This is a genomic window from Nitrobacter sp. (assembly GCF_051535235.1).
In the GTDB taxonomy this organism is placed as follows: Bacteria; Pseudomonadota; Alphaproteobacteria; order Rhizobiales; family Xanthobacteraceae; genus Nitrobacter.
In genome coordinates, this window is record NZ_JBPPLZ010000011.1 from 1 (window position 1) to 57,671 (window position 57,671).

Annotated in this window: 47 protein-coding genes, 2 tRNA genes and 1 riboswitch (1 of these 50 running past the window's edge); of the genes, 24 read left to right on the forward strand and 25 right to left on the reverse strand. The window is 63.8% G+C overall.

What is annotated here, in order from left to right:
• Positions 1-3,169 (reverse strand): nitrate reductase subunit alpha (locus tag ACS3WA_RS13400; RefSeq protein ID WP_438279016.1); only part of this gene is annotated, 3,169 nt, incomplete at its 3' end.
• A gap of 191 nt (positions 3,170-3,360) precedes the next feature.
• Positions 3,361-3,420, reverse strand: a riboswitch (Fluoride riboswitch).
• A 760-nt stretch (positions 3,421-4,180) separates the two neighbouring features.
• Between ACS3WA_RS13400 and ACS3WA_RS13405 the strand changes: the two genes are divergently transcribed.
• Positions 4,181-5,788 carry a Na+/H+ antiporter gene (locus ACS3WA_RS13405; RefSeq protein ID WP_438279017.1) on the forward strand — a complete coding sequence of 536 codons (1,608 nt, stop codon included), beginning with the start codon at positions 4,181-4,183 and terminating at the stop codon, positions 5,786-5,788.
• A gap of 128 nt (positions 5,789-5,916) precedes the next feature.
• Here the strand turns inward: ACS3WA_RS13405 and ispG are convergent, their stop codons facing one another.
• The 3 genes from ispG to ACS3WA_RS13420 all read right to left on the reverse strand — a co-directional run bounded on the left by ispG (position 5,917) and on the right by ACS3WA_RS13420 (position 8,874).
• A complete protein-coding gene (gene ispG / locus ACS3WA_RS13410; protein ID WP_438279018.1) occupies positions 5,917-7,209 on the reverse strand; it encodes a flavodoxin-dependent (E)-4-hydroxy-3-methylbut-2-enyl-diphosphate synthase in 1,293 nt (430 codons plus the stop codon).
• A 144-nt stretch (positions 7,210-7,353) separates the two neighbouring features.
• Positions 7,354-8,322, reverse strand: coding sequence for a DMT family transporter (locus ACS3WA_RS13415; RefSeq protein ID WP_438279019.1), 969 nt, complete (start codon positions 8,320-8,322; stop codon positions 7,354-7,356).
• A gap of 60 nt (positions 8,323-8,382) precedes the next feature.
• Positions 8,383-8,874 carry a Fur family transcriptional regulator gene (locus tag ACS3WA_RS13420; protein WP_438279020.1) on the reverse strand — a complete coding sequence of 164 codons (492 nt, stop codon included), beginning with the start codon at positions 8,872-8,874 and terminating at the stop codon, positions 8,383-8,385.
• A 254-nt stretch (positions 8,875-9,128) separates the two neighbouring features.
• Between ACS3WA_RS13420 and ACS3WA_RS13425 the strand changes: the two genes are divergently transcribed.
• The 8 genes from ACS3WA_RS13425 (at position 9,129) to ppa (ending at position 18,752) form a co-directional block, all read left to right on the forward strand.
• Positions 9,129-9,617: a MarR family winged helix-turn-helix transcriptional regulator gene (locus tag ACS3WA_RS13425; RefSeq protein WP_438279021.1), complete on the forward strand. Its 489-nt coding sequence runs from the start codon at positions 9,129-9,131 to the stop codon at positions 9,615-9,617.
• Positions 9,610-10,770 (forward strand): HlyD family secretion protein, encoded by a 1,161-nt coding sequence (locus ACS3WA_RS13430; RefSeq protein ID WP_438279022.1) that lies wholly within the window; start codon positions 9,610-9,612, stop codon positions 10,768-10,770. The genes ACS3WA_RS13425 and ACS3WA_RS13430 overlap by 8 nt, the downstream gene beginning before the upstream one ends.
• A 4-nt stretch (positions 10,771-10,774) precedes the next feature.
• Positions 10,775-12,331: an MDR family MFS transporter gene (locus tag ACS3WA_RS13435; RefSeq protein ID WP_438279023.1), complete on the forward strand. Its 1,557-nt coding sequence runs from the start codon at positions 10,775-10,777 to the stop codon at positions 12,329-12,331.
• 116 nt (positions 12,332-12,447) lie between these two features.
• Positions 12,448-15,174 carry a DNA mismatch repair protein MutS gene (gene mutS, locus ACS3WA_RS13440; RefSeq protein ID WP_438279024.1) on the forward strand — a complete coding sequence of 909 codons (2,727 nt, stop codon included), beginning with the start codon at positions 12,448-12,450 and terminating at the stop codon, positions 15,172-15,174.
• A gap of 16 nt (positions 15,175-15,190) precedes the next feature.
• On the forward strand, positions 15,191-16,453 hold the full coding sequence (locus ACS3WA_RS13445) for a flavin monoamine oxidase family protein (protein WP_438279068.1): 1,263 nt from the start codon (positions 15,191-15,193) through the stop codon (positions 16,451-16,453).
• A gap of 192 nt (positions 16,454-16,645) precedes the next feature.
• Positions 16,646-17,416, forward strand: a complete 771-nt coding sequence (locus ACS3WA_RS13450; protein WP_438279025.1) for a cysteine hydrolase — start codon at positions 16,646-16,648, stop codon at positions 17,414-17,416.
• A 185-nt stretch (positions 17,417-17,601) separates the two neighbouring features.
• Positions 17,602-18,114 carry an N-acetyltransferase family protein gene (locus ACS3WA_RS13455; RefSeq protein ID WP_438279026.1) on the forward strand — a complete coding sequence of 171 codons (513 nt, stop codon included), beginning with the start codon at positions 17,602-17,604 and terminating at the stop codon, positions 18,112-18,114.
• Positions 18,115-18,221: 107 nt separating this feature from the next.
• Complete coding sequence (gene ppa, locus ACS3WA_RS13460; protein WP_438279027.1) at positions 18,222-18,752, forward strand: inorganic diphosphatase; 531 nt, start codon at positions 18,222-18,224, stop codon at positions 18,750-18,752.
• Positions 18,753-18,773: 21 nt separating this feature from the next.
• Here ppa and folD read toward each other — a convergent pair whose 3' ends face one another.
• From folD to ACS3WA_RS13475, 3 genes are all read right to left on the reverse strand, one after another.
• Entirely contained in the window at positions 18,774-19,658 is an 885-nt protein-coding gene (gene folD / locus ACS3WA_RS13465) for a bifunctional methylenetetrahydrofolate dehydrogenase/methenyltetrahydrofolate cyclohydrolase FolD (protein WP_438279028.1), read from the reverse strand.
• Between the two features lie 119 nt (positions 19,659-19,777).
• Complete coding sequence (locus ACS3WA_RS13470; RefSeq protein ID WP_438279029.1) at positions 19,778-20,098, reverse strand: DUF167 domain-containing protein; 321 nt, start codon at positions 20,096-20,098, stop codon at positions 19,778-19,780.
• 11 nt (positions 20,099-20,109) lie between these two features.
• On the reverse strand, positions 20,110-20,400 hold the full coding sequence (locus tag ACS3WA_RS13475) for a YggT family protein (protein WP_040674890.1): 291 nt from the start codon (positions 20,398-20,400) through the stop codon (positions 20,110-20,112).
• A 528-nt stretch (positions 20,401-20,928) separates the two neighbouring features.
• Between ACS3WA_RS13475 and ACS3WA_RS13480 the strand changes: the two genes are divergently transcribed.
• Positions 20,929-21,004 (forward strand) — tRNA-Ala (locus ACS3WA_RS13480).
• A 435-nt stretch (positions 21,005-21,439) separates the two neighbouring features.
• Entirely contained in the window at positions 21,440-24,319 is a 2,880-nt protein-coding gene (locus ACS3WA_RS13485) for an autotransporter outer membrane beta-barrel domain-containing protein (RefSeq protein ID WP_438279030.1), read from the forward strand.
• A 15-nt stretch (positions 24,320-24,334) separates the two neighbouring features.
• On the opposite strand, the gene ACS3WA_RS13490 is transcribed toward ACS3WA_RS13485, so the two are convergent.
• The 10 genes from ACS3WA_RS13490 to hemC all read right to left on the reverse strand — a co-directional run bounded on the left by ACS3WA_RS13490 (position 24,335) and on the right by hemC (position 32,074).
• Positions 24,335-25,117 (reverse strand): SDR family NAD(P)-dependent oxidoreductase, encoded by a 783-nt coding sequence (locus ACS3WA_RS13490; RefSeq protein WP_438279031.1) that lies wholly within the window; start codon positions 25,115-25,117, stop codon positions 24,335-24,337.
• A 179-nt stretch (positions 25,118-25,296) separates the two neighbouring features.
• On the reverse strand, positions 25,297-25,773 hold the full coding sequence (locus tag ACS3WA_RS13495; protein ID WP_438279032.1) for a TerB family tellurite resistance protein: 477 nt from the start codon (positions 25,771-25,773) through the stop codon (positions 25,297-25,299).
• Positions 25,774-25,944: 171 nt separating this feature from the next.
• Positions 25,945-26,175, reverse strand: a complete 231-nt coding sequence (locus tag ACS3WA_RS13500) for a hypothetical protein (RefSeq protein ID WP_438279033.1) — start codon at positions 26,173-26,175, stop codon at positions 25,945-25,947.
• Positions 26,176-26,289: 114 nt separating this feature from the next.
• A complete protein-coding gene (locus ACS3WA_RS13505; protein ID WP_438279034.1) occupies positions 26,290-26,532 on the reverse strand; it encodes a hypothetical protein in 243 nt (80 codons plus the stop codon).
• A gap of 83 nt (positions 26,533-26,615) precedes the next feature.
• A complete protein-coding gene (locus tag ACS3WA_RS13510; RefSeq protein ID WP_438279035.1) occupies positions 26,616-26,852 on the reverse strand; it encodes a hypothetical protein in 237 nt (78 codons plus the stop codon).
• Between the two features lie 207 nt (positions 26,853-27,059).
• Positions 27,060-27,135: transfer RNA gene (locus ACS3WA_RS13515), tRNA-Thr, on the reverse strand.
• Between the two features lie 159 nt (positions 27,136-27,294).
• Positions 27,295-28,947 (reverse strand): heme biosynthesis HemY N-terminal domain-containing protein, encoded by a 1,653-nt coding sequence (locus tag ACS3WA_RS13520; protein ID WP_438279036.1) that lies wholly within the window; start codon positions 28,945-28,947, stop codon positions 27,295-27,297.
• A 7-nt stretch (positions 28,948-28,954) separates the two neighbouring features.
• Positions 28,955-29,953, reverse strand: a complete 999-nt coding sequence (locus ACS3WA_RS13525) for a COG4223 family protein (protein ID WP_438279037.1) — start codon at positions 29,951-29,953, stop codon at positions 28,955-28,957.
• A 420-nt stretch (positions 29,954-30,373) separates the two neighbouring features.
• On the reverse strand, positions 30,374-31,120 hold the full coding sequence (locus ACS3WA_RS13530; protein ID WP_438279038.1) for a uroporphyrinogen-III synthase: 747 nt from the start codon (positions 31,118-31,120) through the stop codon (positions 30,374-30,376).
• 3 nt (positions 31,121-31,123) lie between these two features.
• Positions 31,124-32,074, reverse strand: coding sequence for a hydroxymethylbilane synthase (hemC, locus tag ACS3WA_RS13535; RefSeq protein ID WP_438279039.1), 951 nt, complete (start codon positions 32,072-32,074; stop codon positions 31,124-31,126).
• Between the two features lie 230 nt (positions 32,075-32,304).
• Here hemC and tsaD point away from each other — a divergent pair, with 230 nt between their 5' ends.
• The 3 genes from tsaD to ACS3WA_RS13550 are packed head-to-tail and all read left to right on the forward strand — an operon-like array spanning position 32,305 to position 34,788.
• Positions 32,305-33,378, forward strand: coding sequence for a tRNA (adenosine(37)-N6)-threonylcarbamoyltransferase complex transferase subunit TsaD (tsaD, locus tag ACS3WA_RS13540; protein WP_438279040.1), 1,074 nt, complete (start codon positions 32,305-32,307; stop codon positions 33,376-33,378).
• A gap of 13 nt (positions 33,379-33,391) precedes the next feature.
• On the forward strand, positions 33,392-34,372 hold the full coding sequence (locus ACS3WA_RS13545) for an NAD(P)H-dependent glycerol-3-phosphate dehydrogenase (protein ID WP_438279041.1): 981 nt from the start codon (positions 33,392-33,394) through the stop codon (positions 34,370-34,372).
• Positions 34,373-34,374: 2 nt separating this feature from the next.
• Positions 34,375-34,788, forward strand: coding sequence for an EVE domain-containing protein (locus ACS3WA_RS13550; protein ID WP_438279042.1), 414 nt, complete (start codon positions 34,375-34,377; stop codon positions 34,786-34,788).
• Between the two features lie 179 nt (positions 34,789-34,967).
• Here the strand turns inward: ACS3WA_RS13550 and ACS3WA_RS13555 are convergent, their stop codons facing one another.
• Complete coding sequence (locus ACS3WA_RS13555) at positions 34,968-35,471, reverse strand: DUF2059 domain-containing protein (protein ID WP_438279043.1); 504 nt, start codon at positions 35,469-35,471, stop codon at positions 34,968-34,970.
• 194 nt (positions 35,472-35,665) lie between these two features.
• Between ACS3WA_RS13555 and acs the strand changes: the two genes are divergently transcribed.
• A complete protein-coding gene (gene acs, locus ACS3WA_RS13560; RefSeq protein ID WP_438279044.1) occupies positions 35,666-37,624 on the forward strand; it encodes an acetate--CoA ligase in 1,959 nt (652 codons plus the stop codon).
• A gap of 446 nt (positions 37,625-38,070) precedes the next feature.
• Here acs and ACS3WA_RS13565 read toward each other — a convergent pair whose 3' ends face one another.
• On the reverse strand, positions 38,071-38,697 hold the full coding sequence (locus ACS3WA_RS13565) for a S24 family peptidase (RefSeq protein ID WP_438279069.1): 627 nt from the start codon (positions 38,695-38,697) through the stop codon (positions 38,071-38,073).
• Positions 38,698-38,930: 233 nt separating this feature from the next.
• Between ACS3WA_RS13565 and ACS3WA_RS13570 the strand changes: the two genes are divergently transcribed.
• Complete coding sequence (locus ACS3WA_RS13570) at positions 38,931-39,275, forward strand: DUF952 domain-containing protein (protein WP_438279045.1); 345 nt, start codon at positions 38,931-38,933, stop codon at positions 39,273-39,275.
• Complete coding sequence (locus tag ACS3WA_RS13575; RefSeq protein ID WP_438279046.1) at positions 39,272-40,366, forward strand: quinone-dependent dihydroorotate dehydrogenase; 1,095 nt, start codon at positions 39,272-39,274, stop codon at positions 40,364-40,366. The genes ACS3WA_RS13570 and ACS3WA_RS13575 overlap by 4 nt, the downstream gene beginning before the upstream one ends.
• Positions 40,367-40,572: 206 nt before the next feature.
• Here the strand turns inward: ACS3WA_RS13575 and ACS3WA_RS13580 are convergent, their stop codons facing one another.
• The 6 genes from ACS3WA_RS13580 to ACS3WA_RS13605 all read right to left on the reverse strand — a co-directional run bounded on the left by ACS3WA_RS13580 (position 40,573) and on the right by ACS3WA_RS13605 (position 48,497).
• Positions 40,573-40,869, reverse strand: a complete 297-nt coding sequence (locus ACS3WA_RS13580) for a DUF6460 domain-containing protein (RefSeq protein WP_438279047.1) — start codon at positions 40,867-40,869, stop codon at positions 40,573-40,575.
• Positions 40,870-41,017: 148 nt separating this feature from the next.
• Positions 41,018-42,850 (reverse strand): cisplatin damage response ATP-dependent DNA ligase, encoded by a 1,833-nt coding sequence (locus ACS3WA_RS13585; RefSeq protein WP_438279048.1) that lies wholly within the window; start codon positions 42,848-42,850, stop codon positions 41,018-41,020.
• Positions 42,847-43,893 carry a ligase-associated DNA damage response exonuclease gene (locus ACS3WA_RS13590; RefSeq protein ID WP_438279049.1) on the reverse strand — a complete coding sequence of 349 codons (1,047 nt, stop codon included), beginning with the start codon at positions 43,891-43,893 and terminating at the stop codon, positions 42,847-42,849. The genes ACS3WA_RS13585 and ACS3WA_RS13590 overlap by 4 nt, the downstream gene beginning before the upstream one ends.
• Positions 43,894-44,044: 151 nt before the next feature.
• Positions 44,045-44,836, reverse strand: coding sequence for a Bax inhibitor-1/YccA family protein (locus tag ACS3WA_RS13595; protein WP_292614131.1), 792 nt, complete (start codon positions 44,834-44,836; stop codon positions 44,045-44,047).
• A gap of 305 nt (positions 44,837-45,141) precedes the next feature.
• Positions 45,142-47,685: an ABC transporter permease gene (locus ACS3WA_RS13600; protein ID WP_438279050.1), complete on the reverse strand. Its 2,544-nt coding sequence runs from the start codon at positions 47,683-47,685 to the stop codon at positions 45,142-45,144.
• 89 nt (positions 47,686-47,774) lie between these two features.
• Positions 47,775-48,497 carry an ABC transporter ATP-binding protein gene (locus ACS3WA_RS13605; RefSeq protein WP_438279051.1) on the reverse strand — a complete coding sequence of 241 codons (723 nt, stop codon included), beginning with the start codon at positions 48,495-48,497 and terminating at the stop codon, positions 47,775-47,777.
• Between the two features lie 49 nt (positions 48,498-48,546).
• On the opposite strand from ACS3WA_RS13605, the gene ACS3WA_RS13610 reads away from it, so the two are divergent.
• The 7 genes from ACS3WA_RS13610 to ACS3WA_RS13640 all read left to right on the forward strand — a co-directional run.
• Positions 48,547-49,197, forward strand: coding sequence for an arylesterase (locus ACS3WA_RS13610; RefSeq protein ID WP_438279070.1), 651 nt, complete (start codon positions 48,547-48,549; stop codon positions 49,195-49,197).
• A 219-nt stretch (positions 49,198-49,416) separates the two neighbouring features.
• Complete coding sequence (gene thpR / locus ACS3WA_RS13615) at positions 49,417-49,953, forward strand: RNA 2',3'-cyclic phosphodiesterase (protein WP_438279052.1); 537 nt, start codon at positions 49,417-49,419, stop codon at positions 49,951-49,953.
• Positions 49,954-50,022: 69 nt separating this feature from the next.
• The gene (zapE, locus tag ACS3WA_RS13620; protein WP_438279053.1) at positions 50,023-51,207 is read left to right on the forward strand and encodes a cell division protein ZapE; all 1,185 of its coding nucleotides are present in this window, start codon (positions 50,023-50,025) and stop codon (positions 51,205-51,207) included.
• A gap of 151 nt (positions 51,208-51,358) precedes the next feature.
• Complete coding sequence (mdh, locus tag ACS3WA_RS13625) at positions 51,359-52,327, forward strand: malate dehydrogenase (protein WP_438279054.1); 969 nt, start codon at positions 51,359-51,361, stop codon at positions 52,325-52,327.
• 244 nt (positions 52,328-52,571) lie between these two features.
• Positions 52,572-53,771 (forward strand): ADP-forming succinate--CoA ligase subunit beta, encoded by a 1,200-nt coding sequence (gene sucC, locus ACS3WA_RS13630; protein WP_438279055.1) that lies wholly within the window; start codon positions 52,572-52,574, stop codon positions 53,769-53,771.
• Positions 53,772-54,656, forward strand: a complete 885-nt coding sequence (sucD, locus tag ACS3WA_RS13635) for a succinate--CoA ligase subunit alpha (protein WP_438279056.1) — start codon at positions 53,772-53,774, stop codon at positions 54,654-54,656.
• A gap of 134 nt (positions 54,657-54,790) precedes the next feature.
• Positions 54,791-57,671, forward strand: the 5' portion of a protein-coding gene (locus ACS3WA_RS13640) for a 2-oxoglutarate dehydrogenase E1 component (protein WP_438279057.1). It continues 77 nt past the right edge of the window; only the first 2,881 of its 2,958 coding nucleotides appear in the window; it begins with the start codon at positions 54,791-54,793; its stop codon lies off the right edge, out of view.

Sequence of the window (57,671 nt, forward strand, 5' to 3'; positions counted from 1 at the left end):
TCACGATATCGCCGGTCTTGCGCGGGTTGAGCCGCGGCTTGTAGGTCGGGATGTGCTCGCCGAAGTCGAGGTACCACTGGTGATCGAGGTACAACGATTGCCGGCCCGTCAGCGTCCGCCACGGCACTAGCCGTTCGACGTTCATGCACCAGGCGGAGTAAGCGCGACCATCGTTGACCAGACCCGTCCAGCACGGGCTCGTCAGGATTCTCCTCGGCTGACGCGTCAGGTCGTAGAACCTGCAAGAGACGCTCCGGGTCGGCTCAGCCAGATCGGCCAGCGGCAGACCGATGTGATGCTCCTCGTTCACGAAACCCTGATAGCTTACCTCGCCGTTCGCTTCCGGCGCGCACAACAGCACGGTGTTGCACGCGTCCAGCACGTCCTCGAGGCTCGGGTAACGCTTTCCGCCCCATTCCACGCACCGCATATGCCTTGCATCAGGCATCGGCATGACCGGATTCTCGAGCATCTGGTCGTACTGTTTCTTGATCGGAATTTGCACGCCGACCGCAGAAATACCATCCTCCCGCGCTTTCGGTCCGAACGAGATGAACTTGTTGTACAAATTCGCGTAGTCGCGCTCGATCACCCGTACGTGCGGGAAGGACTTGCCCGGCACCGGCTTGCACTCGCCCTCCGCCCAGTCGAGAATTTCCGGCTGCGACATTTCGTCAGGAGTATCGTGCATCAACGGCTGAAGGACCACGTCACGCACCGGCTTGGAGAACGCCAGCGGCGACAGTTCGCTGACCTTCTTGGCGATCAGCTTGAAGATCTCCCAGTCGGTCTTGGACTCCCACACCGGCGGAACCGCCTGTCCCAGCACATGCAGGAACGAGTGCAGGTCCGTGGTGTTCAGGTCGTTCTTCTCGTACCAGAAGGCCGTCGGCAACACGATGTCAGAGTACAGTGCCGTGGTGTTCATGCGGAAGTTGATGTCGATAACGAGGTCATACTTCCCGCGCGGAGCGGTCTCGTGATACTTGACGCTCGTTGACTTGCCCTTCGCACGATCCTCCGCGATCACGTTGTCGTGCGCACCGAGATAGTGACGCAGGAAGAACTCGTGCCCCTTGGCGCTCGACTGCATCGCGTTGCCGCGCCAGATGAACCACAACCGCGGCCAGTTCTCCTCGGCGTCGGGATCCTCGATCGCCAGATTCAACGTCTTGCTGGCGACTTTGTCGACGACGTAAGTCGCGATGTCTTCCGTCGTTTTCGCGCCAGAACGTTCGGCCTCAGCGACGACCTCGATCGGATTGCGGTTGAAGTGCGGAGTGAACGGCATCCAGCCTGAACGCACCGCCTTCGCCTGCAGGTCGATCGCGTGACCCTTGGCCCAGCGCGGATTCGGCGCCGTCAGGCCGTACTCCGTGAACTCCTGCTCGTAACGCCACTGGCAGCTATGGGCATAGTGCCAGGTCGACGACTGCACGACCCGCGGCGGCTTGGACCAGTCAAGAGCCATCGCAATCGTGTTCCACGGCGCAACCGGTGCCAGCTTTTCCTGGCCGACGTAGTGGTTGATGCCGCCGCCGTTGACGCCGCAGCAGCCGCACAGGATCAGGGCGACGGTCGCCGAGCGGTAACACAGGTTATTGTAGTAGAAGTGGTTGGCGCTGGCGCCAACGATCACCATGGACTTGCCGTTCGTGAGTTCGGCGTTGGTGGCAAACTCACGCGCGAACCTGATCGCCGTCTCGCGGCCGATGCCGGTGTGACGCTCCTGCCAGGCCGGCGTATACGGCGCATCCTCGTCGTCGTAGCTGGTCGCGAACGAGCCTTCCAGCCCGCGGCTGTGACCGAACTGCGACATCATGATGTCGAATCCGGTGGCGACGAGCACTTCGCCCTTGTTCGTGGCAATGCGCTTCACCGGCACGCCGCGCGAGACGACGCGGCCGTTCGCGAAGTCGTCGAAGCCGACCTGCACCACTCCGTCGGATTTATCGATGAAGCTCAGCACCGGATCGATCGGGCTGTTGTCCAGGGTGTCCTCCGCCGACAGATTCCACTTGCCGTGGGTGGAGCCCCAGCGATCGCCGACCTGTCCCTTGAACGCGCGCGGCTCGCCGGTCTTCTCGTCGATGACGAGCATCTTCCAGTCGGCGTTCTCGACATCCCGATAGCGCGCGACACGCTTCGAACGCAGCAGCCGTCCGGTCTTGTAGGTGTTTCCGTTGGGCTCCAGCTCCACCAGGAACGGCAGGTCGGTGTAGCGCTTGACGTAGTCGATGAAGTACGGGACCTGGCGGTCGATGTAGTATTCCTTGAGGATGACGTGATTGGCCGCCATCCACAGCGCCGTGTCCTGCCCCGCCTGGATCGGAATCCATTCGTCGGCGTACTTGGCGACCTGGCTGAAGTCCGGTGCAAGAACCACGAACTTGGTTCCTTCGGTACGCGCCTCGGAGATGAAGTGCACGTCGGGGGTACGCGTCATGTTCATGTTCGACGCCATCGAAACAATGAACTTGGAATTGTACCAGTCGGCGCTCTCGCACACGTCGGTCTGGTCGCCCCAGATTTCCGGGAACGACGTCGGCAGATCGGCGTACCAGTCGTAGAAGCTCATGCAACCGCCGCCGAAGAGCGACAAGAAGCGTGTACCGGCCGCAAATGACAGCATCGACATCGCCGGGATCGGCGAAAAGCCCATCACACGGTCCGGGCCGTGCTTGCGCGCGGTGTACAAGCAGGCCGCGGCGATCAATTCACTCAGCTCTTCCCATTTTGCGCGGCGAAAGCCACCCTTGCCGCGCGCCTTCTGCATGCGCAGGCGCTTCTGTTCGTCTCCGACGATCGAGGCCCAGGCCTGGATCGGATCCTTGAACGAAGCCTTCGCCTCCTTCCACATGTCGTAAAGCGGACCACGGATGTATGGATACTTGATCCGGATCGGGCTGTAGACGTACCAGGACGCAGAGATACCACGCTGACAGCCACGCGGCTCGTAGGGAGGCAGGCTGCGCTCGAGAAGCGGGTAATCCGTCTGCTGCATCTCCCAGGTGATGATTCCGTCCTTGACGTAGATCGCCCAGGAGCAGCCGCCGGTGCAGTTCACGCCATGCGTGCTGCGGAAGACGTTATCGTGAGACCACCGGTTGCGATAGAACTCTTCCCACTTACGCTCCCGGGGATTAACAAGATCAAGTATCCAGCTCATCAGCGTCTCCTCAGTTGTTCGTCCGGGCGCGAGGCCTGTCGTAACGCAACGGACTGCCCTTCGCCGGGAGGTGCTATTCCTCCCGTCGTTTGTCGCGCGCAGAATTAATCGCGGCGAGTCTGCCCGCTGATTTGCAGGCAAACAGCAATCTACCAACCTGGGTTCGGGTAAACGCTCCCACCGCGATCAGTACCGCGGTAGAAGTCATCAGCCTTGCGGCGGTTTGGGGGGACTCTATCCCAGATGATTTTCTAACATAGACCGGCGTTTTTGGTTTTTGCAACGACGCAATCTATGCGCAGCGCGACGACCACCTCTGTCGTAATCGCGAGGGTCGCTCGCAATGCAACATCATCAAAGCGCGGTCAGTGATGCCGATATCGATTGCGCACAGCAAAGACGCTCGTCGTCTGCGGAAATTCGGCCGTCGCAATCTTCGAGCATAAAACGCCCGTTATTGGCCGACTTCTCGCAATGCAAAAATTTGAAACGGGGACTGAAGACTCGCTCTAACCGCCGACAAGTTGGTGACTCCGGGCGTTGCGCGACTACGATCGCACGGTCGATCCGGAGGACAGGCGCAAGATCAGTATCACGCTCTCTCAACGAAGCGAGACGCAAGCCGAAGCGCGAGACGAACCGACGCGGCACTCGCCACACGGATCGGCGCGACGTGTGTGTCGCAAATCGCGCCAGGGGCCTGGATGCATGTTGCGCGATGGGTCGCGAGGAAATGGACCATAAGCGAGATCATTGATACGGGCTGCCGCGACGTTTGCCCGATCATGCCGCTTCCGACGGATTACACACGGTGCACTCTTATTAAGAGATCAACTTCACGGTTGATAGGCCCGGTGATTTCATCATGACCAAACGCGACACCAACTCCTAACATGATGTTCGCGTGGACGACGCCGGCGTATTGCAGGCGCCTTCGGATGGGACTCGCGACCGAAGCTTATTGATCGCACCGCCGTTTCACGCCATCTGAGGAACAGGGGTACCCGTTCCATGACCGAAACCTTCCTGACTTCCCTGCTCGTTCTCACCATTCTTGCCGCATCGGCGGCATTGGCCCGGCGACTGGTGACGGCGCCCGCCATCGTATTTCTGGTGGTCGGCATCGTGCTGGCTTTCGTGCCGGGCTTTCCTCCCGTTGAAATGGCGCCCGAAAGCGTGCTGCTGATGGTGCTGCCGCCGCTGATCTATTCCGCCGGCGTCTCCATGAGCTGGCGCGAATTCAAATCCAATCTGCGGCCGATCGCTCTGCTTGCCATCGGCTGTGTCATCTTCACGACCTGCGCGGTCGCGGCGGCCACGCACTGGCTGCTCGGCCTGCCCTGGGGCGTCGGCTTCGTGCTCGGCGCGATCGTCTCACCGCCCGACGTGGTGGCGCCGCTCGCCATCGCCAAGCGTCTGCATCTGCCGCACAGGATTCTGGTCATCCTCGAGGGCGAAGGCCTCGCCAACGATGCCACCGCGCTGATCCTCTATCGCTTCGCGGTGCTCGCGGTCTCGACCGGTGCCTTTTCGCTGCCGACCGCCGCCGGATCGTTCGTCCTCATCCTGTTCGGCGAGATGGCGTTCGGCATCATCGTCGGCTGGCTCAGCCTGCGCCTGCGCCAGTGGGCACAGGATGCGCGGGTGGAAATCCTGCTGTCGCTGCTGACGCCCTATCTCGCCTACTGGGTGCCCGAACATCTCGGCGGCTCAGGCGTGATCGCCACCGTGGCCGCCGGACTTTATGTGAGCTGGAACGGACCGCTGCTGATCTCGGCGGCGACGCGGCTTCAGGGCATCTTCTTCTGGGATCTTGCGATCTGGCTGATCGAGGGTGTGCTGTTCCTGCTGATGGGTTTCGAAGTCCGGGTGCTGATTGAGAAGGCGAAGGCGGTCCCGATCGGCGAGGTGCTGGTGGCGATCGCGCTGACCTCCGCCATCGTCATCGCCGCGCGGTTCATCTGGGTATTCCCCGGCACCTACCTGACCCGCGTCCTCAGCGCGCGGACCCGGAGGCGCGATCCGACCCCGCCATGGCGCTATGTCGTGGTGATCGGCTTCACCGGCATTCGCGGCGTGGTGTCCCTCGCGGTGGCGCTGGCCCTGCCGCTGACGCTGCCGGGCGGTGAAGCGTTTCCCTATCGCGACCTCATCCAGTTGACGAGCTTCGGCGTGATCTTCGTGACGCTGTTCGGCATCGGTCTGACGCTGCCGCTGGTCGTCAAGCTGCTCGGCATTTCGAAGCACGGCCACCGCGAGGCGATGAAGGAGCGCGAGGCCGAGATCGCGGCGCGGCGAACCATCATCGAGGCTGCACGCGGCGCGCTCACAACCATCATCACCGAGCGCAATCTGCCCGAAGGCCTCGCCAAGTTTCTCGAAGCGCGGCACGAAACCCGGATGCGGGCGCTGCCCGATCCGCCGCGGCACGGCGACGAACATTCGCCGGCGACCAGGGGAGCATCCATGGTGCGCGAAATCATCGGCATCGAGCGCACGCATCTGCACCGGCTCTTGCGCGAGGGCAAGATTACCGACGAGACCCGCCGCCGGATCGAGCGCGATCTCGACCTGGAGGAAGCGGTGGTCGACAACCGCGAAAAGCACACGCCGCTGTAAGTGCCGGTTCCTGCTCAAAGCGCTTCATCGGAACACTACGTGCTCCCTCCCCCGCAAGCGGGAGAGGTGAAGAGTCGCTCGTTGGGATTCGGGGCAACCATGACCTGATCTAACGGCCGAAAGGCACCCTACTCCGCCGCGGTCACCGCTTCGACCCGCGCCTTGGCGCCGGAGCCATAACGCCGCTCGATGTAATCGATCACCAGCACCTTGAAGTCCTGCGCGATCGCCGGCCCGCGTAGCGTCCTGAACTTCTTGCCGTCGACGAAGACCGGCGCGGCCGGCGCCTCGCCGGTGCCGGGCAGCGAGATGCCGATATCGGCGTGCTTGGATTCGCCGGGGCCGTTGACGATGCAACCCATGACCGCAACGTTGAGCTGCTCGACGCCGGGATACTGCGCCTTCCAGTTCGGCATCTCGTCGCGGATGAAGTCCTGAATCGACCGCGCCAGTTCCTGGAACGTGGTCGAGGTGGTGCGTCCGCAGCCGGGACAAGCCGCGACCAGCGGCACGAAGGTGCGGAAACCCATGGTCTGCAGCAGTTCCTGCGCGACCTGCACTTCGAGCGTGCGGTCGCCGCCGGGCTCGGGCGTCAGCGAAATGCGGATGGTGTCGCCGATGCCCTGCTGCAAAAGGATCCCGAGCGCGGCGGATGAGGCGACGATACCCTTCGAGCCCATGCCGGCCTCGGTGAGGCCGAGGTGGATCGCATAGTCGGAGCGTTCCGCCAGCGTCTGGTAGACGGCGATCAGATCCTGCACCGCCGAGACCTTCGCCGACAGGATCATCTTGTTTTTCGGCAGGCCGATTTCCTCGGCGCGCTTCGCCGACAACAGCGCCGACTGCACCATCGCCTCGCGCGTCACCGCGCGGGCATCGAGCGGCGCAGCCGCTCGGGCGTTTTCTTCCATCAGATGCGTCAGCAATTCCTGATCGAGCGAGCCCCAGTTGGCGCCGATCCGCACCGCCTTGCCGTATTTGATCGCGGTCTCGACGATGTCGGTGAACTGCTTGTCGCGCTTGTCCTTGAAGCCGACATTGCCCGGATTGATGCGGTACTTGTCGAGCGCTTCGGCGCAGGCCGGGTGATCGGCCAAGAGCTTGTGGCCGATGTAGTGGAAATCACCGATCAGCGGCGTGGTGACGCCGCGCTTGCGCAAACCGTCGCGGATATGCGGTACGGCGGCGGCGGCCTCGTCGCGATCCACCGTGATGCGGACCATTTCCGAGCCGGCGCGCGACAGGGCGGCGACCTGCGCGATGGTGCCCTCGATGTCGGCGGTGTCGGTATTGGTCATCGACTGCACCACGATCGGCGCGCCGCCCCCGACGGCGACGTTGCCGACCATGACTTGCGTGGTTCTGTGCCGCGGACTCGGGCCTGCGACGTCGATTTGCGACGGGTTTTCGAGCTTGTTCATGGGTCTCAAATATCAGGTTTTCGTCGGATTCAGCAACGGATCAATGGCGGGCGGGCGGTATCCCGAATTCGAAGTTCGCTCAACCTTACAGCTACCCCCTTTTGCGAACTTCGAATTCAAAGGGATACCGCTAAATTTCTAATTCTAGTGCGGTTTAGGTTCAGGAGTTTCCTCCAAAACATGGAGAGGAAACTCCTGAACCACCGCACTAGGCCAGTTCACGAGGTAAAGACCAGCAGCCACCAACAGTGCCGCAAATCCGAAAGCCGGCGTCAGCGGGTCATGCATGATCACATAGCCAGCCGCGACGCCAAACAAAGGGGTGATGAAGGTAAAAGCCGACAATTTGCTGGCCGAATAAGTCTTAACCATTGAAAACCATATCAAAAATGTCAAGCCCACCACCCAGACGGCCTGATAGGCCATCAGCGACAGCGCCAGTGGCCCCGGAATCCGGTCCAGCGTCTCGCCGGCGGCCCAGGCAGCGACGCCGAGAATCGGGATCGAAACGGCGACCTGATAGCTCAAGGTCTTTTCCGGCGGCGCCGAGATCAGTGAACTCGCCTTCACCAGGAGCGTGGTGGCGGCCCACAGCGCGCCGCCGCCGACGATCATGATGTCGCCGAGCAGCACGCGGCCGTCGACATCCGGCTGCGGCACGCCGATCGCGCAGGCGACGCCGGCGAAGCAGAGCGCGAGGCCACTCCATTGTGACGCGCGCAGTCTTTCCCCGAGAATGCGGGAGGAACCGAGCGCGACAAAGAACGGCGCGGTATAAAGAAACACCACCGCGCGCGATGCCGTGGTCAGCAGCAGCCCGTGGTAGATCAGCACGAATTCGAATCCGAACAGCACGCCGGCGGCCAGGCCGGGGCCAAGCGTGCCGTCGCGCCTGAACAACGCCACGCCGCGCAGCCGCGCAATCACCAGCAGCATGACGATTGCGCCGCAGGAGCGGATGAAGGCTTGCAGAAACGGCGGAATGTCGGGCAGGACGAGTTTCACCGCGACCTGATTGAAGCCCCAGCTCAGGCAGAGCATCAGCATCAGGGCGATCGCACCGGCGCTCAGCGGCCGGCTCGCGGATGTCAGGCCTGGATCGCTGGTTGCCATGGTTCCCGGTGAGCCGGATTGCTAAAATGTCCCGATAGGCGGAGCAGTGGATGGTTGGCGCTAGGCCGCGCTCTGGCAATGCGCACAGGTGCCGGTGATTTCGACCACCGATAGTTTCGGCGTAAATCCGCTGGAGCGCACCGCGTCGCTAAGACTCTGCGCCACGCGGCTTGCCGGAATCTCGCCGACCGACCCGCAACGCTCGCAAATGAGAAATGCCACCAACGCGCTCGCATCATGGTCGTGGCCGCAAGCCAGAAACGCGTTGCGGCTTTCGATGCGGTGAACGAGGCCGTTTTCCATCAGAAAATCGAGCGCGCGATAGACCGTGATCGGCGCCGGGCGCGGCATCGATTTGGCCAGTTCCTCGATCACTTCATAGGCGCCAAGCGGCCGATGGCTCGACAGCAGTGCCTGCAGCACCTGGCGGCGGATCGGCGTGAACTTCTGCGCACGCTGGGCACAGATCCTTTCCGCATGGCTGATCGCCTCCGAGGCGCAGCGGTCGTGATCGTGCCCGGGCACGGGGAATGTCGGTCTGGTCGCTGTCATCTGATGTCTATCTAAACCGTTTTGAGCGGATTTCGCCCCCTGTTTCCCGCGGCAACCCCCCGACGTTCGGAATCCACCTATTGCAACGCAGCATATGCCGATCCGGGGCCGTTTTCCAGATTTGGGGACCTGCGTTCGCCGATCGTCCTGCCTACCAACCCGGCCATGAGTTTTCCGCAGGGCAGCTTTTCCAAAGTGGAGGTAATGCTTTTCATAAGCTTGCTTATTATAACGAGTGTTAGGAGTTCCCGACATTGCCCGACCGTTCGATCGAAAGCGACTTTCTGTTTACCCTGTTCGAGGTGCAGCGGCTGCTCCGGCTCTTTGCCGACAAGCAAGCGTCGCGCTACGGCCTGAACCGGGCGCAGTGGGCCGTGCTCGCCAAACTGGAGCGCACCGAAGGGCTGAAGCAGGCGGATGTCGCCGAGCTGATGGAGATGCAGCCGATCACCCTGACGCGGTTGATCGACAAACTCTGCAAGGCCGGTTTGATCGAGCGCCGCGGCGACGAAACCGATCGGCGCATCAATCGTCTTTACCTGACCGCGGCCTCGCGGCCCCTGCTGGCCCAGCTCGCCGTATTGCGCGGCGAAATCACGCGAGCGGCGCTCGCCGATATCAGCCTCTCCGACGCGCACCGTCTGATCGCGCAACTCGAAACCGTCAAGAACAACGTTCGTAACGCGCTGCAAGGCAACGCGCCCATCGACAGTGAGAAAACGAAAGAGCGGCACTATGGCTGAGCCCGCCCTCAAATTTCCGCCCGACCAGAAGGTCCCGCCGACCGAGCCGCCACCGCCGACGGCCGCCGATGCAAAGCCGCGCCGGCAGTTGCTGGCTTCGCTGCGCCGCTACCGCCGGCCGCTGCTCCTGGTCGTGCTGCCGCTGATCGCGCTGATCGCCGGGCTGACGTTCTATCTGTCGGGCGGCCGCTACGTCACCACCGACGACGCCTATGTCGGCGCGCAGAAGGTTCTGATCACGCCCGAGGTCTCCGGCAAGATCGACAGCGTGACCGTGAAGGAGGGACAACACGTCAAGGCGGGCGATTTGCTGTTCGAGATCGATCCCGTGCCGTTCCGCCTGGCTGTCCAGCAGGCGGAAGCGAAGCTGAACGAAGCGAAGATCGAATACGACACGCTGAAATCGAACCTCGCCAACTACGCCCAGTCCGAGGCGCTCGCCCAGCAGAGCATCGACGTCAAGCAACGAGACGTCGATCGCAAGACGACGCTTGTGAAAAGCAACTCGGGATCGCGCCTCGATCTCGACAACGCGCTCAGCGCGCTGGTGCAGGCGCAGGGCGTGAACCAGATTCTGGAGCAGCAGATTTCGAATACCCGCAACAAACTGCTCGGCAATCCGGATCTGCCGCTGGAGAAATTTCCGGCCTACGCGCAGGCCGAGGCCGCGCTGGCCGACGCGCAGCGCAATCTTGCGAATACGGAACTGCGGGCGCCGATCGACGGCGTCGCCACGCAGGTCGACAACATCCAGCTCGGCCGCTTCGTGACCGCGGGAACGCCGGTATTCAGCGTCGTCGACCTCGATCACCCATGGGTCGACGCCAATCCCAAGGAATCCGACTTCACCTACGTGGCCGTCGGGCAGCCGGTCGATCTCTCCATCGATTCGTTCCCCGATCATGTCTTCAAGGGCACGGTCGGGTCGCTCAGTCCCGGCACCGGCGCGACATTCGCGATCCTTCCGCCGCAGAACGCTACCGGCAACTTCGTCAAGATCGTGCAGCGTATTCCTGTGCGGATCTATTTCGACAAGAACGATGCCGAGGTCGGCAAGCTGAAATCCGGCATGAGCGTCTACGTCTCGATCGACACCAATCACCGCCGCTCGCTCGCGGGTCTGCTCGGCCTGTCGCGCGCGAAGCAGGACTAGAGCGATGCCGGCGGCCGCCGCATATTCGGCTGCGGTTCCAGGGCTGCGCCGGAACATGGTGACGATCTGCGCCATGACCGCGACCATCATGCAGGCGCTCGACGCCACGATCGCCAACGTTGCGCTTCCCTACATGCAGGGGTCGCTGTCGGCATCGCAGGACCAGATCAACTGGGTGCTGACGTCCTATATTGTCGCGGCGGCTATCATGACCGCGCCGGTCGGCTGGATCGCCAACCGCTTCGGCCGCAAACGTATCTTCATCCTCTGCTCGGCCGGCTTCACGCTCGCATCCGTCTTGTGCGGACTGGCGCAGGATATCACCCAGATGGTGCTGTTCCGCTTGCTGCAGGGCATGTTCGGCGCGGCGCTGGTGCCGCTGTCGCAGGCGGTGATGCTCGACAGCTATGCGCTGCACGAACGCGCCAAAGCAATGTCGATCTGGGGGATGGGCGTGATGCTGGGGCCGATCATGGGTCCCTCGCTCGGCGCGTGGCTCACCGAAACCTATAGCTGGCATTGGGTGTTCTTCGTCAATCTGCCGTTCGGCCTGATCACGGTCATCGGCCTCATGGTCTTCATGGACGAGACCAGACTGGACACCAAGTTGCAATTCGACTGGTTCGGTTTCGGCGCGCTCGCCGTCGGCATCGGCGCGCTGCAGCTTGCGCTCGATCGCGGCGAGCAGCTCGACTGGCTGGAGTCCCGGGAGATCATCATCGAGTTCATTGTCTCGGCCGTCGGCTTCTATTATTTCTTCGCGCACTCGCTGACGACCAAGCGTCCGTTCGTCCAGTTCGCGATTTTCAAGGATCGCAATTTCGCGACCGCGCTCATCTTCATGGCGGTGATCGGCGTGGTGCTGTTCTCGACCATGGCGCTGGCCTCGCCTCTGTTCCAGAACGCCTACGGCTATCCGATCCTGACCGCCGGGCTCCTGCTCGCGACGCGCGGCGGCGGCACGTTCGTGGCCATGATGATGGTCAGCCGTCTCATGACATATTTCGAAGCGCGGACGCTGATCGCCGTCGGCCTTTCGCTGATCGCGATCACGCTCTACGACATGACCGCCTGGACCGCCGATATTTCCGTGCGGGCCATTGCCATCAACAGTATCGTCCAGGGTTACGGTATTGGCCTTGTCTTCGTGCCGATGACGACCGCGGCCTTCATGACGCTGCCCAACCATCTGCGCACCGACGGCACCTCGATGCTGACGCTGGTGCGCAACGTCGCGAGCTCGATCGGCATTTCCATCGTCATCGCCCGACTGACGAGCGGCACCACCCGCGTCCACGCGGTGCTGGCCGAGCACATCACCCCGTTCAATAACGCCCTGCAGATGCCGGACGTGACCAGCACCATCAACCTGCACACAGATGCGGGCCGTGCGATGATGGATCTGATCGTCAGCGCGCAGGCGCAAATCATCGCGTTCTCGCAGGACTTCGAGCTTGTCGCGCTGGTGACGGTCTGCGCGATTCCGCTGGCGCTGATCCTGAAATCGACCAAGGCGGCGTTGCGCGCGCCATCCGCCGACCATCCCGCGGTGATGGAATAGACGAAAAGGGAAGGAATGCCCGTCATCAGCGCAATTGCGAACCGATAAGGTGGAAAACGCGCAAGGCTGCCGCAATGCCATAGGAAGCGGCGCCGAAACTTTGTAGTTTCGCCGCCATGACGATCCAGCGCGCCATCCCGACATCGCCGAGCCCCGCCGCCCCCGCCGAGGCGGCGCGGGTTACGCCGATGATGGAGCAGTATCTTGAAATCAAGGCGGCCAATCCCGGCCTGCTGCTGTTCTACCGGATGGGCGATTTCTACGAACTGTTCTTCGAGGATGCTGAAATCGCGTCCCGCGCGCTGGGCATCACGCTCACCAAGCGCGGCAAGCACCAGGGAGCAGACATCCCGATGTGCGGCGTTCCGGTGGAACGCTCGGACAATTACCTGCACCGTCTGATCGCGCTCGGCCATCGCGTCGCGGTGTGCGAGCAGACCGAGGATCCGGCGGCGGCGCGCAAGCGCGGCAACAAGAGCGTGGTTCGCCGCGATGTGGCTCGCCTCGTCACCCCGGGAACGCTGACCGAAGACACGCTGCTCGACGCCAAAGCCAACAATTACCTGCTGGCGCTGGCGCGGGCGCGCGCGTCCTCCGGAAGCGACCGCATCGCGCTGGCCTGGATCGACATCTCCACGGCGGAGTTCATCGTCACCGAATGCGGCACCGGCGAACTAGCCGCAACGCTCGCGCGCATCAATCCCAACGAGGTGATCGTGTCCGACGCGCTCCATGGCGATCCGGACATGGCGGCGCTGCTACGGGAGTTGCCGTCGGTGACGCCGCTGACCCGCGACGTGTTCGACAGCGCGACCGCAGAGCGGCGACTGTGCGATTACTTCGCGGTCGCCACCATGGACGGCCTCAGCGCCATGTCGCGTCTGGAGGCGACTGCGGCTGCCGCCGCCGTCACCTATGTCGACCGCACCCAGATCGGCAAGCGGCCGCCGCTGTCGCCGCCGTCGCGGGAAGCCGCAGACAGCACCATGGCGATCGATCCCGCCACCCGCGCCAACCTCGAACTGACGCGCACGCTCGCGGGCGAACGGCGCGGCTCGCTGCTCGACGCCATCGACCGCACGGTGACGGCGGCGGGGTCGCGGCTGCTGGCGCAGCGGCTGGCGGCGCCGCTGACGGACAACGCCGCCATCGCACGGCGGTGTGACGCCGTCGCCGCATTTGTATCCGACAACGCGGCATGCGACGACATCCGCGCCGTGTTGCGCGCGGCGCCCGATATGTCGCGCGCGCTGGCTCGGCTCTCGGTCGGACGCGGCGGCCCGCGCGATCTCGCAGGCCTGCGCGACGGCATTATTGGCGCCGATCAGGCGCTGGCGCGGCTATCCGCGCTTTCCGATCCGCCGACGGACATCGCGGCAGCGATGCAGGCGCTGCAACGCCCCTCCCGCGATCTCGCGCGCGAACTCGGCCAGGCGCTCGCAGACGAACTGCCGCTGACGAAACGCGACGGCGGCTTTGTCCGCGAGGGTTATGAGGGCGCGCTCGATGAGGCGCGAAAACTGCGCGACGACTCGCGCCTCGTCGTCGCCGCGATGCAGGCGCGCTATGCCGATGAAACCGGTGTCAAGACGCTCAAGATCCGCCACAACAACGTGCTCGGCTATTTCGTCGAAGTGACGGCGCAGCACGGCGACAGGTTGATGAGCGCGCCGCTCAACGCCACTTTCATCCATCGCCAGACGCTGGCCGGCCAGGTGCGCTTTACCACGTCGGAACTCGGCGAGATCGAGGCCAGGATCGCCAATGCCGGCGACCGCGCGCTCGGCCTCGAACTGGAGATTTTCGACCGGCTCGCCGCGATGGTGGTCGAGGCCGGCGACGACCTGCGCAATGCGGCGCACGCCTTCGCGCAACTGGATGTCGCGGCGTCGCTCGCCAAGCTCGCAACCGACGAAAATTATATCCGGCCGGAGGTCGATGCCTCGCTCGACTTCGCCATCGAAGGCGGCCGGCATCCGGTGGTCGAGCAGGCGCTGAAGCGCGCCGGACAGCCGTTCATCGCCAACGCCTGCGATCTGTCGCCGGGCCCGGGCCAGTCCTCGGGACAGATCTGGCTGCTCACCGGCCCCAACATGGCGGGCAAATCGACGTTCCTGCGCCAGAACGCGCTGATCGCGCTGATGGCCCAGATCGGCAGCTTCGTGCCGGCGGCACGCGCGCGCATCGGCATGATCGACCGGCTGTTCTCGCGGGTGGGCGCCGCCGACGATCTGGCGCGCGGCCGTTCGACCTTCATGGTCGAGATGGTGGAAACCGCCGTCATCCTCAATCAGGCATCGGAACGCGCGCTGGTCATCCTCGACGAGATCGGACGCGGCACCGCGACCTTCGACGGCCTGTCGATCGCCTGGGCGGCGATCGAGCATCTGCACGAAACAAACCGCTGCCGCGCGCTGTTCGCCACGCACTATCACGAACTCACCGCACTGTCGGCAAAGCTGCCGCGGCTGTTCAACGCCACCGTGCGCGTCAAGGAATGGCACGGCGAGGTGGTGTTCCTGCACGAGGTTCTGCCCGGCGCGGCCGATCGCTCCTACGGCATCCAGGTGGCGAAGCTCGCGGGCCTGCCTCCGCCGGTCGTCGCGCGCGCCAAATCGGTGCTGGCAAAACTGGAGGCTCAGGACCGCGGATCGACCGTGCGCGCGCTGGTCGACGATCTGCCGCTGTTCGCGGTACCCTCACGCACAGCCGACGAATCCGCATTGCCGAGCGAAACCGCTCAATTGGTCGAAGCGTTGAAATCCCTGCATCCCGACGAGATGTCGCCGCGCGAGGCGCTGGATGCACTTTATGCGCTCAAGGCGAAACTGCCGAAACAGTAATCAGCGTGCCGCGATGTTGCGAAATCTCCCCTCCACTGTCGATGTCGCCATCATCGGCGCCGGCGCAGCCGGGCTCGGCGCGGCCGATGCCCTGAAAGACTCCGGCCTTTCCGTCATCGTGCTGGAAGCGCGCGACCGCGTCGGAGGACGCGCCCGCACCATCGTGCCGGCTCCCGGTATCGTCTTCGATCTCGGCTGCGGCTGGCTGCATTCGGCCGACCAGAATTCCTTTACGGCGATCGCGGACCGCCTCGGCTTCGAGATCGACAGGACGCGGCCGCCATGGCGCGATCAGAGCTTTGACGCCGGATTCCCGGCGACCGAGCGCCAGGACTTTTTTGCCACGCTCGACGCATTCCACGAGCGCATCGAGAAAGCGGCGGAGAACGACGCCGACACCGCGGCCAGCCGCTGTCTCGAACAGGGCAATCGCTGGAATCCGATGATCGATGCGATATCCGGCTATGTGAACGGCTGCGAACTCGATTCCGTCTCGGTCCACGACACGGCCGCCTATGAGGACACCGGGATCAACTGGCGGGTGTGGCGCGGCTACGGCGCGCTGATCGAAGCCTATGGCCGACCCTGCCCGGTCGCGCTGAACACACGCGTCTGGCGTGTCGATCATTCAAGGCGCAGCCTGCGCATCGAAACATCGAAAGGTACGCTGTCGGCGGCTCAAGTCATCGTGACGGTGCCGACCAACCTGATCGCGAACGAAACGATCCGCTTCCACCCCGAACTGCCCGAGAAGGTGAGCGCCGCGGCCGGTCTTCCGCTCGGCGTCGACGACAAGGTGATGCTGGCGCTCGACGATCCCGATAACGCGCTGCCAAAGGACGGCAACCTGCGCGGCGCAACCATGCGGACAAGAATGGGCGCCTTTCATCTGCGCCCGTTCGGCCAGCCCTGCATCGAGGGATTTTTCGGCGGCAGCTTCGCGCGCGAACTCGAGGACGCCGGCGACGGCGCATTCGCAGCGCAGGCGATCGACGAGATCGTGGCGCTGCTCGGCTCGGATTTTCGTCGCGAGCTCAAGCCGCTCGCCGAATCGCGCTGGGCCCGCGATCCCTTCGCGCAAGGCGCCTATTCCCACGCCCTGCCCGGCCATGCCGGCGACCGAGCGGTGCTCGCCGCGCCGGTCGATAGCCGGCTGTTCTTCGCGGGCGAGGCCACCTCGCCGAACTTCTTCTCCACGGCGCACGGCGCGCGCGACAGCGGCGAGCGTGCGGCGCGCGAGGTGATGGCGGCAAGCGTTGACCGCTCCACCAGAGCATGATCCGAAGGCCGCGCGCGCGCAAAGTGGAGAACGGTTTCAGATAAGAACAAACTTGATCAAAACAAAAGAAAGAGACGGCTGCAGCCGGCGCGCAACGCAGAAGGATCTACTGTTCACCCGGCCATATTTGACAGCACTTTGCAGCGATCCGTTTCTACGATGATGCCTATTGCAATTCGTGGGAGACAATCGATGCAAGCATCTCGACGTGACATCATCGCCGGCGCGGCCGGCATTGCCGCGGCATCCGCACTCGGCGCAAGCGCCGCGCAAGCAGCGACGGGCGACGAACTGAAGGCGATCCCCGAACTCGCTCCGCACTGGAAGAAGCTGGACCTCGCGGCGATCCTGCGCAAGCCGGCGGCGTTCGCATCGGTGAGCCAGAACAATTCATTGTATCAGCCATGGGGCGCGCAGGCCGGAGAGAAGCATTGGGAGCGCGGCAGTCTCGCGGCCACGATCAAGGTGGTGAACGCGGCGCGCAAGGCCTCCAATTTCAAGTCGTTCAACTGGATCGGCTACGAAGTCTTCCGCGAAAACTATCCGCAGTCCGAATTCGACAAGGTGCAGTATGAAAGCTGGACCGGCGCGCTGGATTTCTCGCCGGAGAAAAAGAAGGCCGACAACGAACTCGTTCCCGACCTGCGCGCGCTGGTGCGGCCCGGAGATCTCGAGTTCAATGAACTGGCTTTGCAGACGGCGTTCGCCGGCACGCAACTGCCGCTCGAATTGTCGCGCAAGCGGATCGAGGTACTGGTCCTGACCGGAATCCATACCGATTGGTGCATCGAGGGCAACGCCCGCGCCGCGCGCGACAACGGATACCTTCCCATTGTGATCGGAGACGCGACCGGGACGCAGAAGCCGGAGCAGCTTGCGGGTGCGTTGCAGCGCATCAACGACTTCTTCGCGCCGGTGATTTCCTCCGACACCTTCGTGCGGCTGCTGGGGCAGTCGAGCTGAGCCGATCCTTCCCCGAAAACGTCGCGACGCAGCGGGACCGGTTTGGCAATGCCGGCCCCGAGCGTCGCCCCGGACTGTCCCTTTTCGGCACAAAATGTCGCATCGGTGGTGCCGGGAATCCACATTTTAACCTTTAATTAACGATGGACCTTGAAGACCGCGCGCCGACTTGCTTTGATCGGGGCATGAGCACGACCCTGATCGAACTCCGGCCGGCCAAGGTCGCGGATGCATCCGCGGTCGCCGCCACCCATGACGAAGCCTGGCGTTCAGCCTATCAGGGCATCATTCCCGGCGCGGAACTGGAAAAGCTGATCAACCGGCGCGGCCCGCACTGGTGGGACAGCGCGATCCGCAAAGGCAGCCGCATCAGCGTGCTGGTGTTCGGCGACAAGGTCGCCGGCTATGCCAATTACGGTCACAACCGCGCCCGCAGCCTGCAATATGAGGGCGAAATCTATGAGCTTTATCTGCGCCCGGAATTCCAGGGCCTGGGGTTCGGCCGGCGGCTGTTCACCGCTGCCCGGCGCGACCTGCTGCAGAGCGGGCTGAAAAGCATGGTGACCTGGGCGTTGTCCGACAACGAGCCGGCGACGGAGTTCTACCGCTCGCTCGGCGGCCGCATGGTCGCCCGCTCCTCCGAGAGATTCGGGCCAAAGTCGCTCGACAAGGTGGCGTTCGCCTGGACCGGTTATTGAACCGGATTTGAAGGTCGCTCCATCGTCAGGTCGCCATTGAAGCCGGTCCGCTGCCCGGCCATAGTCGTTTCTCAGATTCACATCCCAGACCCAATGCGAGGCGGCCGATGCGTATCGATGCGATCTCGACCGGACCCAATCCGCCACATGAGGTGAATGTCATCATCGAAGTGCCGGTCGGCGGCGAGCCGATCAAGTACGAGATGGACAAGAACGCCGGCACGCTGGTGGTCGACCGGTTTCTCTACACGGCGATGCGCTATCCCGGGAATTACGGCTTCATCCCGCACACGCTGTCGCAGGACGGCGACCCCTGCGATGTCCTGGTCGCCAACACGCGCGGCATCGTGCCCGGCGCTGTGATAAGCGTGCGGCCGGTCGGCGTGCTGTTGATGGAGGACGAGGCCGGCGGTGACGAGAAAATCATCGCGGTCCCGACCTCGAAACTGACCCAGCGCTACGACAAGGTGAAAAACTACAGTGACCTGCCGGACATCACGCTGCAGCAGATCCAGCACTTCTTCGAGCACTACAAGGATCTGGAGCCCGGCAAATGGGTCAAGGTGCTGCGCTGGGGCGACGCGGAGGATGCGCACAGGCTGATTCTGGAAGCCATCGCGCGGGCGAAGGGAAAGTAGCGGGACGAGGTTTTAAAACCGCTACACCGCCGGCGCAGCCAACCCTTCGATCGCGCAGGCGGCGCGCAGCGTGTTGACCAGCAGGCACGCGACCGTCATCTGGCCGACGCCGCCGGGCACCGGCGTCACCGCGCCCGCGACCTTCACGGCTTCGTCGAACGCGACGTCGCCGACGAGGCGGGTCTGGCCATCGGCCGCAGGCAGGCGGGTGATGCCGACATCGATCACGGTCGCGCCCGGCTTGAGCCAGTCGCCGCGCACCATCTCGGCCTTGCCGACCGCCGCATAGACCAGATCGGCGCGGCGGCAGAGTTCAGGCAGATTGCGCGAGCGCGAATGCGCGATGGTCACCGTCGCGTTTTCGTTGAGCAGCAACTGCACCAGCGGCCGTCCCACCAGATTGGAGCGGCCGATCACGATGGCGTCCATGCCTTCGAGCGAGGAATGCACGCTTTTGGTCAGGATGATGCAGCCGAGCGGCGTGCATGGCGACAGTGCGGGCAGACCGCCGGCGAGGCGGCCGGCGTTGTGCGGATGCAGGCCATCGACATCCTTCGCCGGATCGATGGCGGCGACGATCGTTCCGGTATCGAGCCCCTTCGGCAGCGGCAGTTGAACCAGAATGCCATGCACGGCGGGATCGGCGTTCAGTTTCGTCACCAGCGCCAGCAGATCCGCCTGCGCCACATCGGCCGGCAGAACGTGTTCGAACGAGGCCATGCCGGCGGCCTGGGTCTGCTTGTGCTTGTTGCGGACGTAAACTTCGCTCGCGGGATCGTTGCCGACCAGCACGACGGCGAGGCCGGGCGTCAGCCCGTGATCGCGCTTCACGCGCGCCACCTCATCGGCCACCCGCGCGCGCAGGTCTGCCGCGATGCGTTTTCCATCGATGATTGTGGCCGCCATGCTGATCCCCGGGCTTGCCAGAGTCTTTCACCGTTTCATGGAAACGGTGAAAGACTCTGGCTTCTTGCTTTGACGCGTTTCCTTCACGCGAACCGGATTCCACTTCGCTCGAAAACGCTCTAGTCTGGTTGAGCCGCGGTCAGGGCGCGAAGGGCATGGCCGAGCCTGACGGGATCGCCGCCGACCGCGACCTGCTTCAGCCGCGAGGTCACTCCCGCACATATCCGGACATCGGTTTTGCGCACCCCAAGCGCCTTCGCCAGCACCGCCACGACGGCGCGATTGGCCTCGCCACCTTCGGCGACGGCGCGTACGCGAACCTTCACCACCGGGCGCCCGTCGGCCAACGTCTCAATGCCATCGATCCCGTCGCGGCCGCCGCGCGGCGTCACCCGGAGCGCGATGCTGAGACCCTCCGGAGAATACCGCCACGGCTCCATCAAACCGCCGGTCAGAACACGGCGGGATAGATGTAATAGGTGATGACCCGCTGCATGAACAGGATGATCAGGATCAGGATGATCGGAGAGATGTCGAGACCGCCGAGATTGGGCAGCATCCGGCGGATCGGCGCCAGCAGCGGTTCGGTGATCCGTTCCAGAAATTCGGCCACCGCGGCCACGAACTGATTGCGGGTATTCACCACATTGAAGGCAATCAGCCATGACAGGATCGCCGAAGCAATCAGCAGCCAGACATAGAGGTCGAGGATGATGAGGACGATATCCAGTATGGCTCGCATGAGGAAATGGCTCGCGGGTTTGGTCGTGGATTCGACCGGTGGAGAGAATTTGACATTCGCGACCCCACCTGGCCGCGCGTCCCGGACGCGAAAATTTAGAATCGGACCACTCGTGCAGGGTTCAGCCGTTCTCTTCACCTTTGGCCAAAGGGCCGTCAAGAGAACTTCTGAACCGAACTACACCAGATATCGGTCTCTCGTCTCTCCCGGGATTCGAAGTTCGCCTCGGGTGGTTGCGCGACGGCGGCGAACATCGCATCCGGACGATGCGAGCCCGCTAAAATATCGTTTCGGTTCCCGCCAAACAAGGGAAGTCGGGGAAAATGAAGCCCTAGAGCCTCTCCGCTTCTACTGAATCAGAAGCGGGGCTCTATGATTTTGATTTAACGCGTTTTCTCGACGCGAACCGGTATCCACTTCGCTCGAAAACGCTATAAAAATGCCGGTTTCAGCCGTTCTTGACTTGCGATTGGCGAGGACTGTAAATGGCGGCGTTTCCGGTCGCTGCATCGTTTGCCGACCGTGGACGGGGCCATAGCTCAGCTGGGAGAGCGCGTCGTTCGCAATGACGAGGTCGGCGGTTCGATCCCGCCTGGCTCCACCAGCGACTCCCGAGAGGCAACCGTTATCCTGTGACCGCTGCCGTCGATCACGACGCGCTCGCTTGAACCGCTCGATCGTCGAGGTGAAGCTCGGCAGCGACCACGCATGACCCACGGCATTCGTCGTGGGGCATTCTGGGCCGAACCGCCCCCCTCGGCTGGTCGCGAGTAATTCGGAGATTTATCCGCAACTCAGCGTTGTACCTGGCTGGTGAAAAGCGTCGCGCATGGATGTTACAGCGCGGGTACTGCTAATGAGTTTCCCAAGGGCAACACCGCGGCCGGATCAAGACTTGCCGGCACACGGGAGCGGTGCGGAATGTCCGATCAGGAGGGGGGAGGTAAGATAATATTAGCCATGAATACGATAATATCAGTTACGCGATTCGGTCACGGCTCTGCTGGCGACCTCCAGCACGCAGCCGGAGGAACGGGGCATGGGCAGGCTGTCAATGGACAAGTCGGGCTTTGCGGCATGGCTCGCTTTGGCGTTGACGTGGACAGCGCCGGCCGCGGCCCAGGATGCGAGCTGGCTCCCCGCTCCGCCCAGCAGCAATTTTAACGACGCTGCGAACTGGACCCCGGCCACCGTGCCGACCGGCACCGCATCGTTCGGCACCTCGACCGGCACGAACATTACGTTCGCGAATGACACCACCCTGGGCGGGTGGACCTTCAACGCTTCGAATTATTCCTTTACTAACACCCATTTTCTAATCTTCGCTGGCGCCGGGATCGTCGTCAACGGCGGCAGCATCAGCATCACTAATGATAATTTGCTGCAATTCTCCCACGGCAGCACAGCCGGCAGCGCCAGCATCACTGACACCAATAACGGTGTCCTGCAGTTCATCGACACCAGCACGGCCAGCAACGCCATCATCACTAATCATGGTAGCCTGGAGTTCTATGACGCCACCAGAGCCGGCAGCGCCAACATCACCAACAACAACACCCTGTACTTCTTCGGCAGCAGCACGGCCGACAACGCCAGCATCACGAACAACAGTTCTCTGCAATTCGCCACCCACGGCACGGCCGGCAGCGCCAGCATCACGAATAACAGCATCCTGGAGTTCTATGACACCAGCACGGCCGGTTATGCCAGCATCATCAATAACGGCAGCGGGTTCTTCTACGACACCAGCACGGCCGGCAGCGCCAGCATTACCAGCAACATTTACCTGCGATTCGCCCACAACAGCACGGCCGGCAACGCCAGTATCACCAATAACAATCTTCTGCAGTTCTCCGACTCCAGCACGGCCGGTGACGCCAGCCTCGCTAACAACAAATTTTTGCAATTCGCCGCCAACAGCACGGCCGGCAACGCCAGTATCACCAATGGGAGCACTGGTGCGTCGACCGACTTCTCGGGGTCGAGCGGACCGCTCAACAACGGGCAGCTCTCGGCTGGCTCGATCGCCGGCAACGGACAATTCTACCTCGGCGCCAATCAACTCACGGTCGGCGGCAACAATCTTAGCACCACCGTCAGCGGCGTCATCAGCGACTGCGGACCATCAGGCTCGAGTTGTAGTTCAGCCGGCGCCACCGGCGGCGCGCTGATCAAGGCCGGGACGGGAACGCTGACGCTCGCCGGCGCCAACCTCTATACCGGAACCACCACGGTCGACGCCGGCACGCTCAACGTCACCGGCTCGCTGGCGGCGTCAAGCCCGGTCAGCGTCAATACCGGCGCGGTGCTTGCCGGCACCGGAAGCGTCGGCAGCGTCAGCATCAACAGCGGCGGCACGCTGGCGCCGGGCGACGGCACGCCTTTCTCCTCTCTGAATCTCGGCAGCCTGGCCCTGCAATCGGGCGCGAAATATGTGGTGATGCTCAACCCCGCCACCGCGTCATCCGCCCATGTCGCGGGTGCAGCGACGCTCAGTGGCGCCACCGTCAAGGCGATCTATGCCAACGGCAGTTACATCTCGAAGCAATATACCATCCTCACCGCGGGCAACGTCAGCGGCGCGTTCGGCTCGCTGGCCAATACCAACCTGCCCGCGAACTTCGTGAGCAGCCTGAGTTACGACCCGACCCATGCCTATCTCAACCTGACGCTGAACTTTGTTCCGCAACTGGCGAGGGCCTTTGCCAGCCCAAATCAGCGCAATGTCGCCAATGCGCTGATCAATTCCTTCAACACCGCCGGCGGCATTCCGCTGGCATTCGGTGCGCTGACGCCGGCAGGCCTGACCCAGGTCTCGGGTGAAGCGGCGACCGGCTCGCTGCAGGCCACCTTCAATGCAATGGACCTGTTCCTGGGAATCCTGAGTGATCCTTTCATCGCCGGCCGCGGCAATGGTGCAACCGCAAACGGTGCGGCCCCGGCCTATGCCGAAGATGGCTACGGTGTCGGCGCCTATGCGTCGGGAGACGCGCCACGTTCGAAAAACGAGCGTGACGCCTATGCCGCGATCTCTCGCACGGTGCCTGCAATGGCCGATCCCCTCACCCCGCGCTGGAGCGTGTGGGCCACAGGCTACGGCGGTTCGCAGACCACCGACGGCAATACCTCGCTCGGATCCAGTACGGCGACCTCGAGTGTCGCCGGCGTCGCGGTCGGCGCCGACTATCGTATCTCGCCGTTCACAACCGCCGGCTTCGCGCTGGCGGGCGGCGGCACCAGCTTCAATATCGCCAACGGGCGGGGCAGCGGACAGTCCGACCTGTTCCAGTCCGGCACCTTCATTCGACATGCCGTCGGCGCCGCCTATCTTTCCGGTGCGCTTGCTTACGGCTGGCAGGACGTCACCACCAACCGCATGGTGACGATCAGCGGCGCGGACCGGTTGCAGGCGCGCTTCAACGCCAATGCATGGTCGGGCCGTGTCGAAGACGGCTATCGCGCGGTCGGTCCCGCAACGGGCGGCGTCGGGATCACGCCCTATACGGCCGGCCAGTTCACCACGTTCGATCTGCCGGCTTATGCCGAAAGTGTTCTGTCTGGCGCCAACACCTTTGCGCTGGCCAACCATGCCAAAAGCGTGACGGATATCCGCAGCGAAGTCGGTCTCCGCACCGACAAATCCTACCCGGTGCAGGACGCGATCCTGACGCTGCGCGGGCGTCTTGCATGGGCGCACGATTTCAATCCGGATCGCACAGTCGCCGCGACGTTCCAGACCTTGCCCGGCGCCAGCTTCGTCGTGAACGGCGCTGCCATGGCTTCCGACGCCGCGCTGGTCACCGGCGCGGCCGAGATGAAGTGGATCGACGACTGGTCGGTGGCCGCCACCTTCGAAAGTGAGTTCTCCAACGTCACACGGTCCTACGCCGGCAAGGGCACCATCCGCTACGTTTGGTGAGCCGCGGGCCGAACGTCACGGTCGCCTTCGCATCTGGAAGCCGGCGACCCCCCACAGGATGAAGTCGCGCGGAAACAGCCGAAGCAGGAACGGCACGATCTTGATACCGAGACCGGGCAGCACGGCCCGTTTGTTGGCCATCAGCGCCCGGTAGCCATCCGCGGCGACGTCCTTTGCGGACACATTGAGAATCGCGGAATCAAAGCCCGGCTTGAGCCCCGCCCGCGCCTGAAATCCGGACGGCACCGGACCCGGGCAGATTACAGTGACCCGGACGCCGAGCGGACCCAGTTCGCCACGCAGCGCCTCGCTGAACGACAGGACAAAGGCTTTTGACGCGTAATAGACCGCCATGCCGGGGCCAGGCAAAAATCCGCCGATCGAGCCGACGTTGAGAATGCCGCCGCGCAGCCGGATCACGTTCGGGGCGAAACGCAACGTCAGATCCGTCAGAGCCCGGATGTTGAGGTCGATCATCGCAAGCTGATCGGCGCGGTCCAGTTCGGCAGCCCGGCCGAACAATCCATATCCGGCATTGTTCACCAGATACTTGACCTCGACACTCTCGGCGGTGAGCGCCGCGGCGATCCGCTCTGTCGCATCCGTCTTGCCGAGATCGCAGGGAATCACGATCGGCGACATGCGGCCCGATGCGGTGATTTCAGCGGCGAGCGCATTGAGCCGATCGGCGCGCCGGGCGACCAGCGCCACCCTGTGCCCATGGGCGGAGAATATCCGCGCGAACTCGGCGCCGATTCCCGAGGACGCGCCTGTTATCAATGTCACCGGATTGATCACGATCCACGCTCTTGCAATGACTGGGAATAAAATACGGCCGGAGAGCGCCCCGTTTCAGCATGGAGCGGCGCGGTCTTCAACATGCTGGCGGGAGGTTCGGATCGAATATTCCGCTTTACATTTGCGCCCGGAAACCCGGACAGGCCGGGCGTGCACGGCGGTTCACGCTACCCGACGGCTCAGTTTGGCCGGCCTGCCGCCGACCGCTTGCCGACGCGGTGCTTGAGGTCGATGCGATCGCGCGAGGAGACTGCCAGGAGATCGGCGGCGCGCCACACCACGTTCTCCTCGAATTCGCTGACGTGACCGTCCGCGTAAACCAGTTCCCACATCATTTCTACGATGCGCAAACGGTCCTCGTCGTTCAGCGATCGCATGATCACGCTGGTGAAATGGTAGAGATCGACCGCCTCACCCTCCTCCAGCGTCGCCGCTTCGATCAGCTTGTCGGCGGTGCCGGGATCGAGCTCAAAACGGGTTTCGATCAGTTCGTGCAGCTTGCGAAGTTCAACCTCGGAGGGCGCGCCGTCGAGCGAGATGATATGGACGAACAGCGCAGTCGCCGCGAGCTTGCATCCTGTTTCGTCGAAGACCCGGTGCTCCGACGTTTCGGAGGACACAACGTCGGCAATGAAATGGCGCAGTTTATCGAGCATCGGTCCGTCTGCCGCAATGTTTGGTGCAATGTCTCGCGCAATGTCTGGAATATCACGCGACCGCGTTCATTGATACGGAAGTCAACCATGCAGCTTCCGCCGGAGTTCCCCGCGAAAGGGTTACGTTTCGGCAAGGCAGCGGGCTGGTCGGCAAGGCAGTGGACTTGGAGCCTACTCGCCGTGCTCGGTCAATGTCCTGGCGCACCTCTTGCTGAGCTTGGCGCGGTGTTCCTTCAAACACGCCAGAACAACCATATCGCCGTCGTTCATCTTGGACCGGCAATACCGCGCCACGTCGCGCGCGCAGTCGGAATGGTGTTTCTCACCGGCGCCTTGCGCCGATGCGACAGCGGTCATTCCGAGCAGAGAAAGAAGGGAGAGAATGGCGGCGAGACGGGTCATCGGCGCTCCAACAGGTCGGTTGAAATCTGCGTGCCTCTTGCAAAAAAACCGGGCTTGCAAAAACCGGGCGGCGATCCTCTAGAGTCAACGTGGTCGAACCGGACTAACCGGAGTCTAGGACGGAAGCAATTCCTCTCCTGAAATAACCTTCTCTACCGCTGCAATGCCGCGATCGGCCAGTTGTATTTTGTGCCTGACTCCCGAACGCCAGGCGACGATCATGGCGTGTGCCGCGTCCTGCCGCAGTTCTACGCGCCGGACCGCATGCCCCGAGAATGTCAGATAGCGCATCACAATGTCGAGCGCCCCGCTCAAAACGGCCGGGTCTACATCCAGGGGCCAGAGGTACGGCAACATCACACACTCCTCATCGCGCACGGTGTAGGAAGCATCAACGACCTGAAGGGTTCCAGAAACTAACCCGGGATGGGGACTTTTGGCTACGTGAAAGCTTCAGGATTCTCGGTGAGGTATTCTATCCACAGCCGCTCCATCATTCGCTCCACCTCCTGTGGCTCGTATTCTTCTCCGTTCCCCAGGACTTTCCCCATCTGGCCCTTATAGATCGTGCCCGAGTTGGGACTGTTGAAATGCGGCGTGAATGTCGCACCCGTGGGAATATGCGTTATGCCTTCCATGGTCACCATGAATTGGTCGGGCGTTACAGGTGTGGCCATGTGCATCCCGTCGAGTGCCGTTTTCCGTTCAAGATTGACACGCGCGCGTCATCGCCTTGCCTTCTGACCGCGTGAGCGAGAATTCGAATGAGCAAGCCTCATGCGGCAAGCGCGTCTGCTTTCGCATGGCTTCCGGTGGTTCCCTGACGACAGCGGCATGATCCAGCGGGAATTTACAAATTTAGTCAGCATTTCCAGCCATATGGTTGGTGCCGCTTGCGTGACTCGAACACGCGACCCCATCATTACGAATGATGTGCTCTACCAACTGAGCTAAAGCGGCTTAACCCTTCACATGAGCCATGCTGGACATAAGCCATGCCGGGGTCATTGCGGCGCGGCCGGCAAAATTCCGGCGCACCTCACTCTGATTATCGGGCGCGGCCCCCCTTTGCAAGAACCCGCCGCCGCGCCGCCGACAAATATCGCCGCTCGACAACCGTCAGGTGCTTCGGCGCGACAGGAGGCCGCGCAACCCTCCGGCCTGGCGTGCGGCGGAAGCGTTTTCCTCAGCAAATCCGTCGTTTTGCTGATCTTCATCGACTCCCGGATCGTCGGGCGCGCGAACGATCGGAATCACCGCGGGAATGTCGGATGCGACGGTCTTGTCCGAGTCCGCTTGGGCGCGAAAGCTCGGCGATGGCTCGGCCTCGACTCCTGATGGTGACGGTTCAACCGCGACAACCGGCGTGACGTCGCCCTGAGCGGCGGCGGGCCCGCCCGGAGACGCCGGGGGCAACGCTTCGACGCGCGGCGCTTCGCCCGCGATCTGGTCCGGAAGTCCCGCCTCGACCAAAGCGGGCCTGCTCGAGGGCAGCGCCGCCAGCGGGGTCTGCCATTGAAAGGCGTCAAGCCGTCCGGTGACCGGCGAGACCGGGCGCCAGTGGTCCGACACGTACCCGTCCGCGGTCCAGACCGGATCGTGCAGGGCACGGACCGCGCGCAGCGTCCAGGCGCGGGCGCGGCCGCTATCGGCGTGTTCGTTGTGCTCGATTTCGGCCATCAACATCGCAACGCGTTGTGTCGGCGCCGCAATCAGCGGCTCCAGTGCAGCACGGGCGCGGGCGAATTCGCTGGCGTCGATCGCCGCGCGCGCGATGGCCATCGCGCCTTCCGGATGACCCGGCGTTTTTTCCGCCAGCGTCTCGATCCGCGCCAGCCGCTCCCGCGCCGAGTCGCCGGGCGTGACATGAGCATAGGCATCGGCGAGATCAGGGTGCGGCTGCGCCAGCCATGCGGTTTCGATCATCCGCATCGCACGCCGCATCTGGTTCGCTTCGCCCAGATACCGGCTCGCAAGCACCACGGCCGGAACCAGCGTCGGCGCGAATTTCACCGCCTCCATCACGGCATTGCGCGACGCGTCGCGATCCGACTGTTCAAGCTCCAGCGCCCGCGCGGTCAGCAGCACGCCGCGCTGACGGCGATACAGCGTCTTGTCGATCAGTCCCGACGCGACGTTCTTGTCGAGGATGGCCAGCGCGCCGGTCCAGTCGGCCGCCGCGCAGCGATAGCCGAGCGCGGCTTGCGAGGCCCACATCGACGACGGCGAGACCTTGAGCGCTTCCTCGGCGATCGCAACGGCGGCTGCGCGATCGTCGGCACGCTGGGCTTCGATGAAAAGCCCGCGCAAGCCGAGCAACCGCGTATCCGCCCGTTCGGCCATGGTGCGGAAGGCACGCTGCGCGCGGTCCGCATTGCCGTCAAGCTGCGCGGACTGCGCATGCAGCAGCAGCGTCAACGGATCGCGCGACACCAGCCGCCGGGCAACCCTGGCATGAGATCGCGCGGCCGCGGCGTCGCCCTGACCGATCGCAAGAAGTCCACGGGTAACCGCCTCCCGGCCACGCGCGTTCCGGCGTTCCCGCCGCGCACGCCGCAGGCGCTTCGGCGCGAGCCACAGACCCCGCACGATGCTCCACAACAGAACGGAGGCAACGACAAGCACGCCCACCCCAAGCACGAACGCTGGCAGCGTGGCTTCGACCCGCCAGACATCCCATGACATCACGATCGTGCCGGTTTGATCGGCAACCCAGGTGGCGCCCAGCGCCGCCAGTGCAATTAGAACGAGGAACAGGATAATGCGGAACATCTGAAACCTATGGCGCTGGTTTGGTCAGCGCCGCCATCGCATCGGCTGCGAATTGATGCGACGCGGCAAGAGCGGCATCGCGTGCGTCGACCCTGGCGATCCAGGGCTCGGCAGCGGTGCGATCGGCAGCGGGAAGTGAGTTCAATTCTGCCTTCGCGGCGGCAACGTCGTTTTTCCGCGCCGATGCGGCGATGCGCTCGACGATGGCGCTGGCGGCTTCCGTGTGGGAACCATCGATGCGTTCGATGTGCACCATGCGTGCTGCGCCTTGCTGAATCTGGTCCACGATGCTGCCGGTCGTCGCCATGACCGGCGCCGGTGCGATCTTCGGCACGATCGCAAGCAACTCGCGAGACAGCACATTCGCGCTCGGCACGCCCGTGTCCGCGAATACCTCCAGCGACTTCAACGTGCCGGGATCGGCGATCAGAGCCTTGGACGCCGTCAGCAGATCGCCATAAGGCTGCCCCTGGCGCACCGCCATATTGAGCAGCGTCGCGGCCATCGCCCGGCGGAGCGGCACGTCGTCGACCAGAGCCGGCTCATGCTTGGATGCGCCGGCGCTCAGGGTTTGCGTCGTCTGCTCGACCTGATGCTCGACCTGGGCGAGCCGCGCGCTGATGGCCGCAAGATCAGACGCGTTGTCGGCGTCGTCGTGCGGTACCGCCGCGCCGTCTGCATCGTGCGGCACCGCCGCGCCGTCCTTCAACCTCGCTGCGAGCTTGTCGGACTGACCGCGAACGGCATCCAAATCACCGCGCAAGGATGCAACGGATTTTTCCAGCGCATCGATGCGCGCCACGGCGGCCGGATCGGGCGCCGGAGCAGCCGGTTTGCCGGCTTTGGACTCGACGCTGGCCACGCGGTTCGAAAGATCGCCGAACTGCTCCAAACTGACTTGCGGCGCAGAGGCTGAAGATGATGGTGGCCAGTCCGCCAGCCACGCGCCGCCGATCACGGCCCCGGCCGCGATCGCGCCGCTGAGCGCACCAAGTACGGCCGACAAGGCGCGGGAGCGCGGGGGCGGAGCAACCGGCTGCTCGGAAACAGACCGCTGATCGCCGATCGCGCTGTCCGCATCGGCGGTCCACGACGTTCGATTGGTTTCGAGGTCTGCGGCAGGCGAGTGGTTGTGCCAGCCCCCCTCCTGCGTCGCGTCATCTTGCCTGTTATCGGCGGCTACGTCCGAAAGCCCTGAAGCGGCTTGATTCGTCTCCCTGGCGCCTTCAGTCGTTTCAATGTCCGTGGCAGGCGGGTGCTTCTGCGAGCTCCCCTCCTGCGACGTGTCATCGTGCCTGTCATCTGCCATCGTCACGGTTCCCCATTGCGGCGACACATCAGTATCAGATCGAGACCCCTCTCCCCCTATTACCCCGATTACGGTCGCAACGCACCAACTACCGCGCCTGCGGCCGCACCGCACAATTCACCGCGATGAGGGCTGCAACGCGCCATCGAGCGCGTCCAATACCGCATTTTCGGCCGGCGCGCTCGCCACCACCACATGGGGAGCGCCGGCATCGCGCAAAATTGAGGCCACGGCTCCGGAGATACAGCATTGCGGAATCGCCAAAGCCGATATTTCGACGCCCCCGACGCGAACGGCATCCAGAAATGCGCGGGCGCTGCGTCGCGAGTAATGCAGCACCGCCGAGATCCGGTGAGCGGCAAATGCATCGCAGACGTCGCGGGCGAGATTCGCCACCGGCGCCATCCGGTAGCAGATCGCCGTCACGACGGCCAAACCGCGCGCTCCGAGTTCTCCGGCGAGATCGCATGACCGGTCAGCCGCTGCAAGATAAAGTATTCTGGCTCCCTTCGGCAGGGTTTTGGCGCGGACGCTGTTGATAATGAGATCGCGCAACGCAACCGCGTCTCCACCCGCCGCGGCCACGTTCTGAAAGCCGGCATCGCGCGCCGCCTCCGCGGTATGCCGGCCGACCGCGAACACGGCCAGCCTCAGCAGCGGCTCTCTGCCCGGATGGGCAGCGAGCGCGCGCAGGGCGTTGGCGCTGGTCACGATGACGGCCTCGTAACCGGCGTCCGGATCGATCTCGAACGGGACCGCCTCGAAATGCAGCACCGGCGACAGCAGAACCTCGAGCCCTTTCGCACGGAGTGCCACGGCCGTGGTCTCGTTGTCCGGTTCAGGCCGTGTGACGAGAACCGCCAACGCCTATGCTCCGGCGAACAGCGTGAAGAATTTCTCGCCGGCGCGATCGCGCAGTTCACGCGCAGCATCCGCCCCGAGCGCGATTGCATCGGCACGCGCGCCCTCGCGCGTGGTCTCGTAGGACTCCTTGCCATCGGGAGAAATGATGAGACCGCGGAAGTGAATGCGGTCGCCGTTGACGCGGCAATGGCCGCCGATCGGCGTGCGGCAGGAGCCGTCGAGCAGCGCCAGAAAGCTCCGCTCGGCGCTGAGCGCAACTTCCGTCTCGGAATCGCCGATCGCCTTGACGAAGGAATTGATGCGATCATCGTCACGGCGCGACTCGATTGCGATGGCGCCCTGCCCCACCGCCGGCAGGAATTCGTCGACCTCCAGAACCCGCGTCGCCTTGTCCTGCAATCCGAGGCGATTGAGGCCGGCCAGCGCCAGCAGCGTGGCGTCGGCCTCTCCCGCCGCGATCTTGCGCAAGCGCGTCTCGACATTGCCCCGCAGCGAGTTGACCTTGAGATCAGGACGCAGCCGCAGCACCATGGCCTGCCGCCGCAGCGATGCGGTCCCGACCGTCGCGCCGGCCGGCAGATCGTTCAACGAGCCGGCATGCGGACTGATGAAGACGTCGCGCACGTCCTCGCGCGGCAGAAACGCCGGCAGCCAGGTGGCGTCGGGCAAAAACGTCGGCACGTCCTTGGACGAATGCACCGCGAAGTCGATGGAGCCAGCCAGCAGGGCTTCCTCGATCTCCTTGGTAAAGAGACCCTTGCCGCCGACATCGAACAGCGGACGATCCTGAATCGCGTCGCCCGAGGTGCGGATGGTCTTGATGACGATCCGCTCGGGCTCGACCTGATGCGCCCGCGCCAGCCGGTCTCGCACCTCGTGGGCCTGCGCCAGCGCCAGCGGGCTGCCGCGGGTACCGATCGTCGCCAATATGTCTGTCTCACCCGAGGATTGCACGCCAGGACCTCATAATGTTCCACCGTCAGGAAAGGGAAACGCTGGTTTACCGCATAACGCAAGACCAATATCTAGTGGTCCAGGTCCAGCATTCTCACTGCCTTGCGGCAGGAGTACTCGTAAAAGCTGGAATCAGCGGGCCAGATTTCTGAATTTGACATCCGCTTGACGGGTTTGCTGCAAAGTGGGTAGCGAGTGTCAAAGTCACCCCTGCTGGATACGATATACCGATGCTGGTCCTAGGGATCGAGACCACCTGCGATGAAACCGCAGCCGCCGTGGTCGAGCGCCAGGCGGACGGAAGCGCGCGGATTCTTTCCAACGTCGTGCGCTCGCAGACCGGAGAACACGCCCCCTATGGCGGCGTGGTTCCGGAGATCGCAGCGCGCGCCCATGTCGATCTGCTCGACGGCATCGTTGCCCGCGCCATGAAGGAGTCGGGGGTGGACTTTCCCCAGCTTTCCGGGGTCGCGGCCGCCGCCGGACCGGGGCTGATCGGCGGCGTGATCGTCGGCCTGACCACGGCCAAGGCGATCGCGCTGGTTCACCGGACGCCGCTGATCGCGGTCAATCACCTGGAAGCCCACGCGCTGACGCCCCGGCTGACCGGCCGGCTCGAATTTCCCTATTGCCTGTTCCTCGCCTCCGGCGGCCATACCCAGATCGTCGCGGTGCTCGGCGTCGGCAATTATGTACGGCTCGGCACCACGGTCGATGACGCCATGGGCGAAGCCTTCGACAAGGTGGCGAAGATGCTCGGTCTGCCCTATCCCGGCGGCCCGCAGGTCGAACGCGCCGCGACGAGCGGCGACGCCACGCGATTCACCTTTCCGCGGCCGATGCTCGGGCGTCCCGACGCCAACTTCTCGCTGTCCGGCCTGAAAACCGCCGTTCGCAACGAGGCCGGCCGCATCGACCCGCTGCAGCCCCAGGATATCAGCGATCTCTGCGCCGGATTCCAGGCCGCCGTGCTGGAGGCGACGGCCGACCGGCTCAGCGTCGGCCTCAAATTGTTTCAGGAGCGGTTCGGCACGCCGCGCGCGCTGGTCGCCGCCGGCGGCGTCGCCGCCAATCAGGCGATCCGCGGTGCGCTCGAGGACGTTGCGGCCCGCGCGCGGACCCCGCTCATCATCCCTCCGCCTGACCTGTGCACCGACAACGGCGCCATGATCGCCTGGGCCGGCGCCGAACGGCTGGCGGTTGGCTTGACCGACACCCTCGAGGCTCCTCCGCGCGCGCGCTGGCTGCTGGATGCGGAGGCGCAAGCGCCTGCGGGCTTCGCCAACAGCCGCGCTGGATTTTGAAGGCGTTGTCGCGATGAGACCGCTCAACCGCGTTTCCGTGATCGGCGCAGGAGCCTGGGGCACGGCGCTCGCCGGCGTCGCTGCGCGCGCGGGCCGGGAGGTGACGCTTTATGCGCGCGATGCCGAGATCGCCGCGGCGATCTCGGCAACGCGGGACAACCCGCGGCTGTCCGGCATTGCGCTCGACCCCGGCATCGCCGTGACCGATGACATCGCCGCTGCCGGCCGCGCCGACATCGTCGTGGTCGCGGTCCCGGCGCAGAATTCGCGCGTGGCAATTGCCGCACTGGCCCCGCATCTGGCGGCCGGAACGCCCGTCATCGCCAGCGCCAAGGGCATCGAGCATGGCACGCGGCGCTTCATGACAGAGGTGATCGAGGAGGCCGCGCCTCAAGCCGTGCCCGCGATCCTGTCCGGACCGAGTTTTGCCAACGACGTGGCGCGGGGACTGCCGACCGCGGTGACGCTGGCAGCGAAAAACGAAGCCATGGCGGTCGCGCTGGTCCAGGCGCTCGGCTCAAAGACTTTCCGGCCCTACCACACCACCGATATTCGCGGCGTCGAGATCGGCGGCGCGGCAAAAAACGTGCTCGCGATTGCTGCGGGCATCGTCGCCGGCCGGCAGTTGGGAGCTTCGGCGCTGGCGGCGCTGACGACACGGGCCTTCACCGAGCTGATGCGACTTGGACTTGCCTGCGGCGCGCGGGCCGAGACCATCTCCGGGCTGGCGGGACTGGGCGACCTGATCCTGAGCTGCTCCAGTCCGCAGTCGCGCAATTTCTCGCTCGGCGTCGCGCTCGGCCGCGGCGAGCCGTTCCCGCGCGAAAAACTCAGCGAAGGCGAATTCACCGCGCCGGTGCTGGCCGAACTGGCGGCGGCCAACGGAATCGACATACCGGTGGCACAGGCGGTCGCGGCCATTCTCGCCGGCCGATTGACGGTCGACGAGGCCATCGACAATCTGCTGACGCGGCCATTCCGGGCGGAAGGATAGCGATGGCATACTGGCTGGTGAAATCGGAGCCTTCGGCGTGGTCGTGGGACCAGCAGGTGGCGAAGGGCGCCAAGGGCGAGGCGTGGACCGGCGTGCGCAACTTCACGGCGCGGCAGAACCTCGTCGCCATGAAAAAGGGCGATCTGGCCTTCTTCTATCATTCCAATGAAGGCAAGGAGATCGTCGGCATCGCCGAGATCATCCGCGAGGCCTATCCGGATCCCACCGACAAGACCGGCAAATTTGTCTGCGTCGACATCAAGGCGGACAAGCCGCTGAAGACGTCGGTGACGATCGCCGCCGTCAAGGCCGACAAGCGCCTGGCTGATATGGCGCTGGTCAAATACTCGCGCCTCTCGGTGCAGCCTGTGACGGCGGCCGAGTGGAAGCTGGTCTGCAAGATGGGCGGGCTCTAAGCGGGGCGGGCGTCACGCGAGCTGATCCTTGCAGCCGGCAGAGCCTGCGCGCGGGCGCAATCCACGGCGACGCGCCTCCATCGGGCAAATCGGTTACCGCATCGTCCGACATGGCAGCTATGCAAGCCGTTCGCCGTGAGGGTTCGGAAACCGGTCAGGACGCGCAAAAGCGCAATCCGTCAGATCGCATGGCCCTTCTTACGCAATTCCTCGATCATCCGCGTTCGTATCTCGCTGGCGACCGACCGGCCGAACTGCTGGCCGACCGCCATAGTCTGCTGGGCCAATAGCGGCGTTTTCTGAAGAAATTTCTGACCGACCGGCGTCTTGTAGAAAACAATCAGCGCGCGCAGATCGTCCGCCGTGAAATTGCTGGCATAGACCTGCACCACCGCGTCGGACAATTCATCCATGCGGCTTTGGAAGCTCTGCAGCAGCATCGGAATCATGGCGTCGTAATCACGCTCGACATTGGCGCGGCCCTGCACGATCGCCGGCTTCAGCGTCGTCATGATCGTCGGCATCAAACTCTTGAATTGTTCGCCGAGCTTGATGGTGGCCACCAGTTCCTTTGCGGCGGCTATGGATTCCGGCGACGGGGTTTCCGCTCGCGCAGGCATCGGCGTGAGCCATATCGCGGCCAAAGCGAGGAGGCATCCGATGCGAGACAGATACTTCAACATCCTTGATTTCCTTCAAAACGCTGCGTGGGTCGTGAATACTAAACCCGCAAATCATCCCGCTGCGGCAAACCGTGCGATCCCGACCAAGGTGGCACGCCCTTGCCTCTTGCCGAGCCCGAGGGCTGCGACGCATAATACCTTCAAGAACTAAACAGAACTTGGCGCAAATGCGCGGAGTTTGAGTGGAGGGACAGATGTCCGACAAAATTTATGAGGTAAGCGCGGATTGGGCCAAGCGGGCCTGGATCGACGACGCCAAATATCGCGAGATGTATGCGCGCTCGATCAAGGATCCGAACGGATTCTGGTCCGAGGCGGCCAGTCGCGTGGACTGGATCAAGCCGTTCACCAAGGTCGAGAACACCTCGTTCGAACTCGGCAAGGTCTCGATCAAATGGTTCGAGGATGGCGTGCTCAACGCCGCCTACAACTGCATCGACCGGCATCTGGAAAAACGCGGCGACCAGACCGCGATCATCTGGGAAGGCGACGATCCCTCGCAGTCGAGGCACATCACCTATCGCGAACTGCACGACGAAGTCTGCAAGATGGCCAACATCCTCAGACTGCGCAATGTCAAGAAAGGCGATCGCGTCACCATCTACCTGCCGATGATTCCGGAAGCCGCCTACGCGATCCTCGCCTGCGCGCGGATCGGTGCGATCCATTCGGTGGTATTCGGCGGCTTCTCGCCGGATTCCATCGCCGGCCGTCTGCGCGACTGCAAATCCCGCGTGGTCATCACCTCCGACGAGGGCCTGCGCGGCGGACGCACCATCGCGATGAAGGCCAACGTCGATGCCGCGATCGAGAAGGTCAACGGCGAGGTCGACTGGGTGATCGTCGTCAAGCGCACCGGCGGCAAAGTCAACATGGATCCGACGCGTGACGTCTGGTATCACGAGGCCGCAGCCGTTGTCGAAGCCGAATGCCCGTGCGAGCCGATGAACGCGGAAGACCCGCTGTTCATTCTCTACACCTCGGGCTCGACCGGACAGCCCAAGGGCGTGCTGCACACCACCGCCGGCTATCTGATCTTCGTGTCGATGACGCATCAATACGTGTTCGATTATCACGACGGCGACATCTACTGGTGCACCGCCGACGTCGGCTGGGTTACCGGCCACAGCTACATTCTCTACGGACCGCTGGCGAACGGCGCGACCACGATGATGTTCGAGGGCGTGCCGAACTATCCGGACAATTCGCGGTTCTGGAACGTGATCGACAAGCACAAGGTCAACATCTTCTACACCGCGCCGACCGCGATTCGCGCCTTGATGCAGGCGGGCGACGATCCGGTGAAAAAGACCTCGCGCGCGAGCCTGCGCCTGCTCGGCTCGGTCGGCGAGCCGATCAATCCGGAAGCCTGGGAATGGTATCACCGCGTGGTCGGCGACAGCCGCTGCCCGGTGGTCGACACCTGGTGGCAGACCGAGACCGGCGGCATCATGATTTCGGCGCTGCCGGGCGCGATCGCGCAGAAGCCGGGCTCCGCGACCAAGCCCTTCTTCGGAATCGTTCCCGAGATCGTCGATGCCGACGGCAAGGTGCTGGAAGGCGAATGCAGCGGCAACCTTTGCATCGCGAGATCCTGGCCGGGTCAGGTGCGCACGGTCTATGGCGACCACGCCCGCTTCGAGCAGACTTACTTCTCCTCCTACAAGGGCAAGTATTTTTCCGGCGACGGCTGCCGGCGCGACGCCGACGGCTATTACTGGATCACGGGACGCGTCGACGACGTCATCAACGTCTCCGGCCACCGCATGGGCACGGCGGAAGTCGAAAGCTCGCTGGTCGCGCATGAGAGCGTCTCGGAAGCCGCCGTGGTCGGCTATCCCCACAACATCAAGGGACAGGGCATCTATGCCTATGTCACGCTGATGGCGGGCGTGGAGCCGAGCGAGACGCTGCGCAAGGAACTGGTCGCCTGGGTGCGCAAGGACATCGGCCCGATCGCTTCACCCGACCTGATCCAGTTCGCACCGGGCCTGCCGAAAACCCGCTCCGGCAAGATCATGCGCCGCATCCTGCGCAAGATCGCCGAGGACGAACCATCGAGCCTCGGCGACACCACGACGCTGGCCGATCCCGGCGTCGTCACCGATCTGGTCAAGAATCGCCAAAACAAGAAGGATGGCGCCGCGGCGTAGGTCGATTTGAAACAGCGCATGGTCCTCACAGCTTTGGAGTCTAATCCAATCGATCGAGAGCATCATTGGGATCACGCTCTCTCGATCGGTTCATGCTTGCACTGAATCGCAACGAGCGGCTCTTCACCTCTTCCGCTTGCGGGGGAGGTCGACCGACAACGTCGGTCGGGTGGGGGCGATTCATCAGAGCGTTTTCGAGCGAAGTGGATGCCGGTTCGCGTGAAAATAGCGCCAAATCAAAATCTTGGATTCCGCTTCCGCCCCCCCCAACCCCAACCCTCCCCCGCAAGCGGGAGAGGGAGCACGTCGTGCTCCGATGAAGCGTTTCCATCAAAAATGGGAACTGCCGCGGTATAAGGAAGCGATCCGTACTCTGGCGTCATGCCCGGCAATGACAATAATCGAGATGTTTCCATCAAAACATGGAACGCTATAGCGGGGAAGAATCACTGGCTCGCCCATACGATCCGGGCGATCCATTCCACGTCGGATGCGGCCAGCGTGCGATTGGCGTGGCTCGGATTGAGCGATTGCAGTTCGATCATCTTCGCGGTCCGGCGCTTGAGTTCCTTCACCATCACCTCGCCGTCTTTGGTCTTCACCACCACGCGGTCGCCACGCCGGATCGGCGTGCCCGGCGAGACCACGATGACGTCGCCGTCGCGATAGGCAGGCTTCATCGAGTCGCCGGATATCTCCAGCGCATAGGCGTGCTCGTCGTTGACGCAGGGAAGACCCACCTCGTCCCAACCCTTGCCGACAGGAAAGCCGCCATCGTCGAAATAGCCGCCCGCGCCGGCCTCGGCGAAACCGAGCAGCGGCACCGCCTGCGCGACGCGCGCCGTATCCTCGATGAACTGCACAAAGGTGTCGATCGCGGTATCGGTGGCGGCAAGTGCCTTGGCGACCGATTCGGTTGACGGCCACCGCTCGCGGCCGTCGCTGGTGACGCGCTTGGATTTGTTGAAGGTGGTCGGGTCGAGCCCGGCCTTTCTCGCCAGCCCCGATGGCGACAGGCCGGCGCGCGCCGCAAGACGATCCAGCGCCGACCAGATCTGGGCGTGTGTCAGCATGGCCATTTGGCGCGTCCTGATTCGCTCCCCGGAGCGGTGAATTCTGTCTCCAACTAGGAATTATTACCTCAACTGACGGAAACCCGCAATGCGCCGCGGGTAAAAGGCGACCCTTGAAGTGCAAGCGGGCCGCCGATACGGTCACGCATGATCCGCTGCAATTTAAGCGAGCGGAAACAGCATCATGCGCTTTTTCAGTCCCATGGAAGCGCACTGACGGGCTCGGGGAACGCGTGCGCACGATCTACAAAATCTGTCCTGCTGCGGCATGGCGAGAGGCCGAGCGGCACGGCGTTTTTCGCGGCAGCGCCGACGACGTGCGCGACGGCTTCATTCATTTTTCCACCGCGTCCCAGCTCGAAGGCACGGCCCGCAAGCACTTCGCTGGCCAGACCGGGCTGCTCCTGATCGCGATCGATGCCGATGGGCTGGGCGAGGCGCTGCGCTGGGAAGTCTCGCGCGGCGGCGAGTTGTTTCCGCATCTCTACGGCGAGCTCGATCTCCGTCATGTCACTGCGGTACGGGATATGCATGCACGACCGGACGGACATCACGACATCCCGGAGCTGGCGCCGTGATCCGCGCCTTCGACAATTTTTCGCTGCCGCTCCTGCGCTGGTTCGATCCGGAGGACGCTCATCGCATGGCGATTCAGGGATTGCGGCTGCTGCCGCCGATACGGCAGCGTGCCGACGATCCGAAACTCGCGGTTCGTGCCTTCGGTCTGAATTTTCCCAACCCGATCGGCATGGCCCCCGGCTTCGACAAGAACGCCGAGGTTCCCGACGCACTGCTGAAGCTGGGATTCGGCTTCGTCGAGGTCGGTACCGTGACGCCGCGGCCGCAGCCCGGCAATCCGCGCCCGCGCGTGTTCCGTCTCGAACGCGACGAGGGCGTGATCAACCGCATGGGATTCAACAATGACGGCGCCCATGTCGTGCTGCGCCGGCTCGCCGCCCGCGCGCATTCCGGCGGCATCATCGGCGTCAACATCGGCGCCAACAAGGATTCGACCAATCGCGTCGCCGACTATGTCAGGCTGATTGAAATCTTCGCACCGGTGGCGAGCTACTTCACCGTCAACGTGTCGTCGCCCAATACGCCGGGCCTGCGCAACCTGCAGCAGGCGGATGCGCTCAACGAACTGCTGGCGAAGGTGATCGACGCCCGCGAGCGGGTCCGTCAGAATGCCGGCGATACGCCGGTGCTGCTCAAGATCGCGCCGGACCTGACGCTGGCAGAACTCGACGACGTCGTTCAGATCGCGCGCTCGCGCCGCATCGACGGCATGATCGTCGGCAACACCACGCTGGCGCGGCCATCGAGCTTGCGCGATCAATCGCGCGCGAAAGAACAGGGCGGGTTGTCCGGGCGGCCGCTGTTCCGGCTGTCGACCCGGATGGTGGCGGAAACCTATGTGCGCACCGAAGGCGCGTTCCCGCTGATCGGGGTCGGCGGCATCGACTCCGGCGGCGCCGCGCTGACCAAGATTCGGGCGGGCGCCACCCTGATCCAGCTTTATTCGGCGCTGGTCTACAAGGGACTGGGTCTGGTCGACGACATCAAGCGCGATCTGATGTCGACGCTGCTGCGGACGGGACGCGACTCGCTGCCGGAAATCGTCGGCGCGGATGCCGCGGCGATCACGGCGGAAGACTGGCCGGTTTAAAGCAGGTTTGGTTTAGACGGAATCAACACCCCGTCATGCCCGGCTTTATGCCGGGCATCCACGTCATCGCGCAAACGGCTTTGGAGTCTATTTCAACCGCGTTGAATCAGACTCGTCGCTCATCTTTTTGTTTGAGCATGATCTTTTCCGAAAACCGGTTTCCACTTTGCGCTGGCGCGGCCCTTCGGGTCGGGATCATGCTTTAGCTACCGCGGCGCACCGAACACGCGCGACAACAGCCAGATCGGGACCACGACGACGGCGCCGAGCAGAAAGTAGCGCCACAATCCGTTGATCGCATCGAAACCGAGATTCCAGACCCGCTCGACCAGCAGGCGGATGCTTTGCACGATATTCCAGGGGTCGAAGCCGACCGCAGCGAGCATCACGCCGACCAGCGTCGACAGCAGGATCAGGCGAAACGCAACCCCCAGTGGCGAGCCCCCCAGGAAACGCGACAGGTTGTCGTTGTCGGCCGGAAATTTCCGGGTGTCGTTCGGCATCGTGACCCTCCTGCGGGATTCGAGGCCCCGCGCGTCGCAGCATAGCCCAAAAAAACCGCGTGATGCAGATGGGGAACCGCCGTTCCGCCGTCAATGGTCCGGTAGCGCGCGATAGCAAGGCGGATTCCGGTTTGGCGTCCGATCGCGTTCATGCGGATCCATTCGCTGCAGCGGAGGCGAGCATCCGCTCCAGTGTCTCCAGCCGGTCGGCCTCGCGCGGCGGCTTGTCCCAGCGCAGGCGGCTGATGCGGGGAAAACGCATCGCCACGCCCGACCTGTGCCGGGCCGACCGCTGCAATCCCTCGAAGGCGACTTCCAGCACCAGCCCCCGATCCGGCTCATGCACGACGTGGCGCACCGGACCGAAGCTCTCCGTGGTATTGCGACGGACGAACCGGTCGATCCGCAGCAGTTCCTCGTCGGTGAAGCCGAAATAGGCCTTGCCAACCGGCACCAGCTGCTCGTTTCCATCGGCCTCGGTCCAGACTCCGAAGGTGTAGTCCGAGTAATAGGACGAGCGCTTGCCGTGGCCACGCTGCGCATACATCAGCACGGCGTCGATGACATGCGGATCGCGTTTCCATTTCCACCACAGACCCTTGGGACGTCCCGGCAGATACGGCGCGTCGCGGCGCTTCAGCATGATGCCCTCGACCGCGGCGGCATCCGCTCCCGCCGCGGCCGGATCGGCGCGGACTGCCGCAAGTTCGCCCCATGTGGCGAAGGGCACCTGCGGCGACAGGTCGATACGCGGATCGTCAAGCGCTGCGATGAAATCAACCAGCCGACCCCGCCGGTCGTCAAACGGCAACTCGCGCAGGTCGTTGTCGCCATCGTCGAGCAGATCGTAGGCGCGCAGGTGGATGGGGTATTCCTTCATCAGCCCCACCGTCACGGTCTTGCGGTTCAGCCGCTGCTGCAGGACATTGAACGATTGCACCCGCCCCTCGCGCACCACCAGCAATTCGCCGTCGATGGCGAATCCCTGACACAAGGTGCGAAGCGGTTTTGGGACATTGTCCAGCGGCACGTCAGAAGAGTCCGCCAGCACCAGCGATGGCAGCAGGTCAGGAAAGCTTTTAGTGATGTCCTCGCCGGTGCGCGAATAAAGCCGGATCGCGGCACTGCCATGCTCGTCGCGGCCGCCGACGGCCTGCACGCGGATGCCGTCCCATTTCCACTCGGCGATGAAATCGGCGGCATCCAGCCGCGCAAAGTCGGCGTCCTCGATCGCGTGCGCCAGCATCACCGGACGGAACGGCGCGGGAATCCGATTGACCGGCTTGTCGGCGCGGCCCTCGAGCCATGCGAACAGGTCGAGATACGGCGGCGCGAGACCGGGCCAGATCAGTTCGACATCGTGCGTGTCCTTGTCGCCGAGCGCCGCAGCAGCGGTCTTGGCAAGCCGCGCGGACACGCCGATGCGCATCGCGCCGGTGACGAGTTTCAGGAGCGCCCAGCGCCCGATTTCGTCCAACTCGTCGAGCCAGTGCGCAAGTTGGGCCGGCAGTTCGGCCTTGCCGAGCGTGCGCAGCGTGGTGACGACATCGGTAAGCGTCGGAGGGGACTCTTCACCTCTCCCGCTTGCGGGGGAGGTCGGATCGCGAAGCGAGCCGGGTGGGGGCTTTCTTTGATTGTTTTCTGCTGCAAGTTGCCCCCTCCCCAACCCTCCCCCGCAAGCGGGAGAGGGAGCAGGCTGAGGATCGGGAGCTTGCGGCCACATCAGCGCCACCGTCTCGGAGAGATCGCCGACGTAGTCATAGGACAGCGCGAACAGCACCGGATCGGCGCGCGCGGCGATCAGGCCGCGGACAAGAGCAGGCTTGGCGTGCTTGAACGACAATGCGCCGGTCAGCGCCGCCAGCGCATAGCCACGATCCGGATCCGACGTCTCGCGAAAATAAGCCGTGATCAGCCGCAGCTTGTTGTTGCGGCCGGGTTCGTAGGCGAGACGGTCGAGCAGTTCGGCGAAGCGGTTCATGAGCCGCCATCCCCACCCAACGCCGCCGCATCATCCTCCTCGCTGTCCTCATCGCCGTAACCGACCAGTGCGAGCGGACGCGCGATGAGCCCTTGCGACGTACACCAGTGCACCAGCGCATCTTCCTGCCCGTGCGTCACCCAGATTTCGCCTGCTCCTGTCGCCGCGATGGTGCGGGTCAGGCCGTCCCAATCGGCATGATCGGAAATAACCAGCGGCAGTTCGACGCCGCGCTGCCGCGCCCGCGCGCGAACCCTCATCCAGCCCGACGCAAAGGCGGTCACCGGATCGGGAAAGCGCCGCGTCCACAGATCCGCGATCGCCGAGGGCGGCGCCAGCGTGATGGTGCCCGCAAGGTCGGCCTTCTTCATTCCCTTGGCCGGCCGCAATTCGCCAAGCGCGATGCCGCGGCTTTGATAGTACTGCGTGACCTTCTCCATCGCGCCATGCAGATAGATCGGCGCGCCGTAGCCGGCTTCGCGGATGAGCGCGATCACGCGCTGCGCCTTGCCGAGCGAATAGGCGCCGACGAGATGCGCGCGATCCGGAAACAGCGCCACCGAAGCCAGCAGCTTGTCCACTTCGCCCGCCGCGTCCCCGTGACGAAACACCGGCAGGCCGAACGTCGCCTCGGTGATGAAGACGTCGCACGGCACCGCTTCGAACGGGGTGCAGGTCGGGTCGCGGACGTCCTTGTAGTCGCCGGAGGCGACGATCCGGACGTCGCCATGGGTGACCGCGATCTGCGCCGAGCCCAGCACGTGGCCTGCGGGATGGAATTTGATCGAGACAGCGCCGAGCGCGATCTCTTCGCCGTAAGCAATCGCCTGCGTGGAGCCGGCGAAACCATCGCCGTAGCGCAGCCGCATGATGTCGAGCGTTTCCCGCGTCGCCAGCACCGCGCCATGACCGGGGCGGGCGTGATCGGAATGGCCATGGGTGATGACCGCGCGATCCACAGGGCGCACCGGATCGATATGGAAGCCGCCGGGCTTGCAACACAATCCGGCGGCGACGGGCATCAGGATGTCTTGCGGACGCATAGCGGGCATATAAGCAGCCGCACGAGTCGTTCGAGTCCGGGCGCTTCGACAATCCGGCGCAACGAAAAGCCCCGGCCTTTGGCCGGGGCTTCACGTATCAGACCGTCCAGCTATTCACCAAAACCGGACGACCGCTTTTTCGGGGCTGTTCCTATTCGCGCTGTCCCAGCAACTGCAGCAGCAGCGTGAACAGGTTGATGAAGTTCAGGTAGAGCGACAGCGCACCTGTAATCGCCGCGCGTTCAGCGATCTCGCCGCCCTGCGAGGCGTAGCCGTAGATGTAGTCGTTCTTCAGACGCTGGGTGTCGTAGGCGGTCAGACCCGCGAACACCAGCACGCCGACGACCGACACCACGAACTGCAACGCCGAGCTCGCGATGAAGAGGTTCACCAGACTGGCGATGATGACGCCGAACAGGCCCATGATCAGGAACGAGCCCATGCCGCTCATGTCACGCTTGGTGGTGTAACCGAACAGGCTCAGCGCGCCGAACGAGGCCGCGGTGATAAAGAACACCCGCACGATCGAGGTGTGGGTGTACACTAAGAAGATGGACGACAGCGAAATGCCCATCAGGGCCGAGAACGCCCAGAACAGCATCTGCGCGGTTGCAGGCTTCAGCCGGTTGATGCCGAAGGAAATGGCGAAGACCATCGCCAGCGGCGCGAGGATGAACACCCACTTCAGGGGGCTCACGAACATCGCATAGCCGAACGGCGTCAGGTAAGCGCTGCCAATCCTGGCGGCGGCTCCCGACGGATCGCCGGTCACGGCCGCCATGTACACGCCGAGCGCGGCCAGACCGGTGATGGCGAGGCCGATCGACATGTAGTTGTAGATCTTGAGCATATAGGACCGAAGACCGGCATCGACGGCCGCGGTATCAACGCGCCCGGCGGCCCGGCCAAACGGAGAGGTGTAGTTACGGTCTAAGTCCGACATGGTCGAATTCCCGTGGTTGTCTGGCGCCGCAAAGATTTACGCGCCAGTTCGAATTCTGTCTCGGATACGTCGGTATGCGAATTTAATTTTTCGTCATCAGGACGGTGTCCGACCCAAGCTGTATGTGGGAAACTAACACGATCGGCGCAAGCTTCCACGCGCGGCTGAATGTCGCCCTCCGGACGGATATCGGCCTCTCCGGTGCCGGACCGATGCGCCAAAAGCATCAAGTCCGCAAGGGGATCGGTGGTCCCCTCCTGTCCCTGCATCATGGATCCGATCGCCGCGACACCTGCTACATATTGTCATAAATGGCGGAGAACCCCGGCCGGCTTCTGGTTCAGCGCCATCAGCGTGCCGGCCAGCCCCAGCGCCACGGTGACCACCAGCGCGGCCGCCACCACCATGGCCGCACTGCCCGCCTGCCACTCGAAGCCAAGCGTCATCAGCCGGGTCACGATCAGCCACGCGGCGACCGAACCGGCGGCGACGCCGAACACCGCGGTAGCCGCGCCGACCATCAGGTACTCCAGGGTGTAGGCACCCAGCAGCCGCAACCGGGTGGCGCCGAGAGTTTTGAGGATCACGGCATCGTAGACGCGATGGCGATGGCCGGCCGCCAGCGCGCCGCCGAGGACGAGAATCGCCGAAATCAGGGTGACGGCACTGGCGCCGCGGATCGCCAGCACCAGGTTGGCGACAACGGTTCCGATGGTTTCCAGCGCCTCGCGCACCCGCACGCTCGTCACCATCGGGAAGGCGCCGGCGACGGCCTTGATGATGGCGGCGTCTTCGACCGCGCCATTATGCGGCTCGGTCAGGGTCGCGATATGGGTGTGCGGCGCGCCGCGAAAAGCGTTCGGCGAAAACACCAGTACGAAATTGATGCCGAGGCTCTGCCAGTCCACGCTTCGCATGTTGCTGATGGTGGCGGTGACGTCGCGGCCGAGGACATTGACGACCACGGTGTCGCCGAGCTTGAGCCCGAGCCCGTCGGCAAGCTTCTTCTCGAATGATACCAGCGGCGGCCCATCATAGTCCGGTCCCCACCATTGGCCTTCCACCACCTTCGACCCCTTCGGCACCTCGCCGGTGTAGGTCAGGCCGCGATCGCTCTGCAGCACCCATTCGGCGTCGTGGGACGGTTTAAGCTTGTCGGCGCGGACGCCGCGGGCCGCGACGATGCGTCCGCGCAGCATCGGGACATCCTCCACAGTCGCTTGCGGAACCTGCTGCTTGAGAAACGCGGTAAACCGGTCCGATACCGACGAGGGAATGTCGATGAAAAAAAACGACGGCGCACGTTCCGGCAATGCGGCCAGGAACTGGCGGCGCAGATTGCCGTCGATCTGGGTGATCGTGACCAGCACGGCAAGGCCGAGGCCGAGCGAAAGCACCACCGATGGCGTCAGCGTTCCCGGACGATGGATGTTCGCGACCGCGAGCCGCACCATGGTGATCCGGGACCGCGGCAGCCGGCGCGCTACCGCCATCAGGGCAAAGGCGATGCCGCGCAACAGCGCGAACACCATCGCCGAAGCTGCCACGAACACCAGCGCCACGCGCTTGTCGTAGGCAAGGCCGACCGCGATCCCGATCAGGAGCGCGACCATGAGCGCCATCCAGATCAGATAGCGGGTCCGCGGCCAGCGACCTTCGTTGGCCACCGTGTCCCGAAACAGCGCCGCGACCGGAACGTCATGAACCCGCGCCAGCGGCCACATGCCGAAGGCCAGCGCCGTCAACAGGCCGTACACCGCCGACAGCGCCAATGCCTGGGGGTGCAACGCCGGGACCACCGGCAGCGGCAGAAGATGACCGAAGGCCCCGACGATGATGAAGGGCAGCGCCGCGCCGACGGCCAGACCGGCAAGCGATCCGAGAGCGGCCAGCACCATGACCTGCGTCAGATAGATCGCAAACACATCGCGTCCGGTCGCGCCCAGCGCCTTGAATGCCGCGATGACGTCGCGGCGGCGGTCGACGTGGCTCTTGACCGCATTTCCAACGCCGACGCCCCCGACCAGCAAGGCGGCGAGCCCGACCAGAGCCAGATACTGCGTGAATCGCGAGATGCTCCGTTCGAGCTGCGGCGACGCATTGTTGCGACTGCGGATGTCCCAGCCCGCCTCCGGTAATGCCGCCCGCGCAGCGTCGACCAGCGTCGACGCGGCTCTTTCGTCCGCACCATCGCCGGCAAGCCGCACCCGATAGATCCAGCGCACCAGACTCCCGGGCTGCAGCAAGGCGGTGGCGCGCAGTCCATCGATGCTGGTGAGAAAGCGCGGCCCGAGCCCGACACCGCCGGCCAGCTTGTCGGGCTCGGCATCCACCGCGCTGCGGATTTCAAAGGTGGCGCTCCCGACCGTGACGCGATCGCCGACCCTGAGATCAAGCCGCGCCAGCAGCGTCGGATCGACGGCCGCGCCGAACACGCCGTCGCGCTCAGCGAGCAGATCGGCCATCGGGAGGTTCGGCACCAACGTCAGCGCGCCGAGCATGGGATAGGCCCGATCGACCGCCTTGAGTTCGACAAGCGCCAGCCTGCCGTCCGGCGCTCGCGCCATCGCCCGCAGCGTCGCCACCACCGAGACATCTCCTCGGGCGCGCAGGAATGCGATCTCCTGCGGCGTCGCCTCGCGCTGGATCAGCGAAAACGCAACGTCCCCGCCAAGCAGCGTGCGCCCCTCGCGTGCCAGGCCATCCGACAGGCTCGACGCCACCGAACCGACGCCGGAAATCGCCATGACACCGAGCGCGATGCAGGCGATGAAAACATAAAAGCCGCGCAGGCCGCTGCGCAATTCGCGCAGCGCCAGACGGAGAGGCAGGAACGGGGCGCGGGACATCTACATCCACTTCGTCATTCGAGATTGCGAACGACGTTCGCGATCCGGGAATGACGGATGATTTGCGGTCCGGAATAACGAATGATGAGTCATTGCGCCGATCCGTCGATGCGGCCCGAGCGCAACCGCACCACGCGGTCGCAGCGTTGCGCGAGCGCGTTGTCGTGGGTGACGAGCACCAGCGTCATGCCGCGCTCGGCATGTTTGGCGAAAAGCAGATCGACGATCTGCTGACCTGTCGCCTCGTCAAGATTGCCTGTCGGCTCGTCGGCGACGAGGATAGCAGGATCTGGCGCGAACGCCCGCGCCAGCGCCACGCGCTGCTGTTCTCCGCCGGACAACTGCGCCGGATAATGATGCTGCCGTTCACCGAGACCCACCGCCTCCAGTTCGCGTGCCGCGCGCGCCGATGCTTCGAGGGCGCCCGCAAGTTCGAGCGGCACCGCGACGTTCTCGAGCGCCGTCATGGTCGGGATCAGATGAAACGACTGGAACACGATACCGACGTGGCGACCGCGAAATCGCGCGAGGGCGTCTTCGTCGAGAGCATTGAATCGGGTGCCGTCGACCACCACCTCTCCGCTGTCAGGACGTTCAAGCCCGGCCATCACCATGAGCAGCGTGGATTTGCCCGACCCGGAGGGGCCGATCAGACCGACAGCTTCGGCGCGGCCAATGCGGAGATTGATGTCCTTGAGGATGTGGACCCGCGCCGCGCCGCTGCCGAGCGTGAGATTGACATTGGCGATGGCGATGGCGTCCGGGACTTCAGAATAACCGGCCGGTGACGAGCGTTCGATGAGACTGTCCATGCGAAAGTCATATGGGACTTCCTTTCCAGCAGTCGAGTGGCTGAAGCGCATGTTTATGTGGCTGGCGTTGAGCGTGGTGCTGACGACATCCGCATTCGCGCAGGCCCCTGCCGCCGGTCCGATCAAGCTCGTCGTGCTCGGCGACTCCCTAAGCGCCGGCCTCGGGCTTCCGGCCGCCGCCGCATTTCCGGCGCAATTGGAAAAGGCATTACAGAACAAAGGGCTGAATGTCGCGATCGACAATGCCGGCGTTTCCGGCGACACCGCGTCCGGCGGTCTGGACCGGCTCGACTGGTCGGTGCCTGCCGCGACCCAGGGCGTGATTCTCGAACTGGGCGCAAACGATGCGCTCCGCGGTCTCGATCCCAAGGCGACGCGCGCGGCGCTAGATGGCATCCTGAAGCGGCTGAAGGCGCGCGGTGTCGCCGTCCTGTTGTGCGGGATGGTCGCGCCGCCGAATTACGGCGCCGACTATGCTGCGCAATTCAATGCGATCTTTCCCGATCTCGCCAAGGCATACGACGTGCCGCTTTATCCGTTTTTCCTCGACGGCGTCGCGGCCAACACCAAGCTCAATCAGGCCGACGGCATGCATCCGACCGCCGACGGCGTAGCGGTGATCGTGAAGAACATCGTGCCGACGGTTGAGTCCTTTGTCCGCGACATCGCTGAACAGAAAGCAAAAGAGGTGAGAAACTGACGGATGGTCCATCTTCTCGTCACCGGGAGCCAGATGATGACGGACATGGCGAGCGCACCGTCGCGTGGAAATCACCCAGCGGCCGGATGCGGCGTGCTTCGCACCGTCACAGAACTGCGATAAAAGCGAATATCGGTGATTCGCCGCTGAATTGGTTTCGATCCTCGATTTTCGCCGCGTGACTTTCGGAATCGGGGTCTCAGCATCGAGGGTATTGCGATGCCGCGTCTGTTCACCGGGCTGGAGATACCGCCCGACGTCTGCCGCACGCTGTCCGATTTGCGTGGCGGTCTGCCGGGCGCCCGCTGGATCGATCCCGAAAATTACCATCTCACGCTGCGCTTCATCGGCGATATCGACGGCGCATCCGCCAACGAGATCGCGTCGGTTCTGCTGCGGGTCAATCGCAAGCCATTCGAGGTGACGCTGCGCGGGCTGTCCAGTTTCGGCGGCAAGAAACCGCGCGCCGTCGTCGCTTCGGTGGAGCCGAGCGGGCCGCTGGTCGAATTGCAGGCCGAACTCGAACGGCTGATCCAGCGCTGCGGGCTCGATCCCGAGAGCCGCAAGTTCACGCCTCACGTGACGCTCGCGCGGCTGCGCGACGCATCCAACCATGACGTCGCGAACTATCTGTCGGTGCGGGGTTATTTTCCGTCCAAAGTCTTCACCGCCGAGCGTTTCGTGCTGTTCTCCTCGCGCGCCTCGGTCGGCGGCGGACCCTATGTGGTGGAGGATTCCTACGCGCTCAGCCCGTAACCGTCCGATCTGCAAGTTCAACCAATTCACGACTTGCATTTCGGCTGATATGGAGTCGTAAGCTGACCGATGCTTTCGGCCTCGCCCACGCTGTTCCGTGATCACTATCAGGATCTCGTCGCATCGGGCGCGATCGAGGCTGACGATGCGCAGGCGCGGGTTGCGGAAGCCCTCGCCGCGCTGGACGAGCGGCTCATGGCCTACAAGCCGGCGGCCAGGTCAGGCTTCCTCGACAAGCTCTTTCATCCCGACCACGCTCCTCCTCCGAAGGGACTTTATATCTACGGCGACGTCGGGCGCGGCAAGTCCATGCTGATGGACCTGTTCTTCCATGACAGCGCGGTCACGCACAAGCGCCGCGTCCATTTTCATGAGTTCATGGCCCATGTTCATGAGCGCATCTTCGCCTTTCGCCAGAGCATCGCGCGCGGCGAAATAGCCGACGCCGATGTCATTCAACTCACCGCGGCCTCGATCTTCGAGGAAGCGTGGCTTTTGTGCTTCGACGAATTTCACGTCACCGATATTGCCGATGCCATGATCCTCGGCCGCCTGTTCGCGCGCCTGTTCGAACTCGGCACGGTGGTGGTGGCGACATCCAACGTCCCGCCCGAGAATCTCTATGAGGGCGGCCTCAACCGCGTACTATTCCTGCCGTTCATCGAACAGATCGAGGAACGCATGGAGGTGCTGCGCCTCGATGCACGCACCGATTTCCGCATGGAAAAGCTGGCAGGCGTCACGATGTGGCTGACGCCCGCCGACGCCAAGGCCGAAGCGGCGCTCGACAAGGGTTGGGCGCTGATGACGGGCGGCGCACCGTGCAGGCCTCGCGACATCGCAATCAAGGGCCATACCTTGCGGGTGCCGTGCTCGTCCCACGGCGTGGCCCGGTTTTCCTTCGCCGACCTCTGTGAGCAGCCGCTTGGCGCCTCCGACTATCTGCGGCTCGCGCGGGACTATCATACCCTCATTATCGATCGCATTCCGGTCATGAACGACGCCGACCGCAACGCCGCCAAACGGTTCATCGCGCTGATCGACGCGCTGTATGACAACGGCGTGAAACTGATGGCCTCGAGCGACACCGATCCGCTGTCGCTCTATCGCGCGAGCGAGGGTTTTGAGGCGAACGAATTCAAGCGGACTTCCTCGCGCCTGATCGAGATGGGCTCGGAGTCCTACCTGGCCCAGGCCCACGGCCGCAGCGATTCCGCCGCCGGCGGCTCCAGCACCGGACTGGTGGAGACATGACATTGATGCCGCCATTTCTGTCATCGGGATCGAACCTTGGGCGAACAGGAATGCACGCTGCACGACTTGAACGGCCGGGACGAAAGGTCTAACCACGCTGTTGTCGAGAATTTCCTTATCCCGCCTCTTTGCCATCAAAGGATAAATTCCCATGGCGCGCGACAAGATCGCCCTGATCGGCTCCGGCCAGATCGGAGGAACGCTCGCTCACCTCATCGGTCTGAAAGAACTCGGCGACGTCGTGATGTTCGATATCGCCGAAGGCATTCCACAAGGAAAATCCCTCGATATCGCGCAGTCGTCTCCGGTGGAGGGATTCGACGCCAGGCTGACCGGCGCCAATTCCTACGAAGCGCTTGAGGGCGCCAGCGTCTGCGTCGTCACCGCCGGCATTCCGCGCAAGCCGGGCATGAGCCGCGACGATCTCCTGGGCATCAATCTCAAGGTGATGGAGCAGGTCGGCGCCGGCATCAGGAAATATGCGCACGACGCCTTCGTCATCTGCATCACCAATCCGCTCGACGCCATGGTCTGGGCGCTTCAGAAAGCCTCCGGCCTGCCGGCGAAGAAGGTGGTCGGCATGGCGGGCGTGCTGGATTCATCACGCTTCCGTTATTTCCTCGCCGACGAATTCGACGTGTCGGTGGAAGACGTCACCGCCTTCGTGCTCGGCGGCCACGGCGACAGCATGGTGCCGCTGGTGAAGTACTCGACCGTGGCCGGCATTCCGCTGCCGGATCTCGTCAAGATGGGCTGGACCTCGCAGGCGCGCATCGACGAGATCGTCGAGCGCACCCGCAACGGCGGCGCGGAGATTGTCAACCTGCTGAAGACCGGCTCGGCCTTCTACGCGCCCGCGGCCTCGGCGATCGCGATGGCGGAAAGCTATCTGCGCGACAAGAAGCGCGTGCTGCCATGCGCCGCCTATCTCAACGGCGAATACGGCGTGAAGGACATGTATGTCGGCGTCCCCGTGGTGATCGGCGCCAAAGGCGTCGAGCGCGTCGTCGAAATCGAACTTGGCGGCAAGGATCGCGAGGCCTTCGACAAATCGGTCGGCGCGGTTCAGGGGCTTATCGATGCCTGCAAGAAGATCGCGCCCGACCTGCTGGACCGCTGATCGGCCGCGAGGCGACTGTCCGCCTGCCCTTCGGCTGGAAGCGGGATGGGGAAAAGTGGTGCAGCGGTTTCCGCCAGCATCCCGCTTTGGAATATTGGTATCGACCAGGTTCATGATTTTGGATCGATTCGACCCAAAATCATCGTGATCAAGTGTGTCGCCGGTCGGTCTGTGACAGACGGACAGGTGAAGTCGAGGAATTTTCACTGCCAATTGTCACTGCCACGCGTCGGAGACCATCGCGATGAACATCCACGAGTACCAGGCCAAGGCGTTGCTGCGCGAATTCGGCGTGCCGGTCTCGCGCGGGGTTCCGGTGCTGAAGGCATCGGAAGCCGAGGCGGCGGCGAACACGCTGGGCGGCCCGGTCTGGGTGGTGAAAAGCCAGATCCATGCAGGCGGCCGCGGCAAGGGCAAGTTCAGGGAAGCCTCCGCTGGAGACAAAGGCGGCGTCCGTCTTGCCAAATCTGTCGCTGAGGTCAGCGAATACGCCGGGCAGATGCTCGGAGCAACGCTGGTCACAGCGCAGACCGGCCCCGCCGGCAAACGGGTCAACCGTCTCTACATCGAGGAAGGCTCCGACATCGATAAGGAGTTCTACCTCTCGGCGCTGGTCGACCGCGAGACCTCGCGGGTCGCGTTCGTGGTCTCCACCGAGGGCGGCGTGAATATCGAGGACGTCGCCCATAAAACGCCCGAGAAGATCGTGACCTTCTCGATCGATCCGGCCACCGGCGTCATGGCCCATCACGGCCGCACCACTGCCAAGGCGCTGGGCCTCACCGGCGACCTCGCCAAGCAGGCGGACAGACTGGTAACGCAGCTTTACGCCGCCTTCATCGCCAAGGACATGGCGCTTCTGGAGATCAACCCGCTGGTCGTCACCAGGCAAGGTGAACTGCGCGTGCTCGACGCCAAGGTGTCGTTCGACGGCAATGCGATGTTCCGCCATTCCGACGTGCTGGCGCTGCGCGACGAGACCGAGGAGGATCCCAAGGAAATCGAGGCGTCGCGCTTCGATCTGAGCTATGTCGCGCTCGACGGACAGATCGGCTGCATGGTCAACGGCGCCGGCCTTGCGATGGCGACCATGGATATCATCAAGCTCTACGGCATGGCGCCTGCGAACTTCCTCGACGTCGGCGGCGGCGCCACCAAGGACAAGGTCGCGGCCGCCTTCAAGATCATTACCGCCGATCCGAACGTGAAAGGCATCCTGGTCAACATCTTCGGCGGCATCATGAAATGCGACGTCATTGCCGACGGCGTCGTCGCTGCGGTGAAGCAGGTCGGCCTCAATGTCCCGCTGGTGGTTCGCCTCGAAGGCACCAATGTCGACGCCGGCAAGAAGATCATCCGCGAGTCCGGCCTCAACGTGCTGTCCGCCGACGATCTCGACGATGCCGCGCAGAAGATCGTCAAGGCCGTGAAGGGGGTCGGGTAAATGTCCGTTCTGATCGACAGGAACACAAAGGTCATCTGCCAGGGCTTCACCGGCAAGAACGGCACGTTTCATTCCGAGGCCGCCATCGCCTACGGCACCAAGATGGTCGGCGGCACCTCGCCGGGCAAAGGCGGCAGCAAGCACCTCGACCTGCCGGTGTTCGACACCGTCCGCGAAGCGCGCGAGGCGACCGGCGCCGACGCCAGCGTGATCTACGTTCCGCCGCAGGGCGCGGCGGACGCGATCTGCGAGGCGATCGACGCCGAGACTCCGCTGATCGTCTGCATCACCGAGGGCATTCCGGTGCTGGACATGGTGCGGGTCAAGCGGTCGCTGTCGGGATCGAAGTCGCGGCTGATCGGGCCGAATTGTCCGGGCGTCGTCACCGCCGGCGAATGCAAGATCGGCATCATGCCGGCCAACATCTTCAAGCCGGGCCATGTCGGCATCGTCTCCCGCTCGGGCACGCTGACTTATGAGGCGGTATTTCAGACCAGCCAGGAAGGTCTGGGGCAAACAACCGCGGTCGGCATCGGCGGCGACCCGGTCAAGGGCACCGAATTCATCGACGTGCTGGAGATGTTTCTCGCCGATCCCAAGACCACATCGATCGTGATGATCGGCGAGATCGGCGGTTCGGCCGAGGAAGACGCCGCCCAGTTTCTCATCGACGAAGCCAGACGCGGCCGCAGCAAGCCTGTGGTCGGCTTCATCGCCGGCGTCACCGCGCCGCCCGGCCGCCGCATGGGCCATGCCGGCGCCATCATCTCCGGCGGCAAGGGCGACGCCGCGTCCAAGACCGCCGCCATGGAAGCCGCCGGCATTATCGTCTCGCCGTCCCCGGCGCGACTCGGAAAGACTCTTGTCGAAAAGTTGAGGTCATGATTCAAACTTTGGTTCTTTTCGGAGCGAAGTTCCACCCTAAATAAGGTAAAATATTCAAATTCGCGCTGATTCCGCCGCGGAATCGGCGAATGCGCCGTTGCTATGCGCAAGACTGGAAATCGTCAGGACGCGACATGTCTCGCCAGAACGCGAATGCAGCATTTGCCCTTTCCTCGTTCCTGCACGGCCCGAATGCCTCCTACATCGACGGTCTTTACGCCCGCTACGAAAAGGACCCCGCCTCGGTCGATGCCGAATGGCAGGAGTTTTTCAAAAGCCTGACGGACGCTCCCGAGGACGTCCGGAAGAACGCGGAAGGCCCGTCCTGGGAGAAGGCGAATTGGCCGCTCGCGCCGCAGGACGACCTCACCTCCGCGCTCGACGGTAACTGGGCCCAGGTCGAACAGGCCGTCGGCGCCAAGGTGCAGGCCAGGACACAGGCGAAAGATTCGGCGCTGGCCGGCGTCGAGGTCCACCAGGCCACCCGCGATTCGGTTCGTGCGCTGATGCTGATCCGGGCCTATCGCATGCGCGGTCATTTCCATGCCAGGCTCGATCCGCTCGGTCTCGACCCCGCGCGGGACCACGAAGAACTCGATCCTCGCGTCTACGGCTTCACCGACGCCGACATGGATCGCAAGATCTTTCTCGACCATGTTCTCGGCCTCGAATACGGCACGCTGCGCCAGATCGTGGCGATCTGCGAGCGCACCTACTGCCAGACGCTGGGCGTCGAGTTCATGCACATTTCGAACGGCGCGCAGAAAGGCTGGATCCAGGAGCGCATCGAGGGACCGGACAAGGAGATCAGCTTCACGCCGGAAGGCCGCCGCGCCATCCTCAAGAAACTCGTCGAGGCGGAAGGCTTCGAGAAGTTCTGCGACGTCAAGTTCACCGGCACCAAGCGTTTCGGTCTCGATGGCGCCGAATCGCTGATTCCGGCGCTGGAGCAGATCATCAAGCGAGGCGGCAATCTCGGCGTCAAGGAAATCGTGATCGGCATGCCGCACCGCGGACGGCTGAACGTGCTGACGCAGGTGATGGGCAAGCCGCACCGCGCGCTGTTCCACGAATTCAAGGGCGGTTCGGTCAATCCCGACGCCGTGGAAGGCTCGGGCGACGTCAAGTATCACCTTGGCGCCTCAAGCGACCGCGAATTCGACAACAACCGGATCCACCTGTCGCTGACCGCCAACCCCTCGCACCTCGAGATCGTCGATCCGGTGGTGCTCGGCAAGGTGCGCGCCAAGCAGGATCAGCACGGCGACCCGCCCGACCAACGCAACTCGGTGCTGCCGCTCCTGATGCACGGCGACGCCGCTTTCGCGGGCCAGGGCGTCGTGGCGGAATGCTTTGCGCTGTCGGACCTCAAGGGCTACCGTACCGGCGGCTCGATCCACTTCATCGTCAACAACCAGATCGGCTTCACCACCTATCCGCGCTACTCGCGCTCATCGCCCTATCCGTCCGACGTCGCCAAGATGATCGAAGCGCCGATCTTCCACGTCAACGGCGACGATCCGGAAGCTGTGGTGTTCGCCGCCAAGGTAGCGACCGAATTCCGGCAGAAATTCCACAAGCCGGTCGTGATCGACATGTTCTGCTATCGCCGCCACGGTCACAACGAAGGCGACGAGCCGTCGTTCACCAACCCGACGATGTACCAGAAGATCGCCGCGCACCCTTCCACGCTCGAACTGTACGCGAAGCGGCTGACCGCTGATGGCGTCATCACCGAGGGTGAAGTCGAGAAGCTGAAAGCCGACTGGCGCGCGCGGCTCGACGCCGAGTTCGAGGGCGGCACCGGCTACAAGCCGAACAAGGCCGACTGGCTCGACGGCAAGTGGGCCGGCTTCAAGCTCGCCGACCAGGACGAGGAGCCGCGCCGAGGCGTCACCGGCGTCGACGTCACGACGCTGAAGGAGATCGGCCGCAGCATCACCCGCGTGCCGGACGGTTTCCGCGTGCATCGCACGGTGCAGCGCTTTCTCGAAAACCGCGCCAAGGCGATCGAGGGCGGCACCGGCATCGACTGGGCGACGGCGGAGGCGCTGGCGTTCTGCTCGCTGATGCTGGAGGGCCATAACGTCCGGCTGTCCGGCCAGGACAGCGAGCGCGGCACCTTCTCGCAACGGCATTCGGTATTGTTCGACCAGCAGGACGAAAGCCGCTACACGCCGTTCAACCATCTCGGCAAGGACCAGGGACGCTACGAAGTCATCAACTCGCTGCTGTCGGAAGAAGCGGTGCTCGGCTTCGAATACGGCTATTCGCTCGCCGAGCCCAATGCGCTCACGATGTGGGAAGCGCAGTTCGGCGACTTCGCCAACGGCGCGCAGGTGGTGTTCGATCAGTTCATCTCCGCCGGCGAACGCAAGTGGCTGCGCATGTCGGGTCTCGTCTGCATGCTGCCTCACGGCTATGAAGGCCAGGGACCGGAGCATTCGTCGGCGCGGCTGGAACGCTTCCTGCAGATGTGCGCGGAAGACAACATGCAGGTTGTCAACCTGACCACGCCGGCGAACCATTTCCATGCGCTGCGCCGGCAGTTGAAGCGCCAGATCCGCAAGCCGCTGATCATGATGACGCCGAAGTCGCTGCTGCGTCACAAGCGGGCGGTATCGCGCCTCGACGAGCTCGGCGCCGCGACCACGTTCCACCGCATCCTTTACGACGATGCGGCGATGCTGCCGGACCAGAAGATCAAACTGGTGGACGACGACAATATCCGCCGCGTGGTACTGTGCTCCGGCAAGGTCTACTACGACCTCTACGAGGAACGCGAGAGGCGCAACGTCGACGACGTCTACCTGTTGCGGATCGAACAGTTGTATCCGGTGCCGCTGAAGGCGCTGGTGCAGGTGCTCGGCAGCTTCAAGAACGCCGAAATCGTCTGGTGTCAGGAGGAGCCACGCAACATGGGTGCGTGGCACTTCATCGAACCCTACCTCGAATGGATTCTCAACCAGATCGGCGCACCCAACAGGCGCCCGCGTTATGCCGGCCGCGCCGCCT

Bases quoted from the DNA above. Each gene is read 5' to 3' on its own strand.
- ACS3WA_RS13405 (WP_438279017.1), top strand. From the start codon at position 4,181: ATGACCGAAACCTTCCTGACTTCCCTGCTCGTTCTCACCATTCTTGCC.
- ispG (WP_438279018.1), bottom strand. From the start codon at position 7,209: ATGAACAAGCTCGAAAACCCGTCGCAAATCGACGTCGCAGGCCCGAGT.
- ACS3WA_RS13415 (WP_438279019.1), bottom strand. From the start codon at position 8,322: ATGGCAACCAGCGATCCAGGCCTGACATCCGCGAGCCGGCCGCTGAGC.
- ACS3WA_RS13420 (WP_438279020.1), bottom strand. From the start codon at position 8,874: ATGACAGCGACCAGACCGACATTCCCCGTGCCCGGGCACGATCACGAC.
- ACS3WA_RS13430 (WP_438279022.1), top strand. From the start codon at position 9,610: ATGGCTGAGCCCGCCCTCAAATTTCCGCCCGACCAGAAGGTCCCGCCG.
- ACS3WA_RS13435 (WP_438279023.1), top strand. From the start codon at position 10,775: ATGCCGGCGGCCGCCGCATATTCGGCTGCGGTTCCAGGGCTGCGCCGG.
- mutS (WP_438279024.1), top strand. From the start codon at position 12,448: ATGACGATCCAGCGCGCCATCCCGACATCGCCGAGCCCCGCCGCCCCC.
- ACS3WA_RS13450 (WP_438279025.1), top strand. From the start codon at position 16,646: ATGCAAGCATCTCGACGTGACATCATCGCCGGCGCGGCCGGCATTGCC.
- ACS3WA_RS13455 (WP_438279026.1), top strand. From the start codon at position 17,602: ATGAGCACGACCCTGATCGAACTCCGGCCGGCCAAGGTCGCGGATGCA.
- ppa (WP_438279027.1), top strand. From the start codon at position 18,222: ATGCGTATCGATGCGATCTCGACCGGACCCAATCCGCCACATGAGGTG.
- folD (WP_438279028.1), bottom strand. From the start codon at position 19,658: ATGGCGGCCACAATCATCGATGGAAAACGCATCGCGGCAGACCTGCGC.
- ACS3WA_RS13470 (WP_438279029.1), bottom strand. From the start codon at position 20,098: ATGGAGCCGTGGCGGTATTCTCCGGAGGGTCTCAGCATCGCGCTCCGG.
- ACS3WA_RS13475 (WP_040674890.1), bottom strand. From the start codon at position 20,400: ATGCGAGCCATACTGGATATCGTCCTCATCATCCTCGACCTCTATGTC.
- ACS3WA_RS13485 (WP_438279030.1), top strand. From the start codon at position 21,440: ATGGGCAGGCTGTCAATGGACAAGTCGGGCTTTGCGGCATGGCTCGCT.
- ACS3WA_RS13495 (WP_438279032.1), bottom strand. From the start codon at position 25,773: ATGCTCGATAAACTGCGCCATTTCATTGCCGACGTTGTGTCCTCCGAA.
- ACS3WA_RS13500 (WP_438279033.1), bottom strand. From the start codon at position 26,175: ATGACCCGTCTCGCCGCCATTCTCTCCCTTCTTTCTCTGCTCGGAATG.
- ACS3WA_RS13505 (WP_438279034.1), bottom strand. From the start codon at position 26,532: ATGTTGCCGTACCTCTGGCCCCTGGATGTAGACCCGGCCGTTTTGAGC.
- ACS3WA_RS13510 (WP_438279035.1), bottom strand. From the start codon at position 26,852: ATGGCCACACCTGTAACGCCCGACCAATTCATGGTGACCATGGAAGGC.
- ACS3WA_RS13520 (WP_438279036.1), bottom strand. From the start codon at position 28,947: ATGTTCCGCATTATCCTGTTCCTCGTTCTAATTGCACTGGCGGCGCTG.
- tsaD (WP_438279040.1), top strand. From the start codon at position 32,305: ATGCTGGTCCTAGGGATCGAGACCACCTGCGATGAAACCGCAGCCGCC.
- ACS3WA_RS13545 (WP_438279041.1), top strand. From the start codon at position 33,392: ATGAGACCGCTCAACCGCGTTTCCGTGATCGGCGCAGGAGCCTGGGGC.
- ACS3WA_RS13550 (WP_438279042.1), top strand. From the start codon at position 34,375: ATGGCATACTGGCTGGTGAAATCGGAGCCTTCGGCGTGGTCGTGGGAC.
- ACS3WA_RS13555 (WP_438279043.1), bottom strand. From the start codon at position 35,471: ATGTTGAAGTATCTGTCTCGCATCGGATGCCTCCTCGCTTTGGCCGCG.
- acs (WP_438279044.1), top strand. From the start codon at position 35,666: ATGTCCGACAAAATTTATGAGGTAAGCGCGGATTGGGCCAAGCGGGCC.
- ACS3WA_RS13565 (WP_438279069.1), bottom strand. From the start codon at position 38,697: ATGCTGACACACGCCCAGATCTGGTCGGCGCTGGATCGTCTTGCGGCG.
- ACS3WA_RS13580 (WP_438279047.1), bottom strand. From the start codon at position 40,869: ATGCCGAACGACACCCGGAAATTTCCGGCCGACAACGACAACCTGTCG.
- ACS3WA_RS13585 (WP_438279048.1), bottom strand. From the start codon at position 42,850: ATGAACCGCTTCGCCGAACTGCTCGACCGTCTCGCCTACGAACCCGGC.
- ACS3WA_RS13590 (WP_438279049.1), bottom strand. From the start codon at position 43,893: ATGCGTCCGCAAGACATCCTGATGCCCGTCGCCGCCGGATTGTGTTGC.
- ACS3WA_RS13595 (WP_292614131.1), bottom strand. From the start codon at position 44,836: ATGTCGGACTTAGACCGTAACTACACCTCTCCGTTTGGCCGGGCCGCC.
- ACS3WA_RS13600 (WP_438279050.1), bottom strand. From the start codon at position 47,685: ATGTCCCGCGCCCCGTTCCTGCCTCTCCGTCTGGCGCTGCGCGAATTG.
- ACS3WA_RS13605 (WP_438279051.1), bottom strand. From the start codon at position 48,497: ATGGACAGTCTCATCGAACGCTCGTCACCGGCCGGTTATTCTGAAGTC.
- ACS3WA_RS13610 (WP_438279070.1), top strand. From the start codon at position 48,547: ATGTTTATGTGGCTGGCGTTGAGCGTGGTGCTGACGACATCCGCATTC.
- thpR (WP_438279052.1), top strand. From the start codon at position 49,417: ATGCCGCGTCTGTTCACCGGGCTGGAGATACCGCCCGACGTCTGCCGC.
- zapE (WP_438279053.1), top strand. From the start codon at position 50,023: ATGCTTTCGGCCTCGCCCACGCTGTTCCGTGATCACTATCAGGATCTC.
- mdh (WP_438279054.1), top strand. From the start codon at position 51,359: ATGGCGCGCGACAAGATCGCCCTGATCGGCTCCGGCCAGATCGGAGGA.
- sucC (WP_438279055.1), top strand. From the start codon at position 52,572: ATGAACATCCACGAGTACCAGGCCAAGGCGTTGCTGCGCGAATTCGGC.
- sucD (WP_438279056.1), top strand. From the start codon at position 53,772: ATGTCCGTTCTGATCGACAGGAACACAAAGGTCATCTGCCAGGGCTTC.